At 52.8% G+C, this 57,671-nt stretch carries 48 protein-coding genes (2 of these 48 running past the window's edge); 32 read left to right on the forward strand and 16 right to left on the reverse strand.

Translation table 11 applies throughout. The features are described 5' to 3' along the window. Window positions 1–71, reverse strand: the start of a protein-coding gene (locus tag AYI87_RS01075; protein ID WP_144198860.1) for a TetR/AcrR family transcriptional regulator. 487 nt of this gene lie to the left of the window's left edge; 71 of the gene's 558 nt are visible here — the first part of the coding sequence; the start codon lies at window positions 69–71; the stop codon falls past the left edge of the window. A gap of 129 nt (window positions 72–200) precedes the next feature. Between AYI87_RS01075 and AYI87_RS01080 the strand changes: the two genes are divergently transcribed. Both AYI87_RS01080 and AYI87_RS01085 read left to right on the forward strand, forming a co-directional pair. Continuing rightward, a complete protein-coding gene (locus AYI87_RS01080) occupies window positions 201–671 on the forward strand; it encodes an HPP family protein (protein ID WP_011865479.1) in 471 nt (156 codons plus the stop codon). A 203-nt stretch (window positions 672–874) separates the two neighbouring features. Next, entirely contained in the window at window positions 875–2,365 is a 1,491-nt protein-coding gene (locus AYI87_RS01085; RefSeq protein ID WP_144198862.1) for a sensor domain-containing diguanylate cyclase, read from the forward strand. Between the two features lie 42 nt (window positions 2,366–2,407). Here AYI87_RS01085 and AYI87_RS01090 read toward each other — a convergent pair whose 3' ends face one another. From AYI87_RS01090 to AYI87_RS01100, 3 genes are read right to left on the reverse strand one after another with little or no spacing between them, the layout of a single operon-like run. Then, window positions 2,408–3,178 (reverse strand): ribonuclease H family protein, encoded by a 771-nt coding sequence (locus AYI87_RS01090; protein WP_144198863.1) that lies wholly within the window; start codon window positions 3,176–3,178, stop codon window positions 2,408–2,410. Between the two features lie 31 nt (window positions 3,179–3,209). After that, window positions 3,210–3,785: a DUF1415 domain-containing protein gene (locus tag AYI87_RS01095; RefSeq protein ID WP_144198864.1), complete on the reverse strand. Its 576-nt coding sequence runs from the start codon at window positions 3,783–3,785 to the stop codon at window positions 3,210–3,212. A gap of 32 nt (window positions 3,786–3,817) precedes the next feature. Further along, window positions 3,818–4,414, reverse strand: a complete 597-nt coding sequence (locus AYI87_RS01100) for a LysE family translocator (RefSeq protein ID WP_144198866.1) — start codon at window positions 4,412–4,414, stop codon at window positions 3,818–3,820. Between the two features lie 343 nt (window positions 4,415–4,757). Here AYI87_RS01100 and AYI87_RS01105 point away from each other — a divergent pair, with 343 nt between their 5' ends. The 3 genes from AYI87_RS01105 (at window position 4,758) to AYI87_RS01115 (ending at window position 9,419) form a co-directional block, all read left to right on the forward strand. Next, window positions 4,758–7,652 carry a M9 family metallopeptidase gene (locus tag AYI87_RS01105; protein WP_260865041.1) on the forward strand — a complete coding sequence of 965 codons (2,895 nt, stop codon included), beginning with the start codon at window positions 4,758–4,760 and terminating at the stop codon, window positions 7,650–7,652. A gap of 322 nt (window positions 7,653–7,974) precedes the next feature. Beyond that, complete coding sequence (locus tag AYI87_RS01110) at window positions 7,975–8,604, forward strand: DUF4136 domain-containing protein (protein WP_144198870.1); 630 nt, start codon at window positions 7,975–7,977, stop codon at window positions 8,602–8,604. Window positions 8,605–8,900: 296 nt separating this feature from the next. Beyond that, the gene (locus AYI87_RS01115) at window positions 8,901–9,419 is read left to right on the forward strand and encodes a hypothetical protein (protein ID WP_144198872.1); all 519 of its coding nucleotides are present in this window, start codon (window positions 8,901–8,903) and stop codon (window positions 9,417–9,419) included. Between the two features lie 177 nt (window positions 9,420–9,596). Here the strand turns inward: AYI87_RS01115 and AYI87_RS01120 are convergent, their stop codons facing one another. Continuing rightward, window positions 9,597–11,729, reverse strand: a complete 2,133-nt coding sequence (locus AYI87_RS01120; RefSeq protein ID WP_144198874.1) for a TonB-dependent receptor — start codon at window positions 11,727–11,729, stop codon at window positions 9,597–9,599. A gap of 404 nt (window positions 11,730–12,133) precedes the next feature. Then, the gene (locus tag AYI87_RS01125) at window positions 12,134–12,955 is read right to left on the reverse strand and encodes a DUF2797 domain-containing protein (protein ID WP_144198876.1); all 822 of its coding nucleotides are present in this window, start codon (window positions 12,953–12,955) and stop codon (window positions 12,134–12,136) included. A gap of 776 nt (window positions 12,956–13,731) precedes the next feature. On the opposite strand from AYI87_RS01125, the gene AYI87_RS01130 reads away from it, so the two are divergent. Both AYI87_RS01130 and AYI87_RS01135 read left to right on the forward strand, forming a co-directional pair. After that, entirely contained in the window at window positions 13,732–14,610 is an 879-nt protein-coding gene (locus AYI87_RS01130; protein WP_144198878.1) for a hypothetical protein, read from the forward strand. A gap of 33 nt (window positions 14,611–14,643) precedes the next feature. Continuing rightward, complete coding sequence (locus AYI87_RS01135; RefSeq protein WP_144198880.1) at window positions 14,644–15,504, forward strand: hypothetical protein; 861 nt, start codon at window positions 14,644–14,646, stop codon at window positions 15,502–15,504. A gap of 218 nt (window positions 15,505–15,722) precedes the next feature. Here the strand turns inward: AYI87_RS01135 and AYI87_RS01140 are convergent, their stop codons facing one another. The 6 genes from AYI87_RS01140 to AYI87_RS01165 all read right to left on the reverse strand — a co-directional run bounded on the left by AYI87_RS01140 (window position 15,723) and on the right by AYI87_RS01165 (window position 26,702). After that, on the reverse strand, window positions 15,723–17,351 hold the full coding sequence (locus AYI87_RS01140; protein WP_144198882.1) for a UvrD-helicase domain-containing protein: 1,629 nt from the start codon (window positions 17,349–17,351) through the stop codon (window positions 15,723–15,725). Window positions 17,352–17,359: 8 nt separating this feature from the next. After that, complete coding sequence (locus AYI87_RS01145; RefSeq protein ID WP_144198884.1) at window positions 17,360–19,066, reverse strand: ATP-dependent nuclease; 1,707 nt, start codon at window positions 19,064–19,066, stop codon at window positions 17,360–17,362. 516 nt (window positions 19,067–19,582) lie between these two features. Further along, on the reverse strand, window positions 19,583–22,486 hold the full coding sequence (locus tag AYI87_RS01150) for a TonB-dependent receptor (protein ID WP_260865042.1): 2,904 nt from the start codon (window positions 22,484–22,486) through the stop codon (window positions 19,583–19,585). A gap of 477 nt (window positions 22,487–22,963) precedes the next feature. Continuing rightward, window positions 22,964–23,971, reverse strand: coding sequence for a LacI family DNA-binding transcriptional regulator (locus AYI87_RS01155; protein ID WP_144198886.1), 1,008 nt, complete (start codon window positions 23,969–23,971; stop codon window positions 22,964–22,966). A 23-nt stretch (window positions 23,972–23,994) separates the two neighbouring features. Continuing rightward, complete coding sequence (locus AYI87_RS01160; protein ID WP_144198888.1) at window positions 23,995–25,329, reverse strand: glycoside-pentoside-hexuronide (GPH):cation symporter; 1,335 nt, start codon at window positions 25,327–25,329, stop codon at window positions 23,995–23,997. Between the two features lie 14 nt (window positions 25,330–25,343). Next, window positions 25,344–26,702, reverse strand: a complete 1,359-nt coding sequence (locus tag AYI87_RS01165; protein WP_144198890.1) for a GH1 family beta-glucosidase — start codon at window positions 26,700–26,702, stop codon at window positions 25,344–25,346. Between the two features lie 214 nt (window positions 26,703–26,916). On the opposite strand from AYI87_RS01165, the gene AYI87_RS01170 reads away from it, so the two are divergent. The 4 genes from AYI87_RS01170 to AYI87_RS01185 all read left to right on the forward strand — a co-directional run bounded on the left by AYI87_RS01170 (window position 26,917) and on the right by AYI87_RS01185 (window position 32,957). Beyond that, a complete protein-coding gene (locus AYI87_RS01170; protein WP_144198892.1) occupies window positions 26,917–28,176 on the forward strand; it encodes a sugar MFS transporter in 1,260 nt (419 codons plus the stop codon). Further along, window positions 28,173–30,794, forward strand: a complete 2,622-nt coding sequence (locus tag AYI87_RS01175; protein ID WP_144198893.1) for a glycoside hydrolase family 3 protein — start codon at window positions 28,173–28,175, stop codon at window positions 30,792–30,794. Before AYI87_RS01170 ends, AYI87_RS01175 begins: the two co-directional genes overlap by 4 nt. A 27-nt stretch (window positions 30,795–30,821) precedes the next feature. Next, window positions 30,822–31,754 (forward strand): fructokinase, encoded by a 933-nt coding sequence (gene mak / locus AYI87_RS01180; RefSeq protein ID WP_144198895.1) that lies wholly within the window; start codon window positions 30,822–30,824, stop codon window positions 31,752–31,754. Window positions 31,755–32,072: 318 nt separating this feature from the next. Then, window positions 32,073–32,957, forward strand: a complete 885-nt coding sequence (locus AYI87_RS01185; protein WP_144199397.1) for a DMT family transporter — start codon at window positions 32,073–32,075, stop codon at window positions 32,955–32,957. Window positions 32,958–33,010: 53 nt separating this feature from the next. Here AYI87_RS01185 and AYI87_RS01190 read toward each other — a convergent pair whose 3' ends face one another. After that, window positions 33,011–33,508 carry a glycine cleavage system protein R gene (locus AYI87_RS01190; RefSeq protein ID WP_011865496.1) on the reverse strand — a complete coding sequence of 166 codons (498 nt, stop codon included), beginning with the start codon at window positions 33,506–33,508 and terminating at the stop codon, window positions 33,011–33,013. Window positions 33,509–33,787: 279 nt separating this feature from the next. Between AYI87_RS01190 and AYI87_RS01195 the strand changes: the two genes are divergently transcribed. The 13 genes from AYI87_RS01195 to AYI87_RS01255 all read left to right on the forward strand — a co-directional run bounded on the left by AYI87_RS01195 (window position 33,788) and on the right by AYI87_RS01255 (window position 45,265). After that, window positions 33,788–36,046, forward strand: coding sequence for an ABC transporter permease subunit (locus tag AYI87_RS01195; RefSeq protein ID WP_144198897.1), 2,259 nt, complete (start codon window positions 33,788–33,790; stop codon window positions 36,044–36,046). A 60-nt stretch (window positions 36,047–36,106) separates the two neighbouring features. After that, window positions 36,107–37,759, forward strand: a complete 1,653-nt coding sequence (gene pstA, locus AYI87_RS01200; RefSeq protein ID WP_144198899.1) for a phosphate ABC transporter permease PstA — start codon at window positions 36,107–36,109, stop codon at window positions 37,757–37,759. Window positions 37,760–37,836: 77 nt separating this feature from the next. Continuing rightward, a complete protein-coding gene (gene pstB / locus AYI87_RS01205) occupies window positions 37,837–38,655 on the forward strand; it encodes a phosphate ABC transporter ATP-binding protein PstB (protein WP_011865499.1) in 819 nt (272 codons plus the stop codon). 48 nt (window positions 38,656–38,703) lie between these two features. Beyond that, on the forward strand, window positions 38,704–39,405 hold the full coding sequence (gene phoU / locus AYI87_RS01210) for a phosphate signaling complex protein PhoU (RefSeq protein WP_011865500.1): 702 nt from the start codon (window positions 38,704–38,706) through the stop codon (window positions 39,403–39,405). 394 nt (window positions 39,406–39,799) lie between these two features. Further along, window positions 39,800–40,222: a tetratricopeptide repeat protein gene (locus AYI87_RS01215; RefSeq protein WP_144198900.1), complete on the forward strand. Its 423-nt coding sequence runs from the start codon at window positions 39,800–39,802 to the stop codon at window positions 40,220–40,222. Window positions 40,223–40,263: 41 nt separating this feature from the next. Further along, window positions 40,264–40,791, forward strand: a complete 528-nt coding sequence (locus AYI87_RS01220) for a hypothetical protein (RefSeq protein WP_011865502.1) — start codon at window positions 40,264–40,266, stop codon at window positions 40,789–40,791. Between the two features lie 267 nt (window positions 40,792–41,058). Then, window positions 41,059–41,511, forward strand: a complete 453-nt coding sequence (locus AYI87_RS01225; protein ID WP_144198902.1) for a hypothetical protein — start codon at window positions 41,059–41,061, stop codon at window positions 41,509–41,511. Between the two features lie 12 nt (window positions 41,512–41,523). Beyond that, window positions 41,524–41,889 (forward strand): hypothetical protein, encoded by a 366-nt coding sequence (locus AYI87_RS01230; protein ID WP_144198904.1) that lies wholly within the window; start codon window positions 41,524–41,526, stop codon window positions 41,887–41,889. Between the two features lie 105 nt (window positions 41,890–41,994). Beyond that, window positions 41,995–42,387, forward strand: coding sequence for a GFA family protein (locus AYI87_RS01235; protein WP_144198906.1), 393 nt, complete (start codon window positions 41,995–41,997; stop codon window positions 42,385–42,387). Between the two features lie 111 nt (window positions 42,388–42,498). Continuing rightward, window positions 42,499–43,449, forward strand: coding sequence for a hypothetical protein (locus tag AYI87_RS01240; RefSeq protein WP_144198908.1), 951 nt, complete (start codon window positions 42,499–42,501; stop codon window positions 43,447–43,449). Between the two features lie 182 nt (window positions 43,450–43,631). Beyond that, window positions 43,632–44,276, forward strand: a complete 645-nt coding sequence (locus AYI87_RS01245) for a hypothetical protein (protein ID WP_144198910.1) — start codon at window positions 43,632–43,634, stop codon at window positions 44,274–44,276. A gap of 52 nt (window positions 44,277–44,328) precedes the next feature. Next, window positions 44,329–44,769: a GrpB family protein gene (locus AYI87_RS01250; RefSeq protein ID WP_144198912.1), complete on the forward strand. Its 441-nt coding sequence runs from the start codon at window positions 44,329–44,331 to the stop codon at window positions 44,767–44,769. 130 nt (window positions 44,770–44,899) lie between these two features. Further along, on the forward strand, window positions 44,900–45,265 hold the full coding sequence (locus AYI87_RS01255) for a YajD family HNH nuclease (protein ID WP_011865508.1): 366 nt from the start codon (window positions 44,900–44,902) through the stop codon (window positions 45,263–45,265). Window positions 45,266–45,275: 10 nt separating this feature from the next. Here AYI87_RS01255 and AYI87_RS01260 read toward each other — a convergent pair whose 3' ends face one another. Beyond that, window positions 45,276–45,521: a DUF1289 domain-containing protein gene (locus AYI87_RS01260; protein WP_144198914.1), complete on the reverse strand. Its 246-nt coding sequence runs from the start codon at window positions 45,519–45,521 to the stop codon at window positions 45,276–45,278. A gap of 161 nt (window positions 45,522–45,682) precedes the next feature. Between AYI87_RS01260 and AYI87_RS01265 the strand changes: the two genes are divergently transcribed. The 6 genes from AYI87_RS01265 to oleD all read left to right on the forward strand — a co-directional run bounded on the left by AYI87_RS01265 (window position 45,683) and on the right by oleD (window position 53,549). Further along, window positions 45,683–46,840 carry a chemotaxis protein gene (locus AYI87_RS01265; RefSeq protein ID WP_144198916.1) on the forward strand — a complete coding sequence of 386 codons (1,158 nt, stop codon included), beginning with the start codon at window positions 45,683–45,685 and terminating at the stop codon, window positions 46,838–46,840. 224 nt (window positions 46,841–47,064) lie between these two features. After that, entirely contained in the window at window positions 47,065–48,351 is a 1,287-nt protein-coding gene (locus tag AYI87_RS01270; RefSeq protein WP_144198918.1) for a methyltransferase, read from the forward strand. A 310-nt stretch (window positions 48,352–48,661) separates the two neighbouring features. Then, window positions 48,662–49,711 carry a 3-oxoacyl-ACP synthase III gene (locus AYI87_RS01275; RefSeq protein ID WP_011865512.1) on the forward strand — a complete coding sequence of 350 codons (1,050 nt, stop codon included), beginning with the start codon at window positions 48,662–48,664 and terminating at the stop codon, window positions 49,709–49,711. A gap of 90 nt (window positions 49,712–49,801) precedes the next feature. Beyond that, window positions 49,802–50,674, forward strand: a complete 873-nt coding sequence (locus AYI87_RS01280) for an alpha/beta fold hydrolase (protein WP_144198920.1) — start codon at window positions 49,802–49,804, stop codon at window positions 50,672–50,674. 55 nt (window positions 50,675–50,729) lie between these two features. Then, complete coding sequence (gene oleC, locus AYI87_RS01285) at window positions 50,730–52,421, forward strand: olefin beta-lactone synthetase (RefSeq protein WP_144198922.1); 1,692 nt, start codon at window positions 50,730–50,732, stop codon at window positions 52,419–52,421. A gap of 6 nt (window positions 52,422–52,427) precedes the next feature. Next, window positions 52,428–53,549, forward strand: coding sequence for a 2-alkyl-3-oxoalkanoate reductase (gene oleD, locus AYI87_RS01290; protein WP_144198924.1), 1,122 nt, complete (start codon window positions 52,428–52,430; stop codon window positions 53,547–53,549). A gap of 31 nt (window positions 53,550–53,580) precedes the next feature. On the opposite strand, the gene AYI87_RS01295 is transcribed toward oleD, so the two are convergent. Further along, window positions 53,581–54,003, reverse strand: a complete 423-nt coding sequence (locus tag AYI87_RS01295; protein ID WP_144198926.1) for a globin domain-containing protein — start codon at window positions 54,001–54,003, stop codon at window positions 53,581–53,583. Window positions 54,004–54,164: 161 nt separating this feature from the next. Then, window positions 54,165–55,505, reverse strand: coding sequence for an adenosylmethionine--8-amino-7-oxononanoate transaminase (bioA, locus tag AYI87_RS01300; protein WP_144198928.1), 1,341 nt, complete (start codon window positions 55,503–55,505; stop codon window positions 54,165–54,167). A 149-nt stretch (window positions 55,506–55,654) separates the two neighbouring features. On the opposite strand from bioA, the gene bioB reads away from it, so the two are divergent. Then, window positions 55,655–56,707 carry a biotin synthase BioB gene (gene bioB, locus AYI87_RS01305; protein WP_144198930.1) on the forward strand — a complete coding sequence of 351 codons (1,053 nt, stop codon included), beginning with the start codon at window positions 55,655–55,657 and terminating at the stop codon, window positions 56,705–56,707. Between the two features lie 22 nt (window positions 56,708–56,729). Further along, window positions 56,730–57,671, forward strand: partial view of an 8-amino-7-oxononanoate synthase gene (locus tag AYI87_RS01310; RefSeq protein WP_144198932.1) — the 5' portion only. The gene runs 207 nt beyond the window's last position; the window shows 942 of its 1,149 coding nt (coding positions 1–942); its start codon is at window positions 56,730–56,732; the stop codon falls past the right edge of the window.

Raw genomic sequence — 57,671 nt, forward strand, 5'->3', positions numbered from 1 at the left:
ACAAGATTGATGCCCCGCTCGGTAAAGAGGGAGAGGGCGGTATCGATTAGTAACTGTCTCTTATCTGTCATCTTAGCCTCGCTTTTTTTATATCTTGACATCGGTAGACCAAGTTGTCTACTCTTGCGGGGTAGACAGACCTGTCTACATAAAATTCGTCTACATAAGGCTTGTCTATATAAGGGAGTTAAGAGATCAAGATGAATAAACTGGCATTTGCGTTAATCTCCGGCCTGGGCGCCGCCTTGGCCATCGGCCTGTTATCCTTTGCAGAAACCCTGCAGTCGGACATTGTGCTGCTTATGGTGCCTTTCGGTGCCACCGCGGTATTGGTGTTTGGGGTGCCAGACAGCCCCCTGGCCCAGCCGAAGAACGTGATCTTCGGTCATCTGCTGACCTGCGCGATCGGCCTCTATTTCGTTCACTATGTCGGGGTGAGCCCCTTGACCCTGGCGATCGCGACCGGGCTCGCGGTCAGCGGCATGCTGCTCACCAAGACGACCCATCCACCGGCGGGCGCCACGCCACTGTTGGTGATGTTAACCGGGCAGGATTGGAGTTTTCTGGTTTCCCCCGTGTTGTCCGGCGCCTTGATCATAGTACTTGTGGGTAAACTGATCGCCCTGATGCACAAACGCCTGGAGCGGCAGCAGCGCGCGGCGCTGGATTAGATCATCCTTTAAGCTAAGGTAAGATACAACTTTTGTGCGTAATTTCAGTAGGCTAGATTGGTATAGGCTATACTTTTCATTTGGTCATGGGTAAGCGATTTGACTTAGACCTCTATAGCTGGATGTAAACTGGACTTGGTTGAAGTCGCCCCTTACCCATGAGCTCGTCAGCGCAGGCCGCTCGGCAAAAGGATGAAGAGTGAATGCACCACCCATTTAAGCCGTTCAAAATCTATAGTCTGGCCATCTTATATGTCGTCTTTCTGGTGGGCGCCTTCTCCATCTTGATGGCCAGCATCAATCAATCTCAGCGTGACTGGAAGCGTCACACCTATGAGGCGCTGGAGAAGACCGCCTATTTCAACGACGCTATGGTGGCCCTGGGTTATGGCGGCTTTATCCACGACTTTAAGAATGCGGTGATCCGCCAGGATTTAAGCTATCTCAGACGGGCGGAAGCCGAGATAGAGCTGGGATTAGACTCGCTGCAGAAGTACCAGCAACGAGCGCCCGAGCATACCGCCGAGGTGCGGGCGATCCAGTCTGTGGTCAGCCAATATCGCCATAATCTGCCAAGGCTCAGGCAGATGCTGGAGGAGAAGCAGCCGATAGCGGAAATCGACCAAGTGGTCCTGGTCGACGATACCCCGGCCATCGAGGCGATAGAGGCCATACTCTCCAGCCATGCCCAGAGCCCCAGCAGCCTATTCGAGCAGGCCGACAGCGCCCATCAGCGGGTGAATCATATGCTGCTGGTGATCCTCTGCGCCCTGGTGTTGGTGAGCATCTTAGTGTTTAGCTTTATCCGTTATGTGAATAAACGCTTGGCGATCAAACTCAAGGGTCTCGAGGTGATCTTCCGCTGCGCCCCCAATGCCATCTTCTCGGTGAACGAACATGGCACCATCATTTCCGCCAATCGTGAGACCATGCGCCTGTTTGGCTTCTCCGAGCGGGCGCTCAACAAGATCAATGTCGACGACCTGGTGCCTAGCGCCACCAAGGAGAAGCACAAGAAACTGCGCCTCGAGTTTCAAAAATCCGACCGGGTGCAGCCCATGTCCCAGCGCAACACCATCTTCTACGGCAAGAAGCTTAACGGCGACGTGTTTCCCGCTAGCATCTCTATCGCTACCTATGGGGTGGGGGATGAGAAGCACAGCATCGTGGTGATCAAAGATCTCAGCGATGAGATGCAGTACAAGTCCCAGGCCAATACCGATCCCCTGACTAAGGTCGCCAACCGCCGCGCCATCAACCGCCAGCTGGCGGCGGCCATCAGCCGTAGCAATCGTCAGCAGACCCCGCTTGCGGTGTGTATCTTCGATATCGATCACTTCAAGGCGGTCAATGATAAACATGGCCATCTGGTGGGCGACGATGTGTTGCAGCGGGTGGCCAAGATCTTCAGCGACGCCATTCGTAAGACAGACTTTGTTGGCCGCTGGGGGGGCGAGGAGTTTGTGATCATCCTGGAAGACACAGACAAAGAGGGTGCCAAGCATTTTGCCGACAAGCTCAGGCAAGAGGTGAAGCGCCGCAGCCAAGGGATAGATTTCCCCGTGGCCATAACTTTAAGCGCTGGTGTATCAGTCTATTGTCAGGACGAGAAGCAAGATTGCCTGTTCAACCATGCCGATCAGGCCCTCTACCGCGCCAAGGAGAGCGGCCGCGACTGCGTGGTAGTGATTTAACGCGGCTAATCTAACTCTGTGTAAAAAAGTGACGGTAGAAGCTTATCCCGCCCGCATCGCCAGCAGGGCAGGAACATCCAACGGCTGCTGATAGCGGCTAAAGCGGGTTTCCTTGCTCTCTATGGTGTAGATAGACATGCGATCGGCCAGCTCGTTGCCCTCAATCCCTACGTGGGCCGCCACATGGCTGAGTTTTAGCTTATCCTTCAGGTTATCGTACAGCTCATGGGCCTCTTGGATCACGCTTAAGTTCGCTATCTCCCCCGTCTTACGGCGCCAGCCATTAGCCTTCCAGCCATAGGCCCACAGGGAGATACACTTGATGGCATATTGGGAGTCGCTGTGAATATGCACGCTGAGCCCCTGCTCAAGGTATTGCCTGGCCATCAAGAGCGCCTGATGCAGGGCGTTTAACTCGGCGGTGTTGTTGGTGCCATTGGGGTTGTAGAGTCCATACCAGAGCTCGGCCAACTCGCCTTTTTTATAGAGCGCCAGGCCAGAACCCGCCTCACCAGGATTGGGTTCGCAGCCGCCATCGGTATAGATATCGATATCGCAGTCTGGCTGCTCGCTAACGGCGGGCTTGCTTGGCTTGGATGCCGCCGGCTTAGCCTTGCTGTTAGCGCCCTTGTTTGTATTGCCGGCGGCGGATTGGCCTTTACCAGCACCAAAGGCGGCCTCGGCTTCTGCCTGGGTCTTAAACGACTTATAACGCGCGCCAGCAAAGCCATCGACCAGTGCCTTGGTCTGGGGCCAACTGGTGAAGATGCCGGTTTCGCGTCCTGCCCACACCACATAATATTTGCTTGCCATCTGTCTCTCCCTCTTGGTTTATGCGCTTAGGTCAGTCGTCTTGCTTGCAGCTTTGCAACAGCTTGACGAAGAAGGCCTCGCCCTTACGCTCGGCAAAGGCGATGTTGCGCTCGGGGATCGACTCGGGATCCTCATAGTCGGCTAGGGCGCGCTCCATGCTGGCCTCACGTATGATGTGCAAGGTGGGATAAGGGGCGCGGTTGGTGTAGTTGGCGGCGCTATCTTGTGGCTCGCCATCGAAGCAATAGTCGGGGTGGAAGCTGGCCAGTTGAAACACCCCCTCGAAGCCCTGATCGATCAGCAGCGCGTTGGCGATATCCACCAAATCCAGATAGTGATAAAAGCCTTCGAAGCCTCGCGGCAGGATAAACAGTGTGGTCTCGGTTTGCGGATGCTCCTCGAGATAGTGGCACTCGTCGATCAGCGCGTTTAATACGGCTTCCAACTGATGTTGCTCCACCACCTTGTAGCGTATGCTGTTGCGCTCCACTTCCCGGCGGGCGAAGGGGCAGATGTTGTACTTCATGATCACCTTCTCGACCCAATTCTGGGTGGCTAAGGCGACGCCTCTTTCTTCGGCGTTGTGATTGCGCTCAGTCGCTGCCACGGCTGCTCCCTATGATGCGGTTTTTGTGTGGGTTATTGAGGAGCGATCATAGGGATGATAGAGGCCACAAGCAAGAGCGCCATGGCGATGTTAAAGGCTTTTTGCTGACCCTGATGCTTAAGTAGCCGCTTGAGCGCCACGCCGAAGCCGAGCCACACCAGGGCGCAGGGCAGGGCGACGCTGAAGAAGACGCTGGCAATGGTGAGCACCTGAGGCGTTAGCGGCTTGTCCATCACGGTGAAGGTGGCGATGGCGCCGACGGCCATGATCCAGCCCTTAGGGTTGACCCACTGAAAGGCCGCGGCCTGCAGGAAGGAGAGAGGCTTTGCCGTCTGTTTGCCCTCCATGCGGCTGTTGCTGTTGGCGATCAACCAAGCCAGGTAGAGCAGGTAAGCGATGCCGACATACTTGATGATAAGGTGCAGCAGGGGATAGGCCTGAAACACGGCGCTTAGCCCAAGGCCTATCGCCAGTACCATGCAGGGAAAGCCGATACAGATCCCCGCCAGGTGGGGCAAGCTTAAGCGGATGCCAAAGTTTACCCCAGAGGTCATCAACATGATGTTGTTGGGCCCGGGGGTGATCCCCGAGGAAAAGGCAAATAGGGCGATGGCGAAAACCAGTTCCATTAACGGTGTGTCTCTAAGGTGTTTAGTCGAAGCGCTATGATCTCAAGGCTTATCTCTGCTGACCAGCAAATTTTTTCATTTCCGAAATTTCGCTATAACTTACTGTAAAAATTAATTTTGTCAGATTATCTCTGTGGTAATTTGCACATTCCTAATGTAAATCTCCTGCCGGGCACTTGCAATAATATATTGTATAAAATATAACAGTGTTGCCATAAATTGTTAACTCTGGGTTAACAAGGATGTGCTAATCGCCCGATATAACGCCTCAGAGAAGGCGAACCGGGCTAATTCAACCTGAGTAATGATCGGCCTTTAATGGTCGTTCGGTCTGGAGACCAATATGACAAATAAAACATTAGGCGGCGCTCGCCGCTTCACCCCAACCGTGCTGGCCCTGGCCTGCTCGCTACTGGCCACTCCGCTGGTGCTACATGCCCAAGATGTTCAGGCACAAGGCATGCCGGCAAAGGATGTAAAGGGCCCGCTTTCGACAAAAGCCGCGCCGTCGACAAAAGCCGCGCCGCCAACCCAGCTGGCCCCTGCCCAGAAGATGAAGCAGTCTGCCGACAAGGCCGCTGCGAGTTCTCGATTCGATACGTCTGCGCGCAAGCCCATAGGGGCACGTGATGCGGAGCAGGGCGAAGGCGTGAGGCCTGATAAGCGTGATAGCAAATTGGAGAAGGGCAGTAAGGGGCAATCGGCGCTGCCGGGCATGAAGGGCAATCAAGGCGCGACCGGGCCAGCGGCTGAGGCGGATGCCTGTAACGGTTACAGCCAGTTCGATAGCCTGAGTGGCCAGGCGCTGTACGATTTTGTTCGCCAGGCGGAGTTTTCCTGTATCTCCGAGCTCTATTCTCGCAACGATGCCACCGCGGTCAAGGTGTATCAGGCCGACAACGTGGTGGCCGTGGCGAATCTGGCCAAGGCAACGGCTGCAAGTTACGACAGCAGTACCGGCGGCGAGCTGTTTAACCTGTTTTACTTCCTACGCGGCGCCTTCTACATAGAGTATTACAACGATGATCTGAGCTATGGTGACAGCCGTGCCAGCGATGCCATGCGTGAGCTGCTGCTGGAATATGCCAAGAACCCGGCCTTTAACAGCCTGAGCGACATGCAGGGCAATACACTGCAGGAGTATTTCATCGCCTGGGACAGCTCTTACAACTACTATGATTCGGTGGCCGTGATCACCGATTATCTGAATCAGTTTAGCGAGCAGCATCTGGCGTCCTGGTACCACAGAAGCGCGCTGACCAAGGCGCTCACCACCCTGTATCGCGGCAACTGGGATGAAAAATATACCAAGGCGTCGATGGAGTATGATGCCCTGCGCGCCGCCTTGCTTAAGGTGGCGACCTCGGACTACATCATCAACTCAGAGTATGCCTTCGAGTCCTCGGATGCCTTTCACGAGTTTGGCCGTTTCTATGAGTATCAGGCCTACTGGAAACTACCAGATAGCCTGAAAACGGCCCTCAACGGCGGCGTGCAGCAATATATGGCCAAGTTTAACCGTCTCTCTAAGCAATGGGTGGATGCGGCCGGTTATCTGGATTACTACAACCCTGGCCAGTGCGACAGCTTCGGCATCTGCGGCTGGGAGGATGAGGTGGAAGCCAGCGTGCTTGCTATTCACTACAGCTGCTCGGACACTATCAAGATCCGCGCTCAGCAGCTGACGGATCAGGAGTTGCAGGCCTCTTGCGATCTCATGGGCGAGGAAGAGGGGCTGTTTCATCAGATCCTGGCGACCGGCGGCGAGCCAGTGGCGGACGACTATAACGAAGATCTGCAGGTCAATATCTTCGACAGCTATGACGACTATGACGTCTACGCGGGTATCATCTTCGGCATCAACACTGACAACGGCGGCATGTACCTGGAAGGCACGCCATCGGATCCCGACAATCAGGCACGTTTTATCGCCCACGAGGCCACTTGGACCGACGACATCCTGGTGTGGAACCTGAGACACGAATATGTGCACTACCTGGATGGTCGCTTCAATCTTTACGGCGCCTTTAACTACTTCGATGTCGACACGGGTATGTCAGTGTGGTGGGCCGAGGGCCTCGCCGAATATATCTCCCATCAGAATCGTTACGATGAGGCGATCGATATCGGCCGCAGCCAGGAATTTAGCCTGAGCGAGATCTTGTCTAATACCTATGACAGCGGTACCGACAGGGTCTATCGCTGGGGCTATCTGGCGGTGCGCTTCCTGTTCGAGCAGCACAGAAGTGATGTGGACGCGCTGTTAGTTCACGCCCGCGCCGGTGATACCTCGGCCTGGCTCAGCTATATCGACAACACTATCGGCACGAACTATGACGCAGAGTGGAACAGCTGGCTGCTGACGGTGAGCAGTAACGATACGCCGCTCGACGGTGGCATAGTGACCCCGGTCGACAGTGATGGCGACGGGGTGATCGACAGCGAAGATGCCTTCCCCAACGATCCGACCGAGTGGGCGGACGAGAATGGCAACGGTATTGGCGATAACGCCGATGCGGCCAATGGTGGTGGGCAGACGGGGAACTGCGGCGCCGAAACCATCAGCGACGGCAATATTACCCAGGAGCAGGCCGAGTGTGTGGCCGGCACAGGGGTGAACTACTACTACACCTATGTCGAGCAGGATAATACTCAGCTCTATATCACCACCACGGGCGGTGAGGGCGATCTGGATATCTACTTTAACCAGCAGACCTGGGCGAGTCCGAGCGACTATGAGGTGAAGTCACAAAATAGCGGTAACGAGGAGTCAATCAGTGTGGTCGCCAACCGCGGTTGGGTCTATCTCTCGACGGTAGCTGTGACGCCATTTGAGGGCGTGAGCCTCAAGATCAGCCAGAGCGCCGGCACCACGCCGGATAACGGTTCGCCTCAGGTAGCGGATGCCTGCCTAAGCCAAAGCCCTTATAGCTATGGCGGGGTGGAGTTTGGTCAGGCTGTGTGTGTAGCAGACGGCCATTCTAGCTACTACTTCTATGTGCCGGCCAATACGGCGGCTATCGAGATCAACACCGCCCATGGCAGCGGCGATCTGAACCTCTACGCCAACGCAGCGACCTGGGCGAGCCCGACGGCTTATCAGTTCAAGTCGGAAAACGTCGGTAACGGTGAGCAGATCCGCGTCGTTTCACCCGCCGAAGGCTGGTTCTACGTCAGCGCCGATGGTGCGCCCTCAAGTAGTGGCGCCAGTTTGCTGGTTACCCTCGAGAGCAACTAGGCACTGAGTATTTAACTAAGCTGCGCTAAGTTGTTCTTAGTTTCTCTAAGCTAAAAACGTCGGTATCTTGCCGGCGTTTTTTTATCTGTCTCGCTCAGGTTCTTATTCTCTCATCATCTTTCAACTTCTCTCATGGCTGCTGGTTTTGGTCATTGGTTTTAGTTATTGGTTTTGGCTGTCGTCGTATCACCTAGCAAGATGATTGTTAAGGTTTTGTCAGCCTAGGTTCATGATCTTTCGCTTATACTTGGTGCAATGCGATACTTGGTCCAATCCGACTATCTCTGTGAAGGATGATTCCTATTAAGGACGAGGAGACGAAATGAAATCTAGCTTGTTAAAACTGAGCTTGAACTTGGGCCTGGGCCTGTTGCTTATCACCAGCGTCACCGCCTGCAGCGTGACTCAGGAGGAGCCGCTGCAACTGTCGATGGCGCCCGAGGATCGTCTGACCCTGGTGGCCAGCGGGGATTTGAGCTTCATCCAGGGGCCAGCTAGCCAAGATGTACAGGCATTTGCCCTGCACCCAGATTTCGAGCTACTCAATGTGGAGGAAGAGGTGAAGCCGGAACAGTTAAAATCCCGCATGCGCGGCGCCATCACCGCCGTGATGCAGGCCAAGGGCTATCGACAGGTGCCTGCATCGGATTCGCCAGATCTCTTGATCGGCTATGGCGTGGCCCTCGGCGATACCATGAGCGATGGTGAGATCCTGCAGAAAGTCGGGCTAGTGCCGGGCGTCTCGGCCCAAGGGGTGGATATGCGCCGCTTCGAGAAAGGCTCTGTGTTGCTTCTGGTGTTCGACCCTAGATTGATGGAGCCTAGCTGGCGGGTGTTAGCTCAGGGATTTACCCCGTTAAATCAAGACAGCACCCTGGCAGCGCAGCAGGCCGACGAGAGGCTTGCTCGGGTGATTAATAAGATGCTCAGCGAGTTGCCGCAAACCCCTTAATCAGTCTTAGCCAGAAGCTTGTAAGGCGGTGTTCGCGCACCCTTATAGTCATCTGATTGGCCGAAGCCGATAGGATTTACTAATGTTTTTTAGGGTTAATGGGGCTTAGTAGGAAGGATTAAACTTTACTAGAAGATTAAGCTTTACTAGAAGATTAAGCTTTACTAGAAGTTAGTTGGATTATTATCGGCCTGCGTGTTCACTAAATGGAGTGCAGTCAATGTGAGCACACCAACCAGCGGTGAAGTTGGTCCCAGGCCTTATAGCAAGTCATTTATTAGATAAGGAGTATCGCCATGTTGTCATCTTTTAAACATCATCTCTCACGGGTTATCGGCATTAAGCCTTTGCCCTTGCTGGGCTCGTTCTTGATGGGCTTGTTCTTGATGGGCTTAGTGCTGCTAACGCCGCTGACGGCCAACCGGGCGCTGGCGTCCGAGTGGCGTGAGCTAGCCCAGAAGACGGTCGACTATAAGGCCGAGGTGGATAAGGTTAAGCTGGGGCGCAAGGAGCAGAACCTAACCAGTATTAAACTCAGGTGCGATCAGGGCACGGTTAATCTAAAACAGATCGAGCTCTTCATGAGCGATGGCGAGTCGAAGAAGGTGGACAATCTCGGTGTCTTGACCAAGGGGCTGTCGAGCCGCGCCATCACAGTGCCTAAGAGCGAGGGGCATCTTGAGCGAATCGAGCTGGCTTATGACAGTGTTGGCAGTCAGGCGCTGGGATTAGCCGGGGTTGCCAAGAAGGGCAAGATCACTGTGCTAGGCAAGGAAAAAGCGAGCGATAAAGAGCAAGCGAGCGACAAAGACTAGTGTTGTGAGCAAGCTAAGCTGTTAGCGCGTAAGAAAATAGAGGCATTAGCGTACGCTCTCATATGTTCACGAACGCATTCTTGCTAACACACGCTTGCTAACACACGCTTGCTAGATCTCTCACGCACGAGTCGGAAAAAAGCGCCGCCGGGTAACTGGGCGGCGCTCTTGTTTCGGTTAGAAACGTGTCTTCACGCCAAGGTTGATGGTGGTGCCAAGGCCCTTGGTGTTGTAGCCCGCATAGGTAAAGGCCTGTGAACGCGCCGAGTAGTAATCTTCATTCAACAGGTTCTCGACCCCTAGGCTGAGCTGCCAGTTATCCAATTGATAGCTGCTGCTGAGGTTCACCAGGTTGTAGTGACTCACCGGCCCTTGGGCGCCCACATACTGGCCATCGACCGTCTCGAAGCGCTTACGATCGCCCACATACAGGTAGTTGATGGCGATGTTGGCATCGTCGATCGGCTGCCAGTTGATCGAGGCGGTAAACTTAGGCGCCGAGATCACCTGGCCATCTAAGTAGATGTCCTTCTTCGTGTCCTTACCCTCGACCCAGCTGTAGCTGATGTCTGTGGCGAGATTATCCAGCCATTGGTAGGCCAGCTGCGCCTCATACCCCCAGATCTTCTGCGGTGCACGCACCGGCATGTAAACCCCGGTCGCGGCGTCATAGGCGTTGCTGGTGCCCAGCTCTGAGGTGCTGCGATACGCCGCCAGCTCATAGCTTAGCTTGTCATAGTGGCCCGAGAAGCCCACCTCATAGTTGTCGACGATCGACGCCTCTGTCTGGATCAGCGAGATATCATTAACCGTGGCCGTGCGCAGCAGGCGGCCAAGATCTGAGATGTCCGCCCCCTGTGAGAAGCTGGCGAACGGGCTGAAGGCGTCATCTAGCTGATAGCGCAGGCCCAGGTTATAGGTGGTGGAGGTGAAGTTAAGCTCGCCGCCCTTAACGTCGAACGGCACTGAGCAGGTGTCGGCGCTGCGGCACACCTTGAGGGTCTTGTAATCGTCTATGGCGATATCGACTCTGTCGTGGCGCACGCCGGCTTTGACAATCCAGTCATCATTAATGGTCAACTTGGTTTGTAGATAACCCGCCAGGTTGCTCATGTCCATCTCGGGCACCCAGATGCGGCCATCGTTTAGCGGCTGTGAGCTGACATCGTTCAGGGCATCGATACCATAGATGAAGCTTGCTGACACATTGTCCCAGTCGGCGTAGCTGTTGAGGTTGACTCGCAGGCCGCGCTTCTCTGAGCGGATTAGTGACTGGCCGCCATCATAGCCTTCGCTGGGGTTGGCCAGCGCGGCAGAGTAGAAGAACATGTTTTCGATCTTCTGGTAATAGGCGTCCAAGGTGAGCTGGGTCTGGTTGAAGAGCTCCTGATCTGTGTATTTCAGCATCAGGTTGTGGTTGCCTCGCGGCCCCTGTGGTACGCCCGGCTTAGGTTCACTGCTCTTGATGGCGTAGGTTTTCTCGCCGCTGTTGACGCTGCCGGTAACATCCATGAGATCGGCGTTTTGCTGCGCCTCATAGTAGTTGTAGGTCAGCTGCACCTGCTTCTCGCTGTCAAACTCATAGGCCAGCTTAGTGAACAGGTTTTGCGACTTGGTTTCCGACAGGCCGTAGATCAAGCCAATGATATCGCCCTCGGCGTCATATTCGAGGCCTGTCTCCTCCTCGGCGGCGCTGACCACATAGCTGAACTTATCCAGGGTACCGTCCACTCTGGCGTGGTAGCGGTAACCTGCGCTGTCTTCAAACTTGACCGCACTGAATTTACTCGAGGCGCCCAGCTCAACGCTGGCCTTGGTATCGCTGCTTGGGGTCTTGGTGATGTAGTTGATGATCCCGCCCGAGGCGCCGTTGCCATAGATGGAGGTTGCACCCTTGATCACCTCGATGCGCTCAATCGCGCTGGGATCGATAGAGCGAATGCCCAGGCTGCCGTTTCTCAGCGGGGTAGACTGAGGTACGCCGTCGATCATCACCAGTGCTTTACGGCCACGCAGTGTTTGACCGGCATTACTCGAGGTGCCTGTGCTGGGGGCCATGCCCGGCACGCGAAACGCCAGCATGTTCTGTAGTTCAGAGGTGATCAACATATCCTGCGCCAGGGTCTTGTTGTCGATCAGGGTCACCGAAGAGGGCACCTCCTCGATGCTTTCGGCGCTGCGGCTACCGGTGACAATAATGCGTTCTATGCTGGCATCGGCGGCGACGGTCGCCTGACTCATCAGCCCAAGACAGAAGAGGCTGGTGTAGAGGGCCAAAGGTGATTTCTTTAAAGGAAGGTGAGCGGGCATCAAGTTATCCTAAGGTTAAGTACGAAAAAAGGTTGAACAATAATTTGATGCGAATGATATAGATTATCATTTAAGTTTGCTCGGGATTTACATATGTTACATTTTTGTGTCGGCTAGGCTCGTGTTTGGAATTGCGTTTGGAATTGCGTTTGGCGTCGCGATTTGATTTGGCTGTTTGCTGTTGCTTCAGCTGAAGTGTTAGCTGTGGGGAAGGGGGACGGCAGTGCTGTAAGTGACATTGCTTCTAGCGGAGTGTGGCGCTTCATAACCCTGATTTCGCAGAAAGAAACTGCACCAGAGCTTATCGAAAAATTTACATTAGATTGGCGATGAAAGAACCTGCATACCTTAGATATGCAGGCGAGGGTATGCAGGCGCGGGCATCTGAGTCACGAAATCTCAGGTCACTCGGCCTCGAAGCTGACCTCGTAGGCGGTAAATTTACGCAGGTTGATCACTCCTGTGTCGAAGATCAGGTATTGCCCCTTGATCCCCAGTAGGGTGCCGCTTACAACCGGATCTTTGTCGAAGTTGTGGGAGGCTATCTTGGTGGGGAACTCGCTCACCGGATAGTCGATGGCCACTATCTCTTCATTCAACCGCTCGATGGCGTATTCGCCATGGGCCATCGCCAGGCTGTGAATATGCTGCTCAATCTGTGGCAGCAGCTCTTCGGCGTGTTGTTTCAGCGGTAAAGGGTCGGCATTGCCTTTTAGCATGGCGCGCCAGTTGGTCTTGTCGGCGATCATCTTGGCCAGCTCCACCTCGATAAGGCCAGACAGCTGACGACTGGAGACTTTAAGGATAGGCAGGCCTTGGGTCGCACCCTGATCTATCCAGCGGGTCGGCAGCTGGGTATGGCGGGTGATGCCCACCTTGAGCCCCGAGGTGTTGGAGAGGTAGACATAATGGGGCACGAAACAGTTGGCCTCGCCCCACTCGGGCTCGCGGCAGGTGCCTTCGGCAAAATGGCAGGTCTCGGGTTTCATGATGCACATATCGCAGCTCGCCAGCTTCTTCATGCAGACGAAGCAGTGGCCCTGGGAGTAGCTCTTCTTGGTCTTCTTACCGCAGTTGCAGCAGAAGATGTTACCCGTATGAACGAGCTTCATCTTGCTGCCGATTAAAGGGTTAAGCTCGACTTCATTGTCGCCCAATAGTAGGTGATAACTGGCCAGGCCTTGCTCATCGAGCCTGGTGCGCATCTTCTTCAAAGTTCCTTGCATTGCACTCTCAATTGCGTTGGAGTCATACGCCGCGGCGCCGACTCTTCGTGAATTTGTGACGAGTGTATCAGTTAACGGGGGGAAGATGAAAATGGTAGAGGCAGCATCTAGGTGCTGCCATGGGGGATATGGACATTTTCCAAAGGCTGGTGGGGGAAGGTTTGGGATGTTGGAGTTTGGGTGAATAACGTCTAGGGGCGTGTTGAGCTGTTGAGTGAGTTTGAAAGTCGTACTTTCATGGCAACCTAACGCCTGCCCGGCGGGGGGCTTTGTTTGCACTTTTGTTGTTGTAGCGTCTGGCGCTATCGTCATTGGTATATGAATTGAAGGTCGTACCGTCATAGCAACCTATCACCTGCGGCGGGCTCATGTGCAGATACGCCTGTGACACGCTGTGCGCCATCCCTGGCCGCTCTGCGGTTTCATCCCTGAAACCGAAGGTCACCGGCGTATCTACACTCGGTATCCAACGTCTCTTCGATTTGGCGGTATTGGTGTATTTAAGACGTGAAAGCTAACTGATTTTTGCACCTTTTCGAGTTAGAGTAAAAGTTCATTCATATTCTGATACCACAGATTTCCCCTACTAAAACTTATCTAAAGGGCGTAAGGAAGAGCCCTGCATCCTACTTAGGCAACATCTGGTGACCTAGCTTGCTCTATCCGTCACTAACACTCTGATTTTTCTTTGATATAACAGAATAAAGGCGGCATTATAACGATACAAAAGATGCAGGTTCGCTGTCTGAGACGCGTTATGTACTAGAGGAATTTGAATGATCATCAGCAGTAAAACGAGTGAAAAACTTCGAGACTTAATAAACGAAGAGACTGAGTATCGTTCTGGGCCAAATTTGGTTAAGTTTTTTAATGCTCTAGGTTTTAATCACTCATATGGACAAGGCTTCCCCTCTCGTTGGAAGTATACAGACGATTGTTTAGAAGCAATCAATGGAACACCTCAACTTGATAAGTGCATTAAAGCAGTATTCAATCCTGTCAATTTTATTAGACGTATTGACGAGTTGGATCACTGTATTGTCGAATTTAACCAGTATTTAGCTTTTGATAAATGGCAAGTTGTTAGAAATGAAGCTGAAATAACCTTCAAGAAGCTTCATAAAGTGGAGTTAAACGAGGATAGCGTGAAATCAAGCAGTCTGTCTGAGTCTGACTTTTTAAGTCGTGAGTTTAGTGGTTTCACTATCTCTGATTTAGGCTTAGACCCCAATGTAACTGACGTACTGAACAAACGAGTCGATGAAATTGAAAAAACTTATAGTTCGGCAGCGTACCTTTCTACGATTCTAATCGCTGGTAGTACTTTAGAAGGGGTTTTTCTTGGATTAGCTTCTAGTTATCCACGAGCATTTAACACGGTGAAGTCTTCCCCAAAAAATCGTGACGGTAAAGTTCAACCGTTTTATGACTGGACTCTCGCTGCCTTTATTGATGTGGCAAAAGATTTAGAACTAATTCAGCTAGATACCTATAAGTTTTCACATACTTTAAGGGACTTTCGTAATTATATTCACCCTTATCAACAAATGTCATCAGGCTTCACACCAAGAGAGCATACAGCTAAGATTTGTTTACAAGTACTTAAGGCTGCAATTACTGAAATGACTCAAAGTATTAATAAGCTACGTACTTAACGCGGCTAAGCTTCATTCGAATAGTGGTATACAATGAAATTAAAACACTTATTACAGCATGATTTTATAAAAGACTTTGAAGGGCTCTTAGTTACTGACTTTGAAAAAACATTATTCGTAGCTAGCCTAAGAAACTATTGTTCTCATGGAAATCCGTTGAGGTTTCACAACTTTGCTTTCTCAATGAGAGAGCTTGTTTTACGAATTATTGATCGCAGAGCTCCTGATAGCAAAGTGAAGTCTGCAACTTGGTATTCGAGAGAGAGTGATAGATTTGAAATAACTAGACGTCAAAAACTTAAATATTGCGCACAAGGAATGCTGTCAGACGCCTATCTGGATACTGTGTTGTTAGAAGATTTAAACCAGAGTATTAAAGATTACCTCAAAGAATTTAACTTCTTCAATAAATATACCCATATTACAGAAAAACACTTAAACGCTTGCCCTAAGCAGTTTTACGCAGATATGAAGTATATTATTCAGCGTTCTAGAGAAGTGATTGAAGAAATTGACTCTATGGGAAATTTAGTAGTCAATAGTATTCCTGATACCTTACAAGATCACCTATTCGACTACGTTATCAATAATTTTCCAAGCGAGCTAGACATGCTAGCACACAACGTAATAGTAGAATCTGTATCTCCAGAGGAGCTTGTGGTTACTTATCTAGAGGAAAACGGAATTACTGTAGCTGTCTCGGGTACAGTTTATGTTACTCAAGAATACGGTAGGGGGGAGGACTTTACAGAACTATATGAAAACTATCCTTTTAGCGTTTCTATTGACTTAACTGTTGAAGATCCTACTGATATTACTATTGACCAACATGACTTTCAAATTGATACGTCATCGTGGTTTGAAGCTGAAGAAGAACTTGAAACTGTAGCTTAACCAGTGTTAAGGCTTCAAGATATTATTTCTAATCTCAGTTCAGCGAGCTAGGACAGAAACTCTAGCTCGTTTATGTCTAAAAATTGAGTTAACTCGAAAAAGCACTACGTATTGATGCACATTTTTGTATTGAAAAGGCTAATTATGATTCGAGAGTTAATAGCTGCCCTTTAAGGAAGTGATTTAAAAAAATCAGCCGTTTAGGTACTTACTTCTAACTACGCGTATAATCCGTTCAAGCCGGGCATATTCAAAAATTGGGATGGCTGACCTTGCCTATTCTCACCATTTCCGTTAAGCCTTCGAGTGCTATACGCTAATATACACGCTTGTTTAGCCCGAGTTATACCAACATAATGCAAGTTCAAGTCTTGCTCCCAGTCAGGGAAAATGTACTCATTGAAATCTCCTGTGTATTGTCTGAATGGAAACACCCATTCATATAAATCCAAATGAAATACAATTTCAAACTCAAGTCCTTTTGACTTGTGTAAAGTCATCACCTGAACTTCGTTTTCATTAGGCTTATATTGCTTTAGATGGTTTGGGTTTTCCAAAACACTTTGTAGCGCCAAATGTTCAACGTCTTTCCCAGTGTGACCAAAAAGCATTCTACAGGTATGATGTAGTGCTGACTCTAACTCATCGTGGGTCACGCTTCTAACTCGCTTTATAGAGTTAATAACTTCAGCCCTAGAAACCAAAGTTAAGCTATTCGCTTTTGCTTCAAATTCAGAAACATCGCTAACTAAGAAATCTAGATTGAAACGATACTTCAAAAGATCTTGATACAGTTTGGTGATCTTTGAGTTCACAGATGACAGAGAGTCATCTGTGTACACCCTGAAAGGAATGGTTAAATGCTCAATCAAGCCTTCTAGACCAGAATTTCTTCTGACCAAAACAGCAACTTCTGAAAGTTCGACCCCAAAAGATTGTGCAGTCTGGGGAATATAATCATTTAACTGTTGCGCTAAATCCGTTTGGATCCCGTTGAATTGACGCTGAAACACTCGGATTTGATTGGTAGGTAACAGTGTCGCGTTTTGATCAAATAACCTATTTGCGTAGTTCGTAATAGAAGGATGACACCTGTGATTTACATCAATTCTGTGGTGCTGAAATGTATCTGTTTTTTCGATCAATTCATTGATGTATTTAGAGTCACTTCCTCTCCATTCATATATAGATTGATTTACGTCTCCTACCGCGATTGCTTTCAACCCCAGGCCTAACATGTTAAGAAACAATTTGTGTTGTGGTTCAGATGAGTCTTGATATTCGTCAATGTAAATAGATGTGTATTTCGAGCGAATGTATCGTCTACATGCCTCTGAGTTTTGCAATATCATATTTGCAATCACACCTATGGCTTCCAATAAAACAAAGCCTTCGCTGTAATGTCGTTGAAACTCAAGTTCTAGAACATGATAGTCTGTTGTACGTAATACAACCTTTGGTTCGGATAGATCTGGCAAGCTCTGTTTGTACGCAGCATCTAAATCTTTGTATGATATGCATTCGACATCGAGGTCAGTTTTCTCAAAAATTCTGTTCGCGAATGGAAAGATTATTTCACTCAAGCAGAAATGATCAATAGTGCCAAAAAAGCTAGATTTAGTATTAAATGCCCCCGCTTTACAACGCTTACGCAACTCCTTGCTTGCTTTCACAGTAAACGTTATGCCAATGACGCCTTGAAATTCGTTCAATCCATCTATTTCATTGCGCATTTTCTCTACAATTACAGTTGTTTTTCCGCTTCCTGGACATGCTGTAATTACCATGTTGCCGTCAGCTGAAATGGCATCAGCTTGCTCTTTGGTTGGGCTAAATGAATTGTTCATATCACCCTCTATAACTTAGCTTTTTTTACACAATCAAATAGCGGGCGGGCGAGCTCACCCTCAGCTATTTGTTTCAAGCTGTCTTTAGAACAGACTAAGAACTCTCGCATTCTTATAGCTTTTTTCTCTGCTAGGTAGGATATCGCTTCAGCCAGTTCTTCTTTACCTGTGTATGCTAGTAACTCATTTGGTAATTCATAGGATAGGTCAGTTTCCAAATCAACTTTGGCTAAGTATGCTCCGCGAGGGTTTATATGGTTAGAAATAGTGGCCCAAGTATCATCTTCCACCAAAGAAACAGATGTCGTTGTTATGTCTCGATGCTCAAGCTTCTTAAAACCAGTTAAGCTCAAGCAGCGATTTATGCCTGCTAAGTTCCTTTTTTCTTCTTTTTTCTCTGTGATTTTGAATACGTCATTGTCTGTTCTAATTACCCAAGGAACTTCTAATGCTTTTAAGACATTCACATATACTTCAAATTGAACACCATCAACAGACAGAATCGAAATGTTGTAGTAATCCAAGTTGATGTTCAATGACTTAGCTAACTCAGTGTAGAACAGCTTTTCAGATGGACCTTCCACCAATAAGACTGCCTTTGCGAAGAATGCTTCGGCAGGAAGAATACTCATTCGGTAACCAAGACTATCCCAAGATTCACTAATACAATCAGAGCAGCCATTGCTAGCGGCATAACTAGAGTTACCACGTTTAATGATGTTAATGATTGAATCCGGCGTGTACTGTTCAGTAATTTGAGGAGAGTGTGAAGTAAGAATCGTCTGGCCTTGCAATTCATTAATCAAATAGTTTGCAAGCTTTCTCTGTTGATGAGGGTGCAAGTGTGCCTCTGGCTCCTCAATACAATATATGACCACCTCATGGTCTGGGTCGAACTCTCTTTGGCTCTTAGCTTTCCATAGAGCTAAAAGAATTTGGTTATTTCGGCCATCCCCACCCAATAGCATTTTCGAGCCATTAGTTGAGGCGTTCAACTTCAAACCATCGATAAACTGCTGTACTTGTATCGAGCCAGAATCTAGATGAACCTCATAGTCATGATAGGTATGAGCAAGTTTCTTCAACTCACTATTTACTAGACTTGTAGAATCTTTTACATAGTTTAGTTTTCTTACTCTTTCATTAATGATATTTAAGCTTCTTCCTATCTTTGAAAGCTGTATCAAATCCGCTTCACGCTCATCTCCTGCTATTTCATTTTGGGAGATTTTCAGTAGGTGTTTCTTTTCTGTCTCAATGAACTTATGTAAGTTGCGTTGCGCATTAACGTATCTTAAGTTTATGTACTTCAGATAATATCTGCCTGAAACTTCTTCTAATTCTGATTCACTTTCGCCGACGAAAATCTTGTAATCTAGACTGTTCCGGAATCCGATAATCTTGAAAACGGTTTTTGCGTCATCACTAACATGACCTTTTAAAATTGAAAGAACTGCGTCTTCCTTTACTTCATTGAAACGTATAGAGATACTAAAATCATCAGCTTGTGTACCGTCATCGCGAATATGGAAGTCAGTCTCCGACGGTTCGATGTCTCGCTCTGAAAATGATTTGTCTAAGAGAAGTCTGATACCATGAACTAGGTTTGTTTTACCTACATCATTTGCTCCAATAATCAGCGTACTTGCGGAAAAATTGACTACCGCGTCAGAGAAATTTCGATAGTTCACAACATGGACTTGTTCTATTTTCATCTAGCGACTTAACCTTATATTTATCGACGGTAATAATATACATTCTGTTTAATAGCGGAATGCTACTAGTTTTTCAGAACGATAAACAGGGAGGCAAGCCACATAACTTGCAATGTGTTAGAGCTTTCCCCTCTTTTGTAACCGTTCGCGCCAAACGTCGGCTATGTAGTGGCATAGTGAATTTGGTCACTTGATTGGACATTTGCAGTAACTAAAGTTATTCGTAGGTTACTAAATTAGTAAAGCCCCTGACTCATTTCTGTCCAAAAACGAGTTAGGTTGAGGGGGCTTTATCACTAAGTTTTCATTCGATTCGGGTAAGCTGACGAGGCGTTTAAGGCTGAACTATCTGATGTAATGTCGATTTTGATACGTTACTACCAGTCATCTGCCTAGTTTGGTGTGAGACTTGATTTCTGTCGATACAGATAAAAAAAAGCCGCGGCGGGCGCCGCGGCAATGACCTCATCCAGGGGCGTTTGCCCGGGACTTTCTTCCTTACCTCAATCGATAAGCTTAGAAGCTATAACGAGCGCCAATGGAGTAACGGGCGGCGTTTTGCTGTGCTAGCAGCATCTGCTCCTCGTAACGACCGTAGACGCGTTTCTCCTCACCCAGAATATTGATGCCTTCGGCGAAGATAGACAGGTTGTCGGTGAGCTGATAGCTCACGCTCATGTCTAGCTGACCATAGGCTTCGGTGAACTGAGGGGCTGGGCCACCGGCTTCGGCCTGACCCATACCAGAGAGGAAGGTGTCACGCCAGTTGTAAGCCAGACGCGCCTGCACGCCGTAGTTCTCATAGAATACCGAGAAGTTGGCCGAGTCCGACAGGCCGGGTAGGGCGAACTGCTCATCGACGCGCTCCACGTCGTATTCTGTATCACCGTCAACCAGAGTGTAGTTGGCGGCAAAGCCAAAGCCTGTGTCCCAGAACCAGTGCTGCCAGGCAAACTCAAAGCCGTTGATGTTGAGATCTTCGACGTTGTTGGGCTTGCTGATGTTCCACTCGGCCACAGGATCGCTGCCTGACTGCGGCACGCGGCCGTTGGCATCGCCATAACCGTTGTCGATCAGCCACTGGAACACGGCCTCATCGCTTGGGGTCTCATTATTGGCGATGAGCTCTGTACGGGCTTGCTCTGCGGCGGCACCAATGTATGGGTCACGCAGATGATCGTATTCCACCGTCTCTATGGTGTTCATCAGGAAGTTTTCCACTTCCTTGTTGAAGTAACCCACAGACACATAGCTGGCATCGTCATAGTAGTATTCCAGTGACAGATCGATGTTTTGCGAGCTGAACGGCTTAAGCGACGGGTTACCGGCAAAACCGGTACGCGAACCTACCTTAGGTATAGGCGTCAAGGCTGTGGTTGCGCGCATTGAGGCCAGGGTAGGACGTGTGATGGTGCGGCTGTAACTGAAGCGCGCAATCACGTTTTCTACAATCTCCAGGTTGATATCCAGGTTTGGTAGAAACTCTTTGTAGTCATGGGATTCATGGCTGTAAGAGAAGTCGTCGGCATAAACGGTCTGCCACTCGGTTGGGTTGAGCCACACCAGCTGCTGCGCCTCTTGCTGCATCGAACTGGCGGTGACATCGGTTTGCTCGTAGCGTAGACCCGCCACGATATTCAGCGGCATGTTGTTAAATTCGCTGTCGATGTTGATCTGGATATAGGCAGCTGTGGTGTCTTCCTTGATCAGGTGGTCGTCTTGCCACGGCGCTGACACATACTCCACATCGTACAGTTGCTGTGCCTTATCCATGGCTGCCTGCTGATCATAGGTGTAGTAGTAGGGAATCAACATATCGCTGCCGCCACCGCTAAAGTCAGACAAGAAGTCTGAGCCCAGGCCGACGTAGCTGACATCGTCTTTCCACAGCCCCATGTTGCCATACCAGCCGGCGCTGATCGGGCCTGTGTAAGAGCCCTGGGCGTGGGTTTCCATCGAGGTGAAAGAGACACCAAAGTCAATGGAGGATAGTGCGTCGTTGTTCTCATTTACCCATTGGCCGTCAAACTGATACTGATTGACGTCGGTTTCATTGCGACCGGCGCGTACTCCGGCAAACAAGGAGGCATAGTGCTCGGGCAGCAGGTGTGGCTCGCCGTTAGGATTCAGAGTGCCGTAGTTGGCGCCAAGCAGCGGGATCTCTGTGCTGGTGGCATCATAGGTCTTATCGGCGATGTTGAGCGCGCCCAGGATGAAGAACTTGTTATCGGCGTTGTCACCCAGGGTGCCTTCGGCGGTGGCGTTAGAGTCGTGGGCATCGAAGCTCAGCGTCAGGTTGTCGCTCGCTTGCCACTTGATGTTGAAGCCCAGGGACTTGTTGATGTTGTCCGAGGCGTTTTGCTGCATGGTGCCAGAGTAGTCGCCGCCCACTTCGGTCACATAATCGAAGGTGCCGTTTTCATTGATATGGGCGTTGGTGGCATTGCCCGGCCCCGAGAACCACAGACCCCAGGTGTCGGCATTGGAGACATCTGAGAGCTTGGAGTAGGTGTAATCCAGTGTCATCTCTATGTCATTGCTCGGGGCGTACTGGAATACCAACTGGGCATTGGTACGCTCTCGCTCGGTATCCTGGCTGGCAAAGCCAATGTTACGGGCATAGAAGGTGTTGCCGTAGGGATTTTGGTTTTCGTTAACGACCACGGCGTTAGGGTTCAGCTCGCCATCTATATTCTGACGCCAGCCATCTATGGTGGCGCGTTTGGTGTTGCTGTCACGCTTCTGATAAGAGGCCGTTAAGCCCAGGCCCAGCGAGTCATCCATAAAGGTGTTGCTGAAAATGCCTGAGATCTCAGGGGTGACAGAGCTGCCATCTTCCACACTGGTGTCATGATGGGCTTTTACCCCAACGCTGGCCACCAGATCCCGCGTATCGAAGGGGCGGGCGGTGCGGATGTTAATAGTCGAGCCAATGCCACCCGAGCTGATGTCGGCTTTGCCAGTCTTGTAGATCTCTACGCTGCTTACCGCATCGGAGGCAAGGTTGGCAAATTCGAATGAACGGGTAGACTCACCGGCCACCTGAGCGGTGGGCATGGTGCGATTGTTTAGCAACACCAGGTTAAAGTCGGGGCCAAAGCCACGTACCGTTACCTTGCTGCCTTCGCCGTTGACACGGTCGATAGATACACCCGTGATACGTTGCAGCGATTCAGCCAGGTTAGTGTCGGGGAATTTACCGATATCTTCGGCAGAAATGGCATCCACAACACCGGCGGATTGACGTTTAAGTTCCATGGCCTTGGCCTGTGAACCGCGTACGCCGGTGACTTGGATAACTTCAATATCGCCGTCAACCGCAGGGGCTTCTTCGGCAATGGCGGGTAGGGCAGACAGCAAGCCCAGCACCAGGGATACACTGGTGGCTAGCTTTGATTTTTTGAATTCTAATTGTTGCATCAGGTTCCTCTCCCAGAGACCCTCGGCTGCGATGCAGCTCGGGACGCTATTGTTGTAAAGCTTACAGGTTTGCATACCACTTCGCCTGCAAGTATAAATGTAAGCGCTTACATAAATTAAGATGATGACGTTTTCATGTCAACCATTTGTGGGGTAAATGTTTAAAAAATGTTTACATTAGTGGTTTGGGATACTTTGAGCTGAGGAGTTTAACTCTCTGTATTTTAATTAAAATATGTCATTTTTGGCGGTTGTTAAGATTTACTGAAAATGATGTAAGCGCTTTCATTTTTTGTTACCGTTAAGGCGTTTTTTCGGGGTGTTTGTTTGGCGCTAATTTAGAGTGTGTCGACTTGAGGACCAATCTTTCGAGTGGGATTAGCCTTTAGGCTTACCTTCGTGAGGTAAGCCTTCTGAGGGGAGTTCTGTGTGTTGGATTTTATCTGGTTAAGCTATCAATTCGCTAACGACGTAAATCTATCTTGTCTCTAGGCGCTGAACAGATTCACGCACTACCAATTCGGGTTCGAAACGGTGGCTGAAGCTGACCTCGCGATTGTCATACACCTCTTTTAACACCCAATTGGCGGCCATGCGTCCCATGTCCTGTATCGGGTTGCACACTGTGGTGAGCTTGGGGGAGATGTAACGGGGGAAAGGGATATTATCGAATCCCACGAAGGAGATATCCTGCGGTACCCTTAATCCGCGCTCCAGACAGAGGGCGATGGCTCCCGATGCCATCTGATCGTTGGCGCACACCACGGCGCTGAATGAGCTGCCACGTTCGAGCAGTGCCGCCATTCCCTCGTAGCCGCCTTCTTCGGTAAAGTCGCCCTCGAAAAACAGGCTATCGTCGAAGCTCAGCCCTTGCTCTGCCAGCGCCTGCTTATGGCCCTCGAGGCGCTCCCTGGCATCGAGCTTAAATAGCGGGCCCGAGATGTAGGCGATCTGCTTATGGCCATGTTCGACCACATGACGACTGGCGAGCAGGCCGCCCTGGAGGTTATTCAGGTGTACGCAGCGCTCTTCGATGCCGTCCACATGGCGGTTGATCAGCACCACAGGGGTCGAACCGCGGCAGAGCTCCTGCAGGTACTCATTAGAGAGGATCTCGGCGTCCACGATCAGGGCATCACAGCCACGGGAGAGCAGAAACTCAACCGCGTCTTTTTCCTGGGCGGCGTCGCTGTGGCCGGCGGCAATGATCACATGCTTGTTGGCCGAGCGCAGCGCCGATTCGACTTCCCGCATCATGGGGCCATAGAAGGGACCATCGAGCTGAGACACCAGCACTCCAACGCTGTTAGAGCGATTAGATGCCAGTGACTGGGCGATGCTGTTTGGACGGTAGCCCAGCTGCGCCATGGCATCGTGTACTTTCTGACAGGTCTTCTCGCTAACCTTGCCTGTGTTGTTGACTACCCGGGAGACGGTCGCTAGCGACACGCCTGCCAGGATGGAAACGTCATAAATTGTGGCCATAAGAGCTGGCTTTCCTTGAACTGCTATGTGCCTGAATGTTTTTGTTCCAGCGCCAGACTGATCTGTGCAACCCGGTGACTGTCTAGTGTATAGCGTCGCATGATAAAGGCAACCGCGATCGACGCCAGCGCCGGATACAGGGTAAAGCAGAGCACCATGCCATCCAGGGTCTCCTGGGATTGAACGGCATCGGCCTGATAACCGTAGGCGGCCAGCAGCCAACCGGCTAAGGCGCCGCCTATGGCCAGCCCGAGCTTGATAAAGAAGATCACCGAGGAGTAGACCAAGCCCGTGGTGCGTACTCCAGTCTTATACTGGCCATAATCCACGGTATCGGCCATCTTGGCCCACAGCAGCGGCGTGCCCATGTTGATGGTGAAGTTCCAGGCGACATAGAGCACCAGCGCCAGCAGGTACTGATCGCTGGGAACAAACCAGGCGAGCAGACACAGCGCCGCGGCTATCAGCTGCAGCCGGATATAGGCCTTGACCTTACACACCTTGTCGGCGAGCTTCTTGGCCAGCCCAACCCCGAAGATGTTGCCTATCACGCCACTGGTGACGAACAGGCTGATCATCTCTTCGCGGCCGAGCACATATTTCACGTAGTAGATGGCGAGGGTGGATTTCAGCACCAAGCCGGTTAACAGGAAGATGGCGGCGGCGGAGAGCACCCGCCACTGATCGTTGGCCCATAGCGCCTTGGTAGCGGCCTTTAGGTTGTCGCGGTTGTCATCTGTGGTGAAATCACGCTCCTTGGTGCCGGCAAAACAGAGTAAGAACATCAGGGTACCTAGAATGCTCATGGCCAGTATGGTGAGCTGATAGCCCTTGGCCTTATCGCCCGCGCCAAAAAAGTCCACCAGAGGCAGGGTGAGGGCGCTGACCATGAGTCCACCCAACATGGCGAACACGAAGCGATAGGATTGTACCGACACCCGTTCGGCCGGATTGGTGGTCATCGCCGCGCCCAGTGCGCAGTAGGGGATATTGATGGCGGTGTAGGCCAGCATCAACAGGGCATAGGTGATGAGGGCGTAGATCTCCTTGCCACTCTCGCTCAGATCAGGTGTGGTGAAAGCCAACACGCTGATGGCGGCGAATGGAAAGGCAAACCATAACAAATAGGGGCGGTAGCGCCCCCAGCGGGTGTTGGTGCGATCCGCCAGATAGCCCATCAGGGGATCGGTTACCGCATCCATGATACGCACGGCCAAAAACATGGTGCCGACGAAGGCGGCGGAGATCCCAAATATGTCGGTGTAGAAAAACGTCAAAAACAGCATGACGGTTTGAAATACGATGTTGCTGGCGGTATCGCCGAGCCCATAGGCAATTTTTTCTCTGACGCTCAACATGGCGACCTCCTTTATTATTTTTGGCTCATCGCGCGCCTGTGTGCAAGCATTCTCTGATATGCCTTGGCACTGGATTTGAGGGTGCGCTGCTGGGTGTCGTAGTCCACATATACCAGACCGAAGCGTTTGCGGTAGCCTTCGGCCCACTCAAAATTATCCATTAGACTCCAGGCAAAATACCCTCTAACGTCTACGCCGTCGTCGATGGCGTTGTGTACCGCCAGCAGGTGAGACTGCAGGTAATCGAGTCGCATCGGGTCGTGCACCTCGCCATCGCGAAGGCAATCGTCCTCGGCGGCGCCATTTTCTGTGATGTAGATGGGCGGTAGGGCGAATTCGCGCGACAGGTCTTTCAGGAGCTCGGTAAAGGCGCCCGGGCAGATCTCCCAGTCCATGGCGGTACGGGGCACGTTGGCAATGCGCACATCCTCAAAGCCCAGCTCACCACCGGCCTGATAGACGTTACGGGTGTAATAGTTGATGCCCAGGTAATCCATGCTGGCCTGAATGATCGCCATGTCACCGTCTTGTACGGGGGGTTGTTCGTCGCTATCCAGTGCAGCCAGAATATCGGGATAACGCCCCTGCATCAGTGGCATCAGATACCAGAGGTTGTGATACTCATGGGCGAGCTGCGCGGCGCGCACGTCAGCTTCGCTCGGGCTGTTGGCGTAGGCGGGACTGAAGTTCAGCACTATACCGGCCTTAGCACGCGGCGCCCCTTGGCGGATCTCCGCCATGGCCAGGCCATGGGCCAGCAACAGGTGATGAGCGGCTGCCCGGCCTTGCTTGCGGCTGTTATGCCCCGGGGCGTGAATGCCGGCCTCATAGCCAAGATAGGCGCTGCAAAATGGCTCGTTCAGGGTCGAGTAGGCATAGACGCGCTCGCCGAGTGCCTGCACCACCACCCGGGTGTAATCGGCGAAGGCGAGGGCGGTCTCCCGGTTGAGCCAGCCACCTTTGTCTTCGAGGTGTTGGGGAAGATCCCAGTGATACAGGGTCACAAATACCTTGATGTTGCGAAGGTTTAGTGCGTCGATTAGGCCAGTGTAGAAGGCGATGCCTTCACGATTGACGCTGCCATCTGGGTGCAGCACCCGACCCCAGGAGATAGAGAGGCGATAGGCATCCACGCCGAGAGAGGCGATCAGGCTGACATCTTCACGCCAAAGGTTGACATGATCGCAGGCCACCTCGCCATTGGACCCATCGGCAATCTTACCCGGCTGGGCACAGAAGGTGTCCCAGATACAGGGCTGACGGTGGGCGATGTCGCCCTCAATTTGAAAAGAAGCGGTTGCTACCCCAAACAAAAAATCCTGCTGCATCATGGCGGAATCACCGGGCAGGGTGAAAGCTGGTATCTGTGTCATTGTTGTTCTTGTCCTGAATCTACCCCTTGTTTTTACCGCCTTGCCCGCCATCGATGTCAGTGCGTTCAATGATTGAGAGGGCAAAATAGGTTGACAAGGGTTAACGTAATGTTAAAAATGAAAGCGCTTACATTAATCTAGTGGCAGAACCCAAAAAGGTCAACCACCAATCAGGTTCACACAGCTCAAAGCAAGAATTTAGAGGGGAGAGAAGATGGCAACCACACCTAGCCAAAGCGTTGCGGCCACGGGGATCGACGGTGGAGCGACAAATTACCGTTTCGCTCTGGGTTCATTAACCACCTTGTTTTTTATGTGGGGCTTTATTACCTGCCTAAATGACATTTTGATCCCGCATCTCAAGGCGGTCTTTAGTTTAAATTACACCCAGGCGATGCTGATCCAATTCTGCTTCTTCGGCGCCTACTTCTTGGTGTCCGTGCCCGCGGGAGTCTTGGTGAAACGCCTGGGTTATCAAAAGGGAATAGTCGTTGGGCTGCTGACGGCGGCGCTTGGCTGCGGTCTCTTTTATCCCGCGGCTGTCTCGGCAAGTTATGGGGTATTTCTTGGTGCACTCTTTGTGCTTGCCAGTGGCATTACCCTGTTGCAGGTGGCGGCAAATCCCTATGTCACGGCCCTCGGCGCTGCCGAGACAGCGTCGAGCCGTCTAACCTTGACACAGGCGTTTAACTCTCTGGGTACCACAGTCGCGCCAGCCTTTGGCGCCATGCTGATCCTGTCGGTTGCGGCCGGCGCCTCGGCTGAAGCCGAGGCGGAAGCGGTGAAACTGCCTTATCTGCTGCTTTGTGGCATGTTGCTGCTACTGGCAGTGGTGTTTGCGCTGCTGAAGCTGCCTCATATTCATGACCAGGAAGATGAAGCACTTGGGGGAGATGCAAAGCCAGCCTCTGCTCTTAATCATCGTCATCTGGTGTTGGGCGCCATAGGGATCTTTGTCTATGTGGGCGGCGAGGTGGCCATCGGCAGTCTGTTGGTGAGTTTTCTCGGGCAAACTCATGTGGTAGGCATGGCCGAAGCCGAGGCGGCGCACTATATCGCCTTCTACTGGGGCGGTGCCATGGTCGGGCGCTTCATCGGCGCGGCCGTTATGCAGAAGGTGCCGGCGGGTAAGGTGTTAGGTTTTAATGCGGCCATGGCGGCGATATTGGTCGTGGTGGCCGTGATGAGTCAGGGCGCCTTGGCCATGTGGGCGATTCTGGCGGTGGGGCTGTTTAATTCCATCATGTTTCCGACCATCTTTAGCCTGGCGCTGAAAAATCTTGGCCCTGTTACGGCTCAGGGGAGCGGTATTTTGTGTCTCGCCATCGTGGGCGGCGCCGTGGTGCCACTGGCCCAGGGGGCGATCGCCGATGTTGCAGGTTTGTCTATCTCCTTCCTGCTGCCCGTGCTCTGCTATGCCTACATTCTTTTCTATGGCCTGAGTGGCTCTAATCCTTGTAAGGAGCGCCCATGAAACTGAGGTTATCACGTACCGCGGCTCTTATCTGTGGCGTGCTTGGGTTGAGTAGTGTTGCTACGCCAAATTTGCTCGCCTCCACAAACAATCAAGCTGAAACTGCGGGCAATAAGGCATCAGCGGCAACAAGAAACATAAGCCTCTGGCCACAGGGCGTGTATCGAGCCCCCGTGGATGCCGCACTGGAGGCCAGGGTCGATGCGCTGCTGGCCAAGATGAGTCTTGAGCAGAAGGTGGCGCAGGTGATTCAGCCCGAGATCCGCGATTTTAATGTCGAGGATATGCGCCGGGTTGGCTTTGGCTCCTACTTAAATGGCGGCGGCTCTTTTCCCGCCAATAACAACCATGCGACAGCGGGGGATTGGGTAGCACTTGCCGATGCCATGTATCAGGCGGCCATGGATACCCAATTAGATGGCATTGCTATCCCGCCACTGTGGGGCACAGATGCGGTGCACGGCCATGGCAATGTGTTGGGGGCTACCCTGTTTCCCCACAATATCGGCTTAGGTGCGACCCACAATCCGGCGCTCATCAAAGCGATTGCCGCGGCGACCGCCAAAGAGGTGCGTGCCACAGGTATAGACTGGGTGTTTGCCCCTACAGTGGCACTGGTGGACAATCTGCGCTGGGGTCGTAGCTATGAAGGCTATGCCCGGGACCCAGAATTGATCGAGCGCTATGCCCAGGCGTTTGTTGCGGGCATGCAGGGGGAGGGGGATGCCTGGCTCGATGGCGCCCATACCCTGGCAACCGCTAAACACTTCATTGGCGATGGCGGCACAGAAAATGGCGATGACAGGGGCGATACCAAGGTGGATGAACAGACCCTGATCGCGCGTCACGCCCAAGGCTATGTGGGCGCGCTGGCTGAAGGGGTACAGACGGTGATGGCCTCTTTCAACAGCTGGAAGGGGGAAAAGCTCCATGGCAGTCACTACCTGCTCACAGAGGTTTTGAAACAACGCCTTGGTTTCGATGGTGTGGTGGTTGGCGATTGGCTGGGCCATGGCTTCGTGCCCGGGTGCAGCTATGAGCAATGCGCCACGGCCATCAACGCCGGGGTGGATATTTTGATGGCGCCCGGTGACAGCTGGAAGGCGCTCTATCCCAACACCATCGCCGACGTTAAATCGGGCGCCCTGCCGCAGAGCCGTCTCGATGATGCGGTGAAACGTATTTTGCGGGTGAAGCTGCGTGCCGGGCTGTTTGACGGCATATCACCGTCGAAGAGGCCACTCGCCGGCGATGCCAGCTGGATTGGCCATCCGGATCACAGGGCCCTTGCCAGAAAGGCGGTGGCCGAGTCTTTGGTGCTGCTGAAGAACAATCCGGTAGATGGCAAGCCTTTGCTCCCCATCAAGGCATCGGCTAAGGTGTTGGTGATAGGCGAGGGTGCTGACGATATCTCCATGCAGGCCGGCGGCTGGAGCATGACCTGGCAGGGCACGGAAGTCACCAATGCCGACTTCCCCGGCGCCACCACTATTTTTGCCGGTATCGCCAGCGCCCTCAAAGCAGCCGGCGGTGAGGCGCGCCTCAGTGTCGATGGCCATGTCCCCGATGATTTCGAGCCGGATCTTGTTTTGGCAGTATATGGTGAGTCGCCCTACGCCGAGGGCAATGGCGATCTGGACAATCTCGAGTATCAGCGCGGTGATAAGCGGGACCTGGCCATGCTTAAAAGGGTTAAGGCCGCGGGGCTACCTCTGGTGTCTGTGTTTTTGTCGGGGAGACCGCTGTGGACCAATCCTGAGCTGAACGCATCGAATGCCTTCGTCGCCGCCTGGTTGCCGGGTAGTGAGGGGGCTGGTGTGGCGGATGTGCTGATAGGCGATACGAATGCCAAACCCAGGCAGGATTTTGTGGGTCGGCTGCCATTTCCTTGGCCGGCTGCGCCAGGCGATGACGGCTGGCCGCTCGCTAACGACGGTGAGAATGGTGCCGTAGGTCAGTCAAAAACGCCGCTGTTTGCACTCTGGCAAGGCATGAGTTACCAGCGCATCGAGGCGCTTGCCAAGCTCGATGAGTCCATTGGTCTGGATGACGCTCCCCTGAGCCTGGCGATTTTCGATAAGGCGATCAAGGCGCCTTGGCACCTGGCGGTTGGCGATGAGATCGGCATGCACAGGGTGGGGGCGGGTCTGTGGCAAGCGGGCGCCTGGTCGGTGAGAAGCATTAACCGTGAGGTGCAGGAAGATGCACGCCGCTTCAGTTTCGGCGCGCCGGGTAGTTTAAGTTTCCGCGACGACTTCCCTATGGACCTTCGCCGGTTTAACCACAAGAGCGCCGTGATAGGGTTTGACGCCGCGCTGGAGAAGAAACCAGCGAAAGCCGAGCTGTCGATGCAGTGCGAGGGGGCCTGTGGTAAGACATTGAACCTTGCCGACACTCTGGTGGCCGATGGTCAGTGGCGGCGTTATCAGGTGCCTATTGCCTGTTTTGCACTAGATGTGAACGCCCTTGGGCGTGTGTTTAGTCCCATGGTGCTCGCCATGGGCGCTGGAGATAGCCTGGAGCTGTCCAACGTGGCCATCGAAGAGGCTCAGGAGCGAGGCAGCGACCTTGCGCCATCATCCATTTTACTGTCTGACTGCGGTCAGGATGCATTCTAACTAAGTTATCTGTATTGGGAGAGCGGTATGTATTGCAGCGGAATCGATCTGGGGGGCACCAAGATAGAGTTGGTGACCCTGAACGAAAATGGCGAAGAGGTGTTTCGACAGCGCGTCCCCACGCCCAAGGACTATCTGGCTACCTTGGAGGCGGTCGCCGCTCTGGTTCACGCCTCTGAAATCGAGACGGGCCAGATATCTAGCATAGGTATAGGCATTCCGGGTGTGGTCTCCTCGGTTACTGGTCGGGTAAAAAACTCTAACGCCGTGTGGCTCAACGGTCAGCCTATGGATAAGGATCTGGGGGCCATGCTACAGCGTGAGGTGCGTATCGCTAACGATGCTAACTGTTTTGCGCTCTCCGAGGCGGTAGATGGTGGCGGCGCCGGTAAGGCGGTGGTGTTTGGCGTCATTCTCGGCACAGGCTGCGGTGGCGGGATAGCCATCCACCACAAGGTACACGGCGGCGGCAATGGCATAGGCGGTGAGTGGGGCCACAACCCCTTACCCTGGATGACGCCAGAGGAGTTCAACTCTACTCAATGCTTCTGCGGCAATGCCGACTGTATCGAGACCTTCGTCTCCGGCACCGGCTTTGTGCGGGATTTTCGCGCCCATGGCGGTGAGGCGGCCAGTGGTATCGAAATTGTCTCCTTGATGGCCCAGGGCGATCCAGCCGCCGAGGCGGCCTTTGGTCGTTTCATTGATCGTTTGGCGCGGGCACTGGCGCATATGATCAACGCCTTAGATCCCGATGTGATCGTGCTGGGGGGCGGTGTGTCGAATATTGACCTTATCTATGAGTATCTGCCGGCGCTACTACCCAAGTATGTGCTCGGAGGCGAGTGCGCCACGCCTGTGGTGAAAAACCGTCATGGCGCCTCATCTGGGGTTCGGGGCGCCGCCTGGTTGTGGACGCCGGGTGAAGATACTCGCTTGCCCTCGTTGGCGGCTGGCTGAAAGCGGCTTTGTCTGTGTAAGGTCAGTACTACGTAACTGACCATCATTTTTCTGTCTGTCTCACCTCAAGGATGAGGGGCTTTTGTACTTGTGTTTTTGGCGCCCAGTCTGATTGTGGCGCCTTTTTTTATGCCTCATGAATCCACTTTTCTATTATCTGCATTGCTTGCTAATCGTGGCTTGACGGCCCACTTTCCATTTTAGCGTCTTGACTGTTCTGTTTTTTATGTTGAACGAAGCGTTGTAAATGTTTAGGCCGCTCGGCAGAATAACGGATTGCCTTTGGCGTAATGGAATGGGGGATGTGTGGCAAATTTGATGTTATTGGTGGCAGCAGCCATTTGGGGCCTTGGCTTTGTCGCGCAGCGCCTGGGGATGGATCATCTCGAGCCATTTGCCTTCAATGGCCTGCGCTTCGTGATAGGCGCGCTGAGTCTACTGCCACTCATCTGGATGATGAAACGTAAGGGCAGATTAAAAGGCGTTGCCGATAAAGATTTTTTACGCCGGACTATGATTGGCTCCCTCGCTTGTGGTGGCATCTTGTTTATCGCCGCCTCCTTTCAACAGGTGGGCTTGCTGCACACCACGGCAGCTAACGCGGGTTTTATTACCGGGCTCTATATCGTGCTGGTGCCTGTGCTCGGCCTGCTGCTGAAACACAGCACGGGCACCAATACCTGGGTTGGCTGCGCCGTTGCGGTAGTGGGACTCTACTTTTTGAGTGTGGGCGATAACTTCAGCGTCTCTTACGGCGATGGCTTACAGCTTATCGGCGCCGTTTTTTGGGCCATGCACATCCTGGCGGTGGATCATTTTACCAATAGAGTGGCTCCAGTAGTGCTGGCTTGTGGTCAGTTCCTGGTATGTGCCCTGGCAAGCTTTATGGTGTCGCTGGCGCTGGAAACCACCACAGTGGCGGGCATTCAAGCGGCTTGGGCGGCACTGGCCTACGCGGGGCTGGTCTCGGTTGGGGTGGCCTATACCCTGCAGGTGCTGGCGCAAAAGCACGCCCATCCGGCCCATGCGGCCATCATCTTGAGTCTGGAGACGGTATTTGCCGCCATTGGTGGCATCTTGTTTCTCGGTGAGAGTCTCTCAGGCCGGGCGCTGTTTGGCTGTGGCTTGATGCTGCTGGGCATGCTAATAAGCCAGTTGCCGCTGCGCTATCTGGTGAAATCCAGGCACCAAAAAGCGGCATAATTGCCGCTTTTTTTCTTGCGCGATTCTTACACTAATAAACGATTACGCTCTGGTTAATCGACGATATCCAATACCACGTCGTCACCTATGGTGTAGAGGGCCTGAGTGAGGCGCTGCTCGGCGGCCTCATCTTTAACGCTCAGGCTAAAGTTGGCGCGAAACAGGGCAACGCCCGTGTGGCTGGCCGTCTCGTAATGGGTGGATAGTCGCTCGATGTTGGCGCCCAGTTCATTGATCTTGTTAGAGATATCATGTACCAGTCCGGGTCTGTCGTAGGCGACCAGAGAGTAGCGACGTATGGTCTGCGGTGCCTGAGTCTTACGGGTCTTGGCGTAGGTGAGGGTGAGGCCTTCGATGCATTCCAGATTTTCCAGCAGGGTGTCCCAGTTGGCGGCGGGGACTTCCAGTAGCAAGATGGCGGCGAAGATGCCGTCGATGTGGCGCAGCTCAGAGTCGAGCCAGTTACCGCCGTGGCGGCTGACGCTGTGGGCTATCTGTTCGACCAATCCTGGTTTATCGGCGACTTGCAGGGTGACTAAATATCGTAACATTTCGCATAGGCTCCATCAGTTGGTTGAGTGCGGTATCGCCACGCACCCCGGACGGGGCGCGGTTGAATCAATTTCCGGCATTAACAATATGAAAAGCGGCTGAAAAAGTTTAACAAGCTCCTATAATGATGACATTTTCTGGCTGTAACATTAGTGTCATCTTTGCGTCATATAATCCCGACTGTCAGAAAAGGGCTTGCCTCGATTCACTATAGTTAACATAGCAGAAACGACAATCCCAGCGAAAACTCTACTGAACAAAAATTAACGAGGTTCTTAATGGAAACTCAGGTCATTCAACCTGGTTCTACTGCAACAGATTTGTTGATGGGCAAGGGCTCCAGCAAGCGAGCATTTAAGGATAAGCTCACCCAGATAGGGGTGACTTTGGGCGGCACCATGGTGTTTGTGGCCCTTTTGCTGATCTTTTTCTACCTACTCTATGTTGTAAAGCCGATTTTCGATGGGGCAGATGTCACGCCAGTGATAAATGTCGAACTGCAAGACGCCAAATCGCCTGCACTTATGGTGGGCAGCGACGAGCAAAACGAGATCCTCTACCGCGTGTCGCAGGATGGCGGGGTCAGCTTCTATAGCGCCCTGAGTGCCAGCCTGGTCAAGCAGGAGCAGATAAATGTGCCTCAGGATGCCGAGATCGTCAGCAGCGTCGCCGGTGTACCAAGCGAGCAGCGCTTTGCCTTCGGCCTCTCAAATGGCCAGGTGATCATTGCCGGTGTGAATTTTGCGGTGACCTATCCAGGCAATAAACGCCTGATCACCCCAAGCCTGCGTTATCCGCTGGGCGCATCGCCGTTGCAGGTGTCTGAGTCGGGCACGCCGCTTTATCAGCTGGCCTTCGCCTCGGCCTCTGACAAACTCAGCTTCGCCTACCATGATGCCAATGGTCGCTGGTTCCTGACTCGCCACAACGGCGAAGAGAACATGATGACCGAAGAGGTGGAGTGGGAAGCCACTACCAGTCAGATCCAGGAGGCGCCTGCCCAGGTCGATCAGCAGTTGATGACGCCAGATCAGCGCCAGCTGCTGCTGCGCTCTGGCAATCGCCTGTACGTTTACGATATCCGCTATGTGGATGAGATCGCTCTAAGTCAGGTGATCGAGCTTGAACGTGCCAAGACCAAGGTGACAGACGTTGCCTTGCTGGCCGGCGCCAGCTCTCTGCTGGTGAGCTATGACAATGGCCAAATCTTCCAATATTTCCAGGTGAATGGCGACAAGGGTCGTCAGTATCAGGAGATCCGCGAATTTAAGAACAAGGCGGGCGTGAAGCGCATCGCCGGTGAGTTCTACCGTAAGAGCTTCGCCACCGTGAGCGAGTCTGGCGAGCTGGACCTGCTTTATACCACGAGTCAGCGCAAACTCTTCACCGAGACTTTCGATCTGGCCCACGCCACCCAGATGGGCTTTAGCCCACGTGCCAACGCCCTGGTGGTCGAGGCGGGTAACAAGCTGCATCTGTTTGCGGTGGAAAACAGCCACCCAGAGGTGTCTTGGAGCGCCATGTGGAGCAAAGTGTGGTACGAAGGTTACCCCGAGCCGCAATATGTGTGGCAGTCGACCTCAGGTTCGGATGACTTCGAAGCCAAGCTCAGCCTGATGCCGCTGGCCTTTGGCACCATGAAGGCTGCGCTGTACGCCATGCTATTTGCGACGCCGCTGGCGATTGCCGGCGCCGTCTATACCGCCTATTTCATGTCGCCAAAAGTGCGCGCCGTGGTGAAGCCGACCATCGAGATCATGGAAGCCTTGCCGACGGTTATTCTCGGCTTCCTGGCCGGTCTCTGGCTGGCACCGCTTATCGAGGATCACCTGCCGGGGATCATCATGCTGCTGGTGCTCCTGCCTATCAGTATTTTGTTGACGGCGCTGGGCTGGTACAAGTTGCCGGGTCGCTGGAAGCAGCGCCTGCCTGAGACATACCAAGAGCTGATGCTGATACCTGTTATCTGTTTCGTGGGCTGGTTTGCCTTCTATATCAGTCCGAGTATCGAAGTGGCCTTCTTTGGCGGCGATACCCGTCTGTTTATCACCAATGAGTTGGGGATCACCTTCGACCAACGTAACGCGCTGGTAGTGGGCATCGCCATGGGCTTTGCGGTTATCCCGACCATCTTCTCTATCGCCGAAGACGCCGTGTTCTCTGTACCGCGTCACCTGTCTAACGGCAGCCTGGCGCTGGGCGCAACTAACTGGCAGACCCTGACTCGGGTAGTCTTGCTTACCGCGAGCCCGGGGATCTTCTCGGCCGTCATGATGGGCCTTGGCCGCGCCGTGGGTGAGACCATGATCGTGCTGATGGCCACGGGTAACACCGCCATCATGGAGTGGAGCGTGTTCGAGGGGATGCGTACCCTGGCGGCCAACATTGCCGTGGAGATGCCTGAATCGGCTATCGGCAGCTCGCACTACCGCGTGCTGTTCCTGGCGGCCTTCGTACTGTTTATCTTCACCTTCCTGTTTAACACCATCGCCGAGGTGGTGAGACAGCGTCTGCGTGAACGCTACAGTTCACTCTAAGGGAGGCTGGCATGTTATCGATTTTTAATTTTTCGCCTGTGACGTTAAGAGGCCAATGTAATGGGTAAGTGGTTTAAGTCGGGTTCCCCCTGGATCTGGATGACAGGTGGCGCCGTGAGTATCAGTTTGATCGCCGTGTTGGGCTTGTTGCTGTTGATCGCCTGGCGAGGATTGAGCTACTTCTGGCCGGCAGATATCTACCAGTGGGAAGTGGTGGATCAGCATGGCAAGCGCTCAACCATTATCGGTGAGATCTACGATAAGGAAGAGGTGCCAACCGAGCGCCTGATCTCTGCCGGACACAAGTTTAGCGAAGACCCAGGTGAGCTGGTAACCCGCTACCTGATCAAGACGGGTAACCGTGAGTTCGTTGGCCTGGATTTTCGTTGGGTGTTGGGGACAGATATTCTGTCGCGCACCACACCAACGGATGTGGCAAAACTCGAGCGTACTAAGAACGGTGATTTCTTCGGTTATCCCATCGCCATCATTGAAGATGGTAAGCGTCTGGCGCTAGACGATGTGGAAGCCTCGTTTGAAGAGCATATCGAGCGCGCGGTCGCCCTGAGCGACAAAGCCACCACGCTGCAAAAGCGCGAGATTGGCGCGGTTAACTATGCACTTGAAAATCTACGTCTGAAAGAGCGTCGTTTTGAACTGGACAACGCCCTGACCGACAGCCGTAAGGCAGAGCTAGCGGCGGAGCGTGACAAGCTGCAGGCCGATTACAAGGTACTCGAAAAAGCCTTCTTCGACCTGCGTGCAGAGGCGGGCCGCGATGCGGTGATCGTCCGTGACATGCGCGGCGAAGAGGTGACGTTACAGCTCGATAGTATCTTGGGTGTTACTTACTCTAACCACCTTGGCATCATGGGTAAGATTGGCCACTGGTTTAGCGGCGTGGGTAACTTTGTTAGCGCCGATCCCCGTGAGGCCAACACTGAGGGTGGTGTGTTCCCGGCAATCTTCGGTACCGTCTTCATGGTGCTGCTGATGGCGGTGATTGTGACCCCATTTGGCGTGGTTGCGGCTATTTATCTACATGAATATGCGAAGAAAGGCCCAATTACTAAGATGATCCGCATCGCAGTGATTAACCTGGCGGGTGTGCCATCGATCGTGTACGGCGTGTTTGGTCTTGGCTTCTTCGTCTACATGCTGGGTGGCTCAATCGACCAACTCTTCTACCCAGAAGCATTGCCGGCACCGACATTTGGTTCACCCGGGGTGATCTGGTCGGCGCTGACCCTGGCTATCCTGACCCTGCCTGTGGTGATCGTTTCGACCGAAGAGGGCCTGAGCCGCATTCCTAGCTCTGTCCGTCAAGGCAGCCTGGCACTGGGTGCGACCAAGGCTGAGACCCTGTGGCGCATCATCATCCCTATGGCGAGCCCGGCGATCATGACAGGGCTTATTCTGGCGGTTGCCCGCGCAGCCGGTGAGGTAGCGCCATTGATGCTGGTGGGTGTGGTGAAGCTGGCACCGACCCTGCCGATCGATATGAACTTCCCCTTCGTGCACCTGGAGCGTAAGTTCATGCACCTAGGTTTCCATATTTATGATGTGGGCTTCCAGAGCCCCAACGTTGAGGCGGCGCGTCCCTTGGTTTATGCGACCTCCTTCCTGTTAGTGTCTGTGATCGTGAGTCTTAACCTGACCGCCATCGCCGTGCGTAATCACCTGCGTGAGAAGTATCGCTCGCTGGAACACTAACCTAAAACCCGAATTAATCGCGCCTGGGCTAGGCTAGGGCGCGAATAACCTTTATCCTGAAGTGATTAGGAACAGATATGATTTCGATAGATCAGTCGGTAATGAAAACAGAGACTTTAGACTTAAATAATTTAAGCAGCGAGCAGACCGCACTTGAGATCCGTAACTTAGATCTAAAATATGGCGACAAGCAGGCCCTGTTTGACGTGTCGATGAAGATCCCTAAGAAGAAGGTGACTGCCTTCATCGGCCCCAGTGGTTGTGGTAAGTCAACCTTGTTGCGCTGCATCAACCGCATGAACGATCTGGTGGATAACTGTAATATCGACGGTGAGATCCTGCTGCACGGCCAAAACATCTACGACAAGAAGGTAGATGTGGCCTCATTGCGCCGCAACGTCGGCATGGTGTTCCAGCGTCCAAACCCTTTCCCTAAGTCTATCTATGAGAACGTGGTTTACGGCCTGCGCCTGCAGGGCATCAACAACCGTCGTCAACTGGATGAAGCCGCCGAGCGCTCACTGCGCGGCGCCGCGATTTGGGATGAGGTGAAAGATCGTCTGCATGACAACGCCTTCGGCCTGTCAGGTGGTCAGCAGCAGCGTCTGGTGATTGCCCGCGCCATAGCCATCGAACCCGAAGTCTTGCTGCTCGATGAGCCAACCTCTGCACTGGATCCTATCTCGACCCTGACCATCGAAGAGCTGATCACTGAGCTGAAGGCTAAGTATACCGTGGTGATCGTGACCCACAACATGCAACAGGCGGCACGTGTCTCGGATCAGACCGCCTTCATGTACATGGGTGAGCTGGTGGAATATGCCGACACTAACACCATCTTCACCACACCGAAGAAGAAAAAGACCGAAGATTACATCACGGGTCGTTACGGTTAATTGGGCCGCTGCCAACTGAATTGCAAGAATTGATAAGGTTGAATGTCAATGGAAAACATGAACTTAAATAAACATATCTCGGGTCAGTTCAATGCCGAACTCGACGATATTCGTAACCGCGTATTGGCGATGGGTGGCCTGGTTGAGCGTCAACTGGAGCAGGCCCTGGACGCCTTAGGTAACCTGGATGCCGATCTGGCGCAGAAGGTGATTGACGGTGACCACAGCGTCAATGGTATGGAGGTCTCTATCGATGAGGAGTGTACCCGTATCATCGCCAAGCGTCAGCCTGCCGCCAGTGACTTGCGTCTGATCATCGCCATCTCTAAGACGATTGCCGACCTTGAGCGTATCGGCGATGCCTGCGTGAAGATCGCCGCCGCGGCGCTGGATAAGCGTCTCAAGAACCAGCAGCCACTGCTCGTGAGCATAGAGCATATGGGCCGTCACGCGACCCGCACCCTGCACTCAACCCTGGACGCGCTGGCGCGTATGGACGCCGACGTGGCCATCGAGCTGCACAAGGAAGATAGCAAGCTAGATAGCGAATACGAAGGTATTATCCGTCAGCTGATGACCTACATGATGGAAGATCCTCGCTCTATCCCTGAAGTGCTCGACGTACTCTGGGCAGCGCGCGCGGTCGAGCGCGTGGGCGACAGATGCCAGAACATCTGCGAATACATCATCTACTATGTTAAGGGTAAGGACGTACGTCATACCTCTTATGAAGAGATGAAGCAGATCTAAGCTCAGCACTGAGTCTTAATTAAAGAAAAGCAGCCTAAGGGCTGCTTTTTTGTGTCCGTTATACTCTCAGAAATGTTCTTCATTGCCTGCTTAAGAAAAGCAAGTTGGACAAATTTGTGCTTTCAGAATGGGAAAGTTCTCTTAGATGATAATGGTGAATTTGGAATATTTACTACTGATATCGTGATGCAGATGGTGAATCTATTGTCGAATATTCTGTATTCTTCATTTTTGTCAGAGTTATTCCCATTTTTGATAGGTTGCTGTTTTAGAAATTGCTATTAAAGTTTGCTGATTTATTACAAAATCTAGAATAATGAATTTAGATAACGTTTTATCTAACCAAATTTTTATATAGCTAAGCTAGCTATACGTTAGGGAAGTTGTGAGAGTCATGGAAGTTTCTGAGTTATCCCCATTGATAGAATCTATAAACAGTTTGTCATATCGTTTTACCTTCATGGCCGGATTATTAACGGTTTTCTATCTAACATGGTGTGTTCGCCTTTTTATGAGTTGGTTTAGAGACGATGCTAGTGATCGCCCTCCAGAATTAATTGGGGCTGATCTACTGATCGAGCAAGCGAGATATGAACAGCTTTTTAAGAAGTGCCATCGATTGTTAAAGCGCCGCCCAAACAATGTTGAGGCTCACTGGTTTATCGCTTTGTGCTATTACCACAAGTCTCGTTACGATAAGGCAAGGGATTATTTCCTTAAAACTAAAAAGGCAAATCCTCATTGGGCCGAAGGGGTAGATGTTTATTTGGGTTACATGGATAAGCTTGAAGAGGCCGATGTCGCTGTACAGCATTGATGCTTCCAGATTTGATTTTTTAAAAATTATGAGTCTTGATTATGATTGCTAAATCACTTTTGATCGGTTTAATGTCTTTGGTACTCGCTTCATGTGGCGCAACTCCTAAGCAGGAGAGTGCACCAGTTCAGGTAAATGGTTCCTCAAATATCAACAGGCCAACCTTATTCTTAGCAACACCTGAATTTGCCGGAAACCTGGACGTCGACAAGGTGGCAAACGAATGTTTTATGCTTCAGACATTATCTGATTCAATACGGGCATCGGCAGAAACCTACCAGGCTAATATCCTTGTAGATAGATCGAGAAATAGTGAAATGCCCGATGAGTACATGCTCCGTGTTACCTATATCGATGTGACGCCACATCGCTGGGTATTATTTTCCCTGAGGCCAAGTTCTACCGCGACGCTAAAAGTCGACATTGTCAGGAATGGTGAGGTGGTCAGGTCTACTCAAAAGGCGATTGGCTCAGGGGTCGCATTAGGTGCATGTGATCGGCTAGAGAAAATAGCGGAAGCAGGTGGTCGATTTGTCGCTAAGTGGTCGACGCAACAAGACTACAATTAACGGTAATTGTCATTATTCAGCTTAAAGGATAGCAATGTCATTTGTGCTTTATCAGACGCGGTGAAGCAGATCTAAGCTAAGCACTGAGTCTTCATTAAAGAAAAGCAGCCTAAGGGCTGCTTTTTTGTGTCCGTTTTTGGAGTAATTGTCTTACTTGGTTGCTAACTGCTTGATGCGTTTTACTATTTGCGCTAGTGTCCTTAGCCAGAACGGATATCGAACGAGAGAATGGCGCCGATGAATAGAGCGAAAGGCGTTTAAGCGGTTATGGCATGGACCTGTCCTCACTGCGGCTGGAAAGATAAACCCAGTCAGCACAAATATTATGCGTCGAAGGGTTTGACTCGGCCCTGCTGTGAAGTGTGCAATCCCTCATTTAAGCAGAGACTTCCAGGCCTAAGGCGAGACCTTATTATCGGCTCATTTTCAAATATCTATATGGGCTGTGGCCCCTTGGCCTCCTTGCCCTATATTCCCCTGGTGATGCTGCTACCCGTCGCCGTTTTCTTTTGGGTTCACGGGACTTTGGCCAGCGTGTTAAGCCTGCTGCTATTTTTCACAGGATGGCTTAGTAATGCTTATATCGCCACCAAGCTTGGGGAACTGATTCGCCATCGCCTGCAGCGAGGTAGGTCGATTTATGGCCTTGTGCTTGGCTATTACGCGCCTTTGTTGCTGGTGCTGGTAGCGGCGCTGATATTGGCGCCATTTTTTATTTAACAGGGAGATGTTATGGATATATACGATATTTTTCAAAACTTCAGAATCAACGATTTAGCAAGGGAAGCGGGACAGGCGAAGTCTCACGCCAGAGCCAATGAGGTCAGCTTGCAGGGCCTTCAAGATCAGATAGATCACCTCTCCATGGTGTGTCTTGCCATGTCTGAGTTACTGGAGGAGATAGGCTTTAACAAGGAGATGCTGGTCGCCAAGATCCAGGAGATCGATCTGCGCGATGGCAAGCTCGATGGAAAATTTACCCCGGCCATTCATTGCTCCGGTTGTGGTAGAAAACTAGCGCCGCGCCATGTTACCTGTCTCTATTGTGGCGCCAAGGTGAAGAGTGACTCTGTGGCGCAATCGCAACATGGTCGCTAATTTTTTATTGAGAACAAACGTCTTGGAAAGCTTAAACGATGCGCTAGCAACTTAAGCGCTAGCAAACTAGGCACTGTCAAGCTAAGCGCTAGCGAGGAGAGCAAGATGAAACGAGTCGGTAATACCGAGATTTTGTCTGTGCACAAGGCGAGCTGCCATTGCGGCGCGGTGGAGTTGGCCTTGAGTCTACCCAATGGCATACAGAAGCCCAGGCGCTGTGATTGCTCTATCTGTCGCCGCAAGGGGGCTATCGTAGTCTCGGTGACGCTAGACGGACTAAGCGTCGTTAAGGGGCAAGAGCAGCTTAAGATGTACCAGTTTAATACCCATACCGCGAAGCATTATTTCTGTGGAATTTGCGGCATCTATACCCATCATCAGCGCCGTTCTAACCCGAATGAGTATGGTGTTAATTTGGGATGTCTCGAAGGCGTGAATCCTTATGATATCGGCGAGGTGGTTACTAGTGACGGGGTGAATCATCCTGCCGATAACTAGCCTGGCTTGGGCTTCGAGCTCTGGGCTGTTTGGCGGTTTGAGCGCTACTATGATCTAAAAACAGCTTAGTTCCGACTGGGGATGGGATGATACACAAGGAGATCGGTTGTCGTGTTTGAGATGTTCGATAAGGGTATTGGCCGCAAGATAAGCGCTGGTGTCGCACTCTTGTTCGCCCTCGTATTAGCCTATAGCTTAACCAAGGGAGGCTACACGTACATCAAGGATGTAGCCCAGACTAAGCCCTTGTTTATTTATACTAATCCCGTCTGGGGGCTCTGGTTTATCTTACTGCTTGGCGCGCGCCAAAGCGTGAGCTTGTTGGTGACTGTGCTTATCTTGTTCTCCTTGCCCCTGTTTGCCGCCACCGCCTTCTATCTTGGCTATTGGCCGCTAAGCACCTATTTGATCGGCGGCGAGGTGCCGAGCCTAGGTCAGCTAAGCGATTGGTTTCTGACCTTAGCCTACGGACCCTACGGGGCGCAGTTTGACTACTTTGCTATCGCCAATCGGCTGTCAAACTTTCCTTTCTACCGCGAATCTATGTTGTTGGTAATGTGCTCTATGGCCCTAGCCATGGCGGCGTTGATTCCCACCGCCCACACAAGTTTGATTGAGTACTTGGCGGCCAGACGCGACCTGGATGAAGTACAAGTAAGCCCTTGGTCCATGTTACTGTCTTTGCTTGGTCAGATAGTGTTGATCGCCCTGTTTTACAACATTGTCTACCCGCTGTTTTCCTTCGCTGGCACTTTGCCCATGGGGCTTAACTATCTGGCGGTCTGGACACTCTTGCTTACGCCGCTATTTGGACTTGGCGTGGCGCGCTTTAATCGTCGATTGTCTGGTGAGCAAAAGCTAGGGGTCTGGTTGGTGCGTTACTTTGCCTTGGCCTTACTGACTATCTTGGTGGGGTATATCTGGGTGAATATCGATAACTTACTGGCAATTTTTGCCCTCATCAGGCAGGGCGAAAGCAAGCAGCTGCTCTCATTACTGTTTTTGTTGAGCCCTCTATTTGCCCTTTACATGTTAACTAGCGTCAGAAAGGGGAAGGCGTAATGCAGAACCATCTGACTTTAACACTAGTGGCGCTCACCCTTGCGCTGCTACAAGCCGGCTGTACGCAAGAGTCCTCATCGACTCGCATGAAAGAGTCTTCAACTGCTTCGAATAAAGAGTCCTCAACTTCTTCTGATAAAGTGTCTTCAACTTCAGGTAATGAAGAGTCCTCAACGGCTCGTATGAAAGAATCCTCAACGGCTCCGAATAAAGAGTCTTCAACAGTTTCTAAAGAAGAGTCTTTAACGGCTAACCAAGACGAGTCAAGGCTTGGTAGTGAACAGGCAAGGCCAATAACAGAGGCCTCGCTCATCGTCATCCCTGGACAGCAGTTTGGGGTTATCCAGAAGGGGGCGAATCTGGATGAGATCCGCAGCAAATTGGGGGAGGCCAATATCACCGCAACCGAGATTGGTCTAGGAGAAGGTGAGACAATTGCAGGTTTTGTGGCCTTTAAAGGTGAGTCTGAGCGCGAGTTTCGCTTTTTCTTCAATCAAGATGGCAGTATGACGGCGCAGATTAGCGCGCCCGAGAGTCGGTGGCGACTGCTTGGTGAGATAACCATTGGCACTAGCCTGAGCCAAGTTGAGCAAGTCAATCAGGGGCCTTTTAGTCTGTATGGTTTCGAGTGGGACTATGGTGGTCAGGTGACTAACTGGCAACAGGGTAAGCTGGCTCAGTATGAGCAGAGCCTCACCCTGACGTTCACGCCGCTTGAGTTTAACGAGGCTGCCATATCGCTTATGGGGGCTCGTGAGTTTAGCTCTAATGATCCTAAGATGATCGCCTCCGACCCGCGTGTCAGCGAGATCTGGGTGACGCTATGAGCCGCTTCTGTTGAAGCCCGTTGTTGGAGTGCATAAGCCTGGAGTCGTTGAGATGAGCCGGATCATTGAGGTGCTCGATTACCAAGACCATTGGCCAAGGGTCTTTGAAGCGGAGAAGGCTCTGCTGCAATCCGTGCTGGGCGATGGGGTCATCACTATCGAGCATATTGGCAGTACCTCGGTGCCGGACCTAGCGGCCAAACCCATTATCGATATCTTAGCCGAGGTAGAGCGTTTGGATGTGCTCGATGCGCTCGATGCCAAAAATAGCGAGATTGCCAAGCTGGGTTACCGGGCGCGGGGTGAGCATGGCATTGCCGGTCGGCGTTATTTTCAAAAAGGGGCAGCTCAGCGCAGCCATCACCTGCATGTGTTTCAGTCGGGAAGTATAGAGCTGACTTGCCACCATGACAGCGAGGCTTATATGGCGGCAAAGGCCGGATTTATACAAGAGACGCTGACCCTGGCACTTTGCTGCTATGGCAAGGTCTAATCTCTATGCAAGCTATCGAAATGCAACACATCTTAGTACGATTTGCGCCTTAGATTCCCTTTTGCGGCGACTATGGGTATATTGCCAGTAAATCGAGTCGCCCCATGGGGGCAAGAACAGAGATGAGCTTATGTCTACCCATCAAGGTCAAAGTAAATTAGATAAAGTATTGGCAGAGGCCCGCGAATATAAGGCCAAGCGTGAGTCTGGCTATCGCGAAAAGGCGCTTAAACTTTATCCCTGGATCTGCGGACGTTGTACCCGCGAATTTACCCACTCCAATCTCAGGGAACTGACGGTCCATCACAGGGATCATAATCATGACAATAACCCGAGCGATGGTTCCAATTGGGAGCTACTCTGCCTCTATTGCCATGACAACGAACATGCCAAGTATGAAGAGTTGATCCAGTACGGACCGACGAGTGAGACTCAGGTAGAAGCGGCGACCTATAATCCCTTCGCCGATCTTAAGAATATGATGAACAAGAAGTAAGGCTTAGGATCTACTCATTATCGGCGTCTTGCGCTGCGAGACGCTGCTCCGCCTCTAGCCACTTCTGACGGCTGATGATCTGCTGGTTTTCACCGCTTCTTCCTTGCTGTTTACGCTTGTTCACATTGTCCCAAATCTCTGCCTGACGAGCCTCATCTGCCTGGCCCCAACCGACAATCTCGTCGATGTGGCGAAAACAACCCATACAGATATCTTCTTCGTTCAAGCCGCAGCGGGCTACGCAGGGTGATTGCATCTTAACTGTTTATACTCAAGTTGTGATCTTGGCGGCATTCTAAAGTAGCTAAGGTGAGGCTTCAACCAGGGGCTGTGCTGGTGCGCCTTGGTTAATGGTGCTAGCATCTGGTTATTAGTCATTTAAATTCAAATGGTTGTGAATTTTAACGGGGTATTGTTATGGGGCTGAAATACAGATCTGTCCTCTTGGTGATCGGCATGTTGAGTTTGTCTGCTTGTTCGTTACTGGAAATTAAACTCGAGAGCGGCATAGAGCCGCTGCCGCAGGCACAACTTAACATGCGTGTTTTTAGCCGCGATTTTAGCCACACCTTCTATGCCAAGGTGGAGCAGGGGGCGGATCAGATTGCACTAAACCAAGGCGATGATCTGGCGATTAAATCCAACGTCTTGATGTGGAAGATCAACAGCGAACAGGCGCTGCAGCGGGCGATCTTTCAGGCATCCCCTGTCGCGGCAATGGTGGATACCTGGACGCTGACGGCGCAGATGAGCGCGTTTTTCGAGAGCGGCGCAGGCCAGGCGCTGTTTGGTGAGCAGCAAAGAATCGCCATCGAGGTCAGCAAGGTGTTGCAGGCAGATTTTGAGCGCTCCATAAAAGGCTTCGTAAAGCCAAACGAGTTCGAGCAATATCAGGCCTTTATCTTAGATTATGTGGCGAAGAACCCCATTACCGATCTCAGCTTCGCCCGTCACTCGGCCTTTAACGACTGGCTGGCCTATCGCAATATCAGCGAATTTGAGGCGGTGACAACCTTTGGCACCGTCCCCGAGGTGATGAGCGATGTGTCCGATCGCATGGCGATGATCGCCGAGCAGACGCCTAAGATCCTGGGTTGGAAGGCGGAGCTGTATGCCCTGCATGCCAACATCAACCCTGAGACTGTGCAGCAGACACTGCAGAGCATCAGCGATACCTCGGCCAAGTTTCAGCAATTGATGGCCCAGAGCCCAGAGATGATGCAGACCCTGGCGGTGGATTTACGCCGCGAGCTGACCCCGCTGCTGGCACAGCTGAGCGAGTCCACCGACGACAAGCTGGCTAAGCTCTCCGTCGAGCGTGAGGCGCTGGAACAGATGGTGAAGCAGGAGCGTCTCGCCCTGGAAGAGATGGTGAACCGGCAGCGCGTAGCGGCCGCGGCAGAACTCGATACCATTAGCCAGCATGCGGTCGAGCGTGCCTTTAGCGAGCTGACCAAGACCCTAAAGAGTCTGATCCTCTATCTGGTGCTCTTCTTCGTGGTCTGCTTCTTCGCCCCGTTGGGGCTAGGGGTCTGGCTGGGTAAACGCATGGCGCTTAAAAAGCTGCAGGCTTAAGATGCATATCGCTATCGCTATCGCTATCGCTATCGCTATCGCTATCGCTATCGCTATCGCTATCGCTATCGCTATCGCTATCGCTATCGCTATCGCTATCGCTGTAGCCTAAGTCGCAGCCTAAGTTGGTTGACAATTAACGCCCGGCGGTCGATCATCGCCGGCGTTTGTTTTTAGCCTTATATTTTTGTTGAAGAGTGCCGCAGAAAGTGTCGAGGAGCCAGATGTCCTATGCCAAGCAGTTTACTGCCTTAGATGACCTACTAAGTAGCAGCCGCGAGCTGTGGCAGGTTAAGGCCTTCGAGGCGGAGGCCTTGCCCTGGCAGGAGGAGTTTCCAAGACTCGCCGAGCTGCTCTGGCAGCTTGATGATGAAGAACTCGATAGTCTGGATAGCGACAGCATAGCGCTGCACGCGCGTCTTGCGCCCGCACTCGAGGCGGATCTCGCCGCTAGGGGCATAATCTGGCCCTTGTCTTTACTTAAAACTCTTGCCGCAGGGCTCGCGCCTTCTGATCTAGCACATGCAGACTTCGCAGAGCAGAGCGTCGATGAGGCCTGTGCTGGGCTGTCCGAGAGTGAACTTGGGCATTTTAGCGCCCACATCAAGGGGCGTAAGTGGCTGCAGATCCTCGCCTTCGCCGCGAGAGTCACACCAGGTGATGATGAGATCTTGGAATGGTGCGCCGGTAAGGGGCATCTGGGGCGTCTATTGGCCAAGGGGCAGTCACGCACTGTTGTGAGCCTCGAGTGGCAGCAGGGGTTGTGTGAGGCAGGTTCGCAGTTTGCCAACCAGTGGCAATTGCCCCAGCGTTTTGTCTGCGGCGACGCCCTGTCAGAATCTGCCCAACAGCTGCTTAAATGCGAGCAGCAGGCGGTCGCCCTGCATGCCTGCGGCGAGCTGCATCTCAGTCTGCTGCGCGGCGCGGCCAAGGCGAAAACCCGCGCCTTAGCGGTGGCGCCTTGTTGTTATCATCTGATAAGTGACAGTCACTACCAGCCGCTGTCGAGTCTCGCCCAGAAGAGCCAATTGTTGCTCAGTAAACACGATCTGCAGCTGCCACTGCAACGCTCGGTTATCGCCAATGCCAAGGCGCGGGCGCTGCGCCTTAAAGAGGTGGCCTGGCGCCTGGGGTTCGATAGCCTGCAACGGGATGTGACCGGCAGCTGCCACTACCTGCCGATACCCGCGGTGAAGCAGAGCCAACTGAGCGGTAGCTTCAGGGAATTTTGCGCTTGGGCGGCTGAGCAGAAACAGGTCAAACTGCCCGAGCAGTGGGACGAGGAGCATTATTTAGATAAAGGGTTCGAGCGCCAGCGCCTGACCCGGCGCATCGATCTGGCTGCGCACCTGTTTCGTGAGGCCTTAGAGCTCTGGCTGCTGCTCGACAGAGTCTGTTTCCTGCAGGAACAGGGCTATGAGGTGAGCCTAGGCGCCTTTTGCGATCATAAGGTGACGCCGAGAAATGGATTGATCCTGGCTCGCCTGCCAAGCTGTTCATTGCCAGATTAGAGTCTGCCAGATTAGCGACTGTCAGACTCACGCCCGCAAGATTGGTGCTTGTCTGATTAGTACTGCCAGAGTCGCTTTTTTAGCCACTTAATGAACCAAGAATCGGCTGACGAGCTTTTTAGGCACTTAGCTTCTAGAGAAGAAACCAGCGGGCGCTGTCATAAATTTGCCAATTGATGTCGAAAAAAGCCGCCCTATGGCGGTTTTTTATTGAATCATTCGCCGTTTCTTGCTCAAATGGCGGGTTAACACTGAAAGATAAAAATTGGCCGAATAAGTGCCGATATAATGAGCGAAACAGAACGGTTTCATGAAATATTCTCGCGTTTTTATAAATAGTCTGGCCTATGAGCTGGCACCTGAAGTGGTTTCGACTTCAGAGTTAGAGTCTCGATTAGCTCCCTTGTATCAGAAATTCAGGATCCCTATGGGGCAGCTCGCCGCATTGACCGGGATCCATGAGCGTCGCTGGTGGCCGAAAGGGCATAGATTGTCCGATGGCGCCCTGGCGGCGGCGCACAAGTCTATCGAGGAGACGGGGATAGATGTGGCCGATCTCGGCGCCGTGATCTATACCGGTGTCTGCCGCGATCAGCACGAGCCGGCGACCGCCTGTCGTATCGCCGCCGAGCTTGGGGTGTCTAAGGACACCGCCATCTATGACATCAGCAACGCCTGTTTGGGTGTCCTGTCCGGCATTCTGGATATCGCTAACCGCATCGAACTGGGTCAGATCAAGGCTGGCCTGGTGGTTTCCTGCGAGTCGGCGCGTCATATTGTGGATATCACCATAGACAACATGCTGGCCGAGCCCACGATGCAGAATTATGCCCAGTCGCTGGCGACCCTGACCGGTGGCTCTGGCGCCGTGGCTGTGCTGCTTACCGATGGCAGCCTGCCGCTTAAGAGTGAGCGTCAGCATCAGCTGCTCGGGGCGAGTCACCTTTCGGCGCCCGAACATCATAATCTCTGTCAATGGGGATTACAGGAAGCGGGCACTCAGCTATACCGCGAGTTTATGCGCACCGACGGTGTGGCCTTGCTTAAAGAAGGGGTCGAGCTGGCTCGCCATACCTGGGCGCATTTCCTCGAGCAGCGTAACTGGCTGGTGGAGCAGGTCGATAAGGTAATCTGTCATCAGGTGGGGGCCTCGAACCGTAAGCAGGTGCTGAGCGCGCTCAATATCCCTCAGGAGAAAGAGTTCCCTACCTATCAGCTACTTGGCAACATGGGCACAGTCTCACTGCCTGTGACGGCGGCCATGGCACACGACCAAGGTTTCCTGCGCAAGGGCGATCAGGTCAGTTTCCTCGGTATAGGCAGTGGTCTCAACTGTATGATGCTTGGACTCAAGTGGTAGAGCGCCCTTCATCTTCTTACTGACAGCACAGCATAGGGGCGACGCCGAGGGGCGCCGCCCACTTAACGCATAATCATAACAGGTACCCCCATGCTCGATTCGTTATTTCCTTTTAAACGCAATTACTTAGATCGTAATGGTCACAAGTTGCAATATGTGAATGAAGGCCAGGGTGAGCCCGTGGTCATGGTGCATGGCAACCCGAGCTGGTCTTTCTATTATCGCAATCTGGTGACGGCGTTGAGTCCGAATCATCAGTGCATAGTGCCGGATCATATCGGCTGCGGTCTGTCGGACAAACCAGACGATGCCGGTTACGACTATACCCTGAAGAATCGTATCGACGATCTGGAAGCCTTGCTGGATCACCTAGAGGTGAAAGAGAAGATCACCCTGATCGTTCACGATTGGGGCGGCATGATAGGCATGGGCTATGCGGCCCGTCATCCCGAGCGGATCAAGAAAATCGTGGTGCTCAACACTGGCGCCTTTCATCTGCCAGAGGCCAAGCCGTTTCCTTGGGCGCTGTGGATCTGTCGTAACACCCTATTGGGCACAGTATTAGTGCGCGGCTTTAATGCCTTCTCCTCTATCGCCTCCTATATAGGGGTGAAGCGCGCGCCTATGCCAAAGGCGATACGCGAGGCCTATGTGGCGCCGTTTAACTCTTGGGCGAATCGTATCTCGACCCTGCGCTTCGTGCAGGATATCCCGCTCAAGCCCGGCGATCGCAACTATGAACTGGTGAGTGAGATCAGTGAGAAACTGAGCCAGTTTAGCCAACTGCCTATGATGATCTGCTGGGGGCTCAAAGACTTTGTATTCGACAAACACTTCCTCGATGAGTGGAAGCGTCGATTCCCCGAAGCCGAGGTGCATGAGTTTGCCGACTGTGGTCACTATATCCTGGAAGATGCCAGCGATGAGGTGGTAGCCCAGGTGCAGCAATTTATGGCGCGCTAACTCACGTACTAACGTAAAAACGGTCACGCATTAACGTAAGAAAGGGATAAGGCGGATGTCAGAGACGATTCAAGTCGGCGCCAATGTGTGTCGTCATCTCAACCGGGCGGCCAAAGAGGCCCCCAATGAGTTGGCGGTGGCGGTGCAAAAGGCCAGTGGCGTCTTGAGCAAACAGCTTAGCTATCAAGAGCTGAATTTTGCTGAGCTCGATGCGATGAGCGACATCCTGGCCCACGGCCTGTATGCCTATGGCATCAAACGCGGCGCCAAGACGGTGTTGATGGTGACGCCGAGCCTGGAGTTTTTTGCCTTAACCTTCGCCCTGTTCAAGGCTGGGATAATCCCTATCTTGGTGGATCCAGGCATGGGGGTGAAAAACCTCAAGCAGTGTTTTCAAGAGGCCGAGCCCGATGCCTTTATCGGGATCCCCAAGGCCCACCTGGCCAGACGCCTGTTTGGCTGGGGCAAGTCAAGCCTGACTCACCTGGTGACCGTCGGCGGCAGCAAGCTGTGGGGCGGCACGAGCCTGGAGCAGCTTAAGCAACTGGGGCAATGCAAGGGACCTTTCTCTATGGCTCAGCTCGACTGTGACGAGATGTGCGCCATCTTGTTTACCAGTGGCAGCACGGGCACCCCTAAGGGCGTCGTCTATTCCCATCGCATGTTCGAGGCGCAGATCAGCGCCCTCAAGCATGATTATCAGATAGCGCCCGGTGAGCGGGATCTCGCCACCTTCCCGCTGTTTTCCCTGTTTGGCCCGGCGCTGGGCATGGCCTCGATCGTGCCTGATATGGACGCCAGCAAGCCGATCACCGCCAATCCAAATTACATCTTTGCGGCCATCGAGCGTTATGCCTGCACTAACATGTTCGTCAATCCGGCGCTTATCGAGCGCTTGGGGCTGGCGGGCACTTCACGGGATAAAAAGGTAAAACTTGGCAGCCTGAAACGGGTGATCTCGGCGGGCGCCCCGGCGACCATTGCATCTATTAAGCGTTTCAGTGAGATGCTAACGAGTGATGCGCCGGTGCTTAACTCCTACGGGGCTACCGAATCACTGCCGCTGAGCATGATAACCAGTCACGAGCTGTTTGATACTACCGAAGTTACAGACAATGGCGGCGGCATCTGTGTCGGCAAGCCGATAGATGGCGTCAGCATGCATATCATAGAGATAGATGAGGCCGAGATCCCAACTTGGTCGGCGGATCTCTGCCTGCTAAGGGAGCAGATAGGCGAGATTGTGGTGCAGGGCCCCATGGTGAGTGCCAGCTATTATCGGCGCGATAAGGCCACGGCCCAGGCGAAGATCTTCGATGACCAGGGTCAGCATTATCACCGAATGGGGGATCTGGGTTATCTAGATAATCAAGGACGCCTGTGGATGTGCGGTCGTAAGGCCCACAGGGTTGACTGCAGCGTCGATGGTCAGCCGCGGCGTTATTTCTCTATCCCCTGCGAGCGTATTTACAACACTCACAGCGACATCAAGCGCTCCGCCTTGGTGGGCATAGAGGTAAAAGGGGAGATGCAGCCCTTAATTTGTCTCGAGCTGGAGCAGGGGCTGAGCTGTAGCAACGCTGCAGCGCTTTATACCGAGCTTAGGCTGCTGGGCGAGGCCCATAGCCAGACCCAGGGGATCACCCGCTTTCTGATCCATCCGGGCTTTCCCGTCGATATTCGCCATAACGCTAAGATCTACAGAGAGAAGCTGGCGGTGTGGGCGCAGTCCACCTACAAGGAGTGATCGCCCGTGAGCATCACCAAGCATTCTAATCACACAGACAGCGTGAATCTGCTCCCTGAAGAGCTTGAGGCGCTGACTCAGCTGGCGGGCCTTAGCCGTCATGCCTTGGTAACCGGCGCCGGCGGCTTTCTGGGTAAGGCGATCTGTCAGCGCCTGATAGCGGTGGGCATCGAAGTGACAGGCTTTGCCAGAGGGCATTATCCCGAGCTTGAGGCCATGGGCGTTAACATGGTGAGCGGCGATATCTGCGATCTTGACGCATTGACAGACGCCATGGCGGGCTGCGACCTGGTTTTCCATGTGGCCTCTAAGGCCGGGGTGTGGGGCAGCAAGGAGAGTTATTTTGCCCCCAACGTGCAGGGCTGCGACAACCTGCTTAAGGCCGCTGTCGCCCATGGTATAGATAGCTTCGTCTATACCAGTACCCCGAGCGTGACCTTTGCCGGTGAAGATGAATCTGGCATAGACGAGCGCGCGCCCTATGCCAGTCGTTTCCTTAACTATTATGGCGAGTCCAAGGCGATCGCCGAGCAGAGGGTGACGGCGGCAAACGGCACCTCATTGTCGAGTGCTGATTCTCCCTCTGAAGGCAAGCTAAATACCGTATCCCTTAGGCCTCATCTCATCTGGGGGCCGGAAGATCCTCATCTGGTGCCTAGGGTGATCGCCCGCGCCCGAGCCGGTAAGCTCAAGTTGGTGGGTAAGGCGGATAAGCTGGTGGATACCATCTATGTCGGCAACGCGGCCTACGCCCATATTCTGGCGGCCCTGACCCTCAAGCAAAACCCGCAGCAGTGCGCCGGAAAGTGTTACTTTTTGAGTAACGATGAGCCCATTACCATGAAGGCTATGCTCAACAAGATCTTGGCCTGCGCCGAGCTGCCCAAGGTCGAGAAGCGGGTACCCGCCAGCGTCGCGTATCTGGCCGGCGCCCTGTTAGAAGGGGTCTACGGCCTGCTGGGGAAGCGCGATGAGCCCATCATGACACGCTTCGTAGCCAGACAGCTCTCTACCAGTCACTATTTCGACATCTCTGCGGCCAAGCGCGACCTTAACTATCGCCCCTTGGTTTCGATCGATGAGGGAATGGTACAGTTAAGCGACTGGCTGAAGCGGGAAAAAGTATAAGATTAAGATAGGCGAGATGCTGGCAGCCTGATCAGGATGCCGCTTCCTGCATGGCGGCAATCATCACCTTGGCAATCTCATCGTAATAACTTGACCAGGCCTGCTCGATAGCCGGGCTGGATGCGTCTCGCAGACAATCCTGAATCGACAGCAACAAGGCGGCGTGCACCACCTCAAATTGGCTGATAGTGACGCCGTAATCCAGATGCTTTCGTCCCAGCTCCTCTAGCTTAGGCTTGACCTCATTGAATTGATGTACCTTGGCGACGGCCGTGGTGATAAGCTCGTTGAAATGATACTCGAATACCGGCCGCTCGCTCTGGAACATGGGACGGATCAAGGGCGCCATGGCGAACAGGCAATCGTAGAAGTGCGAAGCGAAGTTACTGTTTTGCCGATTGATCTCGGCAAAGGATTTTTGAATAAGCTGTTTTTGCTCGTCGGTGAGAGGCATAGCTTTCCCGGTTTTCTGAGTTGAGCCTGTCGAGTGCGATTCGATGGAGCGCCAATCAGCGCGCTGAGACTTAAGCGAATCGGCACGCCTTGGCTAACTATAGCTCAGCGGGAGTTGAAGGGCGCAATCTTGTGCCCTTGAAATTAGAAAGGAAAGCTGGGTTACCCGTGGCTGATAAAGCCCGCGTCATCGCCGTTCGATGCTTTCGCATTAGCCCAGGCGATGGCGGCGACCTCCAGCATCGCCTGGGTGAGGCGGCTAAGCTGCTGCGCGCTAATGGTGTAAGGCGGCATGATATAGATATAGCTCGAGAAGGGGCGAACCCAGACGCCGCGATCCACAAAGGCCTGTTGCAATGCTGCGGTATTGACGCTGCGGGTCATCTCTATCACGCCAACGGCGCCCAAACAGCGCACCGCTTTTACCCCGTCGATTGCGCTGGCGGCTGCTAACTCCTGTTTCATCTGCCGTTCGATGGCGGCTACCTGCTCGGGCCACTGGTGTTGATTGATCAGATCCAGGCTGGCACTGGCGGCGGCGCAGGCCAGCGGGTTACCCATGAAGGTAGGGCCGTGCATGAAGACGCCGGAGGGGGAGTCGCTGATCCCCAAGGCCACCTCGTCACTGCACAGGGTGGCAGCCAGAGAGATGTAACCGCCGGTGAGCGCCTTACCCAGACAGAGAATATCCGCCTCAATACCTGCATGCTGGTAGGCAAACAGTTTGCCGGTGCGGCCAAAGCCTGTGGCTATCTCATCTAAGATCAACAACACCTTGTAGCGATCGCACAGGGCACGCAGTCCTTTCAGATAGTCGGCACTGTAGAAATGCATGGCGCCGGCGCCTTGCATGATAGGCTCTATGATAACCGCCGCTATGGTCAGGTGATGGGCTTCAAGCAGCGACGCCATCGCCTCGAGATCGTCAGCTATCAAGTTTTCACCGAAGGGGGTCTTGGGGGCAGGGGCAAACAGCTGCTGAGTCACCGCCTCGCCAAACATGGTATGCATGCCGCCTTCGGGATCGCACACGCTCATCGCGGCAAAAGTATCGCCATGGTAGCCATGCTTTACCGTGAGTATTCGCTGCTTGTTTGGCGCGCCGCGTCCCTGCCAATATTGCAGTGTCATCTTCATCGCCACCTCGACGGCAATCGAGCCCGAATCGGCCAGAAACACCTTGGTAAGATTCTCGCTGGTCATGGCAAGCAGCTTCTTGCTCACCGCGATGGCGCTGGGGTGGGTGATGCCGCCAAACATCACATGGCTGAGGGTCGATAGCTGTTTCTGCATCGCCTCCAGAATATAGGGGTGGCCGTAACCGTGTACACAGGCCCACCAGGAACTGGTGCCATCGATCAGGCGTCTGCCATCTTCCAGGATCAATTCACACCCCTCGGCCGACACCACACCATAGGCAGGAAGGGCCTGAGTCATGGAGGTGTAGGGGTGCCAGATATGTTGTCGGTCGAATTGATGGTCGATCTGAGAGTTAACAGACATAAAAAATCCTGATTAATTTTTAACCGTTAGTAAACCGGTTTAACTGGTTGGCGTTGACAGATTAAGGCCTAAGGGTATGCTAAGCAAGATAAATGTCGCCGGAAATCAAGCATTCCGGCTCAAAATAGCAACTTGAAGGTTGGTAATCAATGTCCGAAATAGCCTTACGTCACGATTGGCAACGTGATGAAATTGAAGCACTTTTTGCGCTACCTATGAATGACCTGCTGTTTAAGGCCCATAGCATTCATCGCCAGCATTTCGACCCTAACGAGGTGCAGATCTCACGCCTTCTGTCGATCAAGACCGGCGCCTGCCCAGAGGATTGCAAGTACTGTCCTCAGAGTGCCCGCTACGATACCGGCCTTGAGAAAGAGCGACTGATTGAGATTGAGAAGGTGCTTACCGAGGCCCGCGCCGCCAAGGCCGCCGGGGCGTCACGCTTCTGTATGGGCGCCGCTTGGCGTAACCCCCACGAGCGTGACATGCCGTATCTGAAGGATATGGTCAGCGAAGTGAAGGCCATGGGCATGGAGACCTGCATGACCTTGGGGATGCTTAGCGAATCCCAGGCCAAAGATCTGGCCGACGCAGGACTGGATTACTACAACCACAACCTGGATACCTCGCCAGAATACTATGGCGATATCATTACCACACGTACCTATCAGGACAGGCTCAACACCCTGGATAACGTGCGCGCCGCCGGCATGAAGGTGTGCTCTGGCGGTATCGTCGGCATGGGCGAGCAGGCGAGCGATCGCGCCGGGCTGTTACAGCAATTGGCTAACATGGCTAAGCATCCCGAGTCTGTGCCCATCAACATGTTGGTGAAGGTTGCCGGTACCCCATTTGAAAACTTAGAGGATCTGGATCCGCTAGAATTTGTGCGCACCATCGCCGTGGCGCGTATCGTGATGCCATTGTCACGGGTCCGCCTGTCGGCAGGGCGCGAGAAGATGACGGATGAGCTACAGGCCATGTGTTTCTTTGCCGGGGCGAATTCCATCTTCTACGGCTGTAAGTTGTTGACCACGAGTAATCCGGAAGAGAATGAAGACATGACGCTGTTTAAGCGCCTTGGGCTTCATCCCGAGCAGGGTAAGGCGGGCACGGTCGAAGAGGATAAAGCGGTATTTGCCAAGGCGCAGGCCGTTAAAGACAAGGCCTCACAGCCTTTCTACGATGCGGCGGCGCTTTAACTCGTCCAGCGAGTAAGTCCATATGAGCCGGCTTCAGCAGAAAATCGATGAAAAGATGCAGCGCGCGGAACAAAGCGGGCTGCTCAGGCGTCGTCAGCAACTGACTCAGTCGGTTGGCGGTGCTAACCGTTTAGTGCATCAGGGAAGCATCAAGCATAACTTTGCCAGCAACGATTACCTGAGCCTGAGTCAATCGCCTGAGCTTATCGAGGCGCTAGGTGAGGGCGCGAGATTATACGGCGTCGGCAGCGGGGCCTCGCCCTTGGTCACAGGTTATAGCGATGCCCACGCGGCGCTCGAGCAGGCGCTGTGCGAGGCTACCGGCCATGAGGCGGCCTTGCTCTTTAGCAGCGGCTTTAGCGCTAACTCTGCCTTGATGAAGACCTTGCTGGACAAGGAGAGTGTGGTGGTGGCCGATAAGCTGATCCACGCCTCCCTGATCGACGGCCTGCTGGAAAGCGGCGCCCAGTTAAAACGCTTCGCCCATAACGATTTGGGCGCTGCCAAGCGACTGGTGGAAAAGCTTCAGCCGCTGGTGGTGGTGACCGAGAGCGTCTTCAGCATGGATGGCGATATGGCGCCCATAGATGAGCTCTACGAGCTGACACAGGCAAATGATGCCTGGTTGATCGTCGATGATGCCCACGGTTTTGGCGTCCTGCCCCTGGGCGGGCACAACAGGGTCGATGCCAGCTGCTGTGATATTCAAATCGTCACCTTCGGTAAGGCCCTTGGCTGCCAAGGTGCGGCGATTTTAGGCTCGCGCGCCTGTATCGATTTTCTGGTGGCCCACGCCAGGGACTATATCTATTCCACCGCCCTGTCGCCAGCCAGTGCCCATGTGGCCCTCAAGGCGGTGAAGTTGATTAAAATCGGTGAGCGCAGAGACAGATTGGCTCAGGTGATTGAGACATTTAAGCTGGCCGCAAACGCGAGGGGGCTTAGGCTGCTTGGCAGTCATACC

The organism is Shewanella sp. KCT (assembly GCF_007636505.1).
Lineage (GTDB): Bacteria > Pseudomonadota > Gammaproteobacteria > Enterobacterales > Shewanellaceae > Shewanella > Shewanella halotolerans.

Excerpts from the sequence above, each read along its gene's own strand:
- AYI87_RS01080 (WP_011865479.1), top strand. The coding sequence starts at position 201 with ATGAATAAACTGGCATTTGCGTTAATCTCCGGCCTGGGCGCCGCCTTG.
- AYI87_RS01085 (WP_144198862.1), top strand. The coding sequence starts at position 875 with ATGCACCACCCATTTAAGCCGTTCAAAATCTATAGTCTGGCCATCTTA.
- AYI87_RS01090 (WP_144198863.1), bottom strand. The coding sequence starts at position 3,178 with ATGGCAAGCAAATATTATGTGGTGTGGGCAGGACGCGAAACCGGCATC.
- AYI87_RS01100 (WP_144198866.1), bottom strand. The coding sequence starts at position 4,414 with ATGGAACTGGTTTTCGCCATCGCCCTATTTGCCTTTTCCTCGGGGATC.
- AYI87_RS01105 (WP_260865041.1), top strand. The coding sequence starts at position 4,758 with ATGACAAATAAAACATTAGGCGGCGCTCGCCGCTTCACCCCAACCGTG.
- AYI87_RS01110 (WP_144198870.1), top strand. The coding sequence starts at position 7,975 with ATGAAATCTAGCTTGTTAAAACTGAGCTTGAACTTGGGCCTGGGCCTG.
- AYI87_RS01115 (WP_144198872.1), top strand. The coding sequence starts at position 8,901 with ATGTTGTCATCTTTTAAACATCATCTCTCACGGGTTATCGGCATTAAG.
- AYI87_RS01120 (WP_144198874.1), bottom strand. The coding sequence starts at position 11,729 with ATGCCCGCTCACCTTCCTTTAAAGAAATCACCTTTGGCCCTCTACACC.
- AYI87_RS01125 (WP_144198876.1), bottom strand. The coding sequence starts at position 12,955 with ATGCAAGGAACTTTGAAGAAGATGCGCACCAGGCTCGATGAGCAAGGC.
- AYI87_RS01130 (WP_144198878.1), top strand. The coding sequence starts at position 13,732 with ATGATCATCAGCAGTAAAACGAGTGAAAAACTTCGAGACTTAATAAAC.
- AYI87_RS01135 (WP_144198880.1), top strand. The coding sequence starts at position 14,644 with ATGAAATTAAAACACTTATTACAGCATGATTTTATAAAAGACTTTGAA.
- AYI87_RS01140 (WP_144198882.1), bottom strand. The coding sequence starts at position 17,351 with ATGAACAATTCATTTAGCCCAACCAAAGAGCAAGCTGATGCCATTTCA.
- AYI87_RS01145 (WP_144198884.1), bottom strand. The coding sequence starts at position 19,066 with ATGAAAATAGAACAAGTCCATGTTGTGAACTATCGAAATTTCTCTGAC.
- AYI87_RS01150 (WP_260865042.1), bottom strand. The coding sequence starts at position 22,486 with ATGCAACAATTAGAATTCAAAAAATCAAAGCTAGCCACCAGTGTATCC.
- AYI87_RS01155 (WP_144198886.1), bottom strand. The coding sequence starts at position 23,971 with ATGGCCACAATTTATGACGTTTCCATCCTGGCAGGCGTGTCGCTAGCG.
- AYI87_RS01160 (WP_144198888.1), bottom strand. The coding sequence starts at position 25,329 with ATGTTGAGCGTCAGAGAAAAAATTGCCTATGGGCTCGGCGATACCGCC.
- AYI87_RS01165 (WP_144198890.1), bottom strand. The coding sequence starts at position 26,702 with ATGACACAGATACCAGCTTTCACCCTGCCCGGTGATTCCGCCATGATG.
- AYI87_RS01170 (WP_144198892.1), top strand. The coding sequence starts at position 26,917 with ATGGCAACCACACCTAGCCAAAGCGTTGCGGCCACGGGGATCGACGGT.
- AYI87_RS01175 (WP_144198893.1), top strand. The coding sequence starts at position 28,173 with ATGAAACTGAGGTTATCACGTACCGCGGCTCTTATCTGTGGCGTGCTT.
- mak (WP_144198895.1), top strand. The coding sequence starts at position 30,822 with ATGTATTGCAGCGGAATCGATCTGGGGGGCACCAAGATAGAGTTGGTG.
- AYI87_RS01185 (WP_144199397.1), top strand. The coding sequence starts at position 32,073 with ATGTTATTGGTGGCAGCAGCCATTTGGGGCCTTGGCTTTGTCGCGCAG.
- AYI87_RS01190 (WP_011865496.1), bottom strand. The coding sequence starts at position 33,508 with ATGTTACGATATTTAGTCACCCTGCAAGTCGCCGATAAACCAGGATTG.
- AYI87_RS01195 (WP_144198897.1), top strand. The coding sequence starts at position 33,788 with ATGGAAACTCAGGTCATTCAACCTGGTTCTACTGCAACAGATTTGTTG.
- pstA (WP_144198899.1), top strand. The coding sequence starts at position 36,107 with ATGGGTAAGTGGTTTAAGTCGGGTTCCCCCTGGATCTGGATGACAGGT.
- pstB (WP_011865499.1), top strand. The coding sequence starts at position 37,837 with ATGATTTCGATAGATCAGTCGGTAATGAAAACAGAGACTTTAGACTTA.
- phoU (WP_011865500.1), top strand. The coding sequence starts at position 38,704 with ATGGAAAACATGAACTTAAATAAACATATCTCGGGTCAGTTCAATGCC.
- AYI87_RS01215 (WP_144198900.1), top strand. The coding sequence starts at position 39,800 with ATGGAAGTTTCTGAGTTATCCCCATTGATAGAATCTATAAACAGTTTG.
- AYI87_RS01220 (WP_011865502.1), top strand. The coding sequence starts at position 40,264 with ATGATTGCTAAATCACTTTTGATCGGTTTAATGTCTTTGGTACTCGCT.
- AYI87_RS01225 (WP_144198902.1), top strand. The coding sequence starts at position 41,059 with ATGGCATGGACCTGTCCTCACTGCGGCTGGAAAGATAAACCCAGTCAG.
- AYI87_RS01230 (WP_144198904.1), top strand. The coding sequence starts at position 41,524 with ATGGATATATACGATATTTTTCAAAACTTCAGAATCAACGATTTAGCA.
- AYI87_RS01235 (WP_144198906.1), top strand. The coding sequence starts at position 41,995 with ATGAAACGAGTCGGTAATACCGAGATTTTGTCTGTGCACAAGGCGAGC.
- AYI87_RS01245 (WP_144198910.1), top strand. The coding sequence starts at position 43,632 with ATGAAAGAATCCTCAACGGCTCCGAATAAAGAGTCTTCAACAGTTTCT.
- AYI87_RS01250 (WP_144198912.1), top strand. The coding sequence starts at position 44,329 with ATGAGCCGGATCATTGAGGTGCTCGATTACCAAGACCATTGGCCAAGG.
- AYI87_RS01255 (WP_011865508.1), top strand. The coding sequence starts at position 44,900 with ATGTCTACCCATCAAGGTCAAAGTAAATTAGATAAAGTATTGGCAGAG.
- AYI87_RS01260 (WP_144198914.1), bottom strand. The coding sequence starts at position 45,521 with ATGCAATCACCCTGCGTAGCCCGCTGCGGCTTGAACGAAGAAGATATC.
- AYI87_RS01265 (WP_144198916.1), top strand. The coding sequence starts at position 45,683 with ATGGGGCTGAAATACAGATCTGTCCTCTTGGTGATCGGCATGTTGAGT.
- AYI87_RS01270 (WP_144198918.1), top strand. The coding sequence starts at position 47,065 with ATGTCCTATGCCAAGCAGTTTACTGCCTTAGATGACCTACTAAGTAGC.
- AYI87_RS01275 (WP_011865512.1), top strand. The coding sequence starts at position 48,662 with ATGAAATATTCTCGCGTTTTTATAAATAGTCTGGCCTATGAGCTGGCA.
- AYI87_RS01280 (WP_144198920.1), top strand. The coding sequence starts at position 49,802 with ATGCTCGATTCGTTATTTCCTTTTAAACGCAATTACTTAGATCGTAAT.
- oleC (WP_144198922.1), top strand. The coding sequence starts at position 50,730 with ATGTCAGAGACGATTCAAGTCGGCGCCAATGTGTGTCGTCATCTCAAC.
- AYI87_RS01295 (WP_144198926.1), bottom strand. The coding sequence starts at position 54,003 with ATGCCTCTCACCGACGAGCAAAAACAGCTTATTCAAAAATCCTTTGCC.
- bioA (WP_144198928.1), bottom strand. The coding sequence starts at position 55,505 with ATGTCTGTTAACTCTCAGATCGACCATCAATTCGACCGACAACATATC.
- bioB (WP_144198930.1), top strand. The coding sequence starts at position 55,655 with ATGTCCGAAATAGCCTTACGTCACGATTGGCAACGTGATGAAATTGAA.